48 protein-coding genes, 1 other RNA gene and 1 pseudogene (2 of these 50 only partly in view) are annotated in these 57391 nt (G+C 59.4%); 28 read left to right on the top strand and 22 right to left on the bottom strand.

What is annotated here, in order from left to right; all coding sequences use genetic code 11:
• On the top strand, nucleotides 1-812 hold the 3' portion of the coding sequence (locus AAIS01_RS22795) for an AraC family transcriptional regulator (RefSeq protein ID WP_343470823.1). Its footprint begins 127 nt before the window's first position; only the last 812 of its 939 coding nucleotides appear in the window; its start codon lies off the left edge, out of view; it ends in the stop codon at nucleotides 810-812.
• A gap of 73 nt (nucleotides 813-885) precedes the next feature.
• Here the strand turns inward: AAIS01_RS22795 and AAIS01_RS22800 are convergent, their stop codons facing one another.
• Nucleotides 886-1572 (bottom strand): response regulator, encoded by a 687-nt coding sequence (locus tag AAIS01_RS22800; RefSeq protein WP_343470824.1) that lies wholly within the window; start codon nucleotides 1570-1572, stop codon nucleotides 886-888.
• Nucleotides 1547-4924 (bottom strand): ATP-binding protein, encoded by a 3378-nt coding sequence (locus AAIS01_RS22805; RefSeq protein ID WP_343470825.1) that lies wholly within the window; start codon nucleotides 4922-4924, stop codon nucleotides 1547-1549. Before AAIS01_RS22805 ends, AAIS01_RS22800 begins: the two co-directional genes overlap by 26 nt.
• Nucleotides 4925-5244: 320 nt before the next feature.
• On the opposite strand from AAIS01_RS22805, the gene urtA reads away from it, so the two are divergent.
• The 8 genes from urtA to AAIS01_RS22845 all read left to right on the top strand — a co-directional run bounded on the left by urtA (nucleotide 5245) and on the right by AAIS01_RS22845 (nucleotide 12912).
• Nucleotides 5245-6489 (top strand): urea ABC transporter substrate-binding protein, encoded by a 1245-nt coding sequence (gene urtA, locus AAIS01_RS22810; RefSeq protein WP_343470826.1) that lies wholly within the window; start codon nucleotides 5245-5247, stop codon nucleotides 6487-6489.
• Nucleotides 6490-6591: 102 nt separating this feature from the next.
• Complete coding sequence (gene urtB, locus AAIS01_RS22815; protein WP_177193292.1) at nucleotides 6592-7509, top strand: urea ABC transporter permease subunit UrtB; 918 nt, start codon at nucleotides 6592-6594, stop codon at nucleotides 7507-7509.
• A gap of 10 nt (nucleotides 7510-7519) precedes the next feature.
• Nucleotides 7520-8707 carry an urea ABC transporter permease subunit UrtC gene (gene urtC, locus AAIS01_RS22820; RefSeq protein WP_343470827.1) on the top strand — a complete coding sequence of 396 codons (1188 nt, stop codon included), beginning with the start codon at nucleotides 7520-7522 and terminating at the stop codon, nucleotides 8705-8707.
• A complete protein-coding gene (urtD, locus tag AAIS01_RS22825) occupies nucleotides 8704-9462 on the top strand; it encodes an urea ABC transporter ATP-binding protein UrtD (RefSeq protein ID WP_092394480.1) in 759 nt (252 codons plus the stop codon). The genes urtC and urtD overlap by 4 nt, the downstream gene beginning before the upstream one ends.
• A 10-nt stretch (nucleotides 9463-9472) precedes the next feature.
• Nucleotides 9473-10162, top strand: a complete 690-nt coding sequence (gene urtE / locus AAIS01_RS22830; protein ID WP_343470828.1) for an urea ABC transporter ATP-binding subunit UrtE — start codon at nucleotides 9473-9475, stop codon at nucleotides 10160-10162.
• A 107-nt stretch (nucleotides 10163-10269) separates the two neighbouring features.
• Nucleotides 10270-11499 (top strand): formamidase, encoded by a 1230-nt coding sequence (fmdA, locus tag AAIS01_RS22835; RefSeq protein WP_343470829.1) that lies wholly within the window; start codon nucleotides 10270-10272, stop codon nucleotides 11497-11499.
• A 10-nt stretch (nucleotides 11500-11509) separates the two neighbouring features.
• Entirely contained in the window at nucleotides 11510-11854 is a 345-nt protein-coding gene (locus AAIS01_RS22840; RefSeq protein ID WP_343470830.1) for an FmdB family zinc ribbon protein, read from the top strand.
• Nucleotides 11855-11868: 14 nt separating this feature from the next.
• Nucleotides 11869-12912: an aliphatic amidase gene (locus AAIS01_RS22845; RefSeq protein WP_343470831.1), complete on the top strand. Its 1044-nt coding sequence runs from the start codon at nucleotides 11869-11871 to the stop codon at nucleotides 12910-12912.
• 85 nt (nucleotides 12913-12997) lie between these two features.
• On the opposite strand, the gene AAIS01_RS22850 is transcribed toward AAIS01_RS22845, so the two are convergent.
• Nucleotides 12998-13507: an Lrp/AsnC family transcriptional regulator gene (locus tag AAIS01_RS22850; RefSeq protein ID WP_343470832.1), complete on the bottom strand. Its 510-nt coding sequence runs from the start codon at nucleotides 13505-13507 to the stop codon at nucleotides 12998-13000.
• A gap of 201 nt (nucleotides 13508-13708) precedes the next feature.
• Here AAIS01_RS22850 and AAIS01_RS22855 point away from each other — a divergent pair, with 201 nt between their 5' ends.
• From AAIS01_RS22855 to mdeB, 4 genes are all read left to right on the top strand, one after another.
• Nucleotides 13709-14725: a 1-aminocyclopropane-1-carboxylate deaminase gene (locus tag AAIS01_RS22855; protein WP_214963944.1), complete on the top strand. Its 1017-nt coding sequence runs from the start codon at nucleotides 13709-13711 to the stop codon at nucleotides 14723-14725.
• Nucleotides 14726-14863: 138 nt separating this feature from the next.
• On the top strand, nucleotides 14864-15322 hold the full coding sequence (locus AAIS01_RS22860) for a transketolase (protein WP_343470833.1): 459 nt from the start codon (nucleotides 14864-14866) through the stop codon (nucleotides 15320-15322).
• A 47-nt stretch (nucleotides 15323-15369) separates the two neighbouring features.
• A complete protein-coding gene (locus tag AAIS01_RS22865; RefSeq protein WP_343470834.1) occupies nucleotides 15370-15792 on the top strand; it encodes a hypothetical protein in 423 nt (140 codons plus the stop codon).
• A complete protein-coding gene (gene mdeB / locus AAIS01_RS22870; protein WP_343470835.1) occupies nucleotides 15789-18485 on the top strand; it encodes an alpha-ketoglutarate dehydrogenase in 2697 nt (898 codons plus the stop codon). The genes AAIS01_RS22865 and mdeB overlap by 4 nt, the downstream gene beginning before the upstream one ends.
• 646 nt (nucleotides 18486-19131) lie before the next feature.
• Here mdeB and AAIS01_RS22875 read toward each other — a convergent pair.
• From AAIS01_RS22875 to AAIS01_RS22905, 7 genes are all read right to left on the bottom strand, one after another.
• Nucleotides 19132-20286 (bottom strand): M20 family metallopeptidase, encoded by a 1155-nt coding sequence (locus AAIS01_RS22875; RefSeq protein WP_343470836.1) that lies wholly within the window; start codon nucleotides 20284-20286, stop codon nucleotides 19132-19134.
• Nucleotides 20283-21707, bottom strand: coding sequence for a M20 family metallopeptidase (locus AAIS01_RS22880; protein ID WP_343470837.1), 1425 nt, complete (start codon nucleotides 21705-21707; stop codon nucleotides 20283-20285). The genes AAIS01_RS22875 and AAIS01_RS22880 overlap by 4 nt, the downstream gene beginning before the upstream one ends.
• Nucleotides 21704-22693 carry an ABC transporter ATP-binding protein gene (locus tag AAIS01_RS22885; RefSeq protein WP_343470838.1) on the bottom strand — a complete coding sequence of 330 codons (990 nt, stop codon included), beginning with the start codon at nucleotides 22691-22693 and terminating at the stop codon, nucleotides 21704-21706. The genes AAIS01_RS22880 and AAIS01_RS22885 overlap by 4 nt, the downstream gene beginning before the upstream one ends.
• The gene (locus AAIS01_RS22890) at nucleotides 22690-23706 is read right to left on the bottom strand and encodes an ABC transporter ATP-binding protein (protein ID WP_343470839.1); all 1017 of its coding nucleotides are present in this window, start codon (nucleotides 23704-23706) and stop codon (nucleotides 22690-22692) included. The genes AAIS01_RS22885 and AAIS01_RS22890 overlap by 4 nt, the downstream gene beginning before the upstream one ends.
• Before the next feature lie 16 nt (nucleotides 23707-23722).
• A complete protein-coding gene (locus tag AAIS01_RS22895; RefSeq protein ID WP_343470840.1) occupies nucleotides 23723-24625 on the bottom strand; it encodes an ABC transporter permease in 903 nt (300 codons plus the stop codon).
• A 9-nt stretch (nucleotides 24626-24634) separates the two neighbouring features.
• On the bottom strand, nucleotides 24635-25552 hold the full coding sequence (locus AAIS01_RS22900) for an ABC transporter permease (protein WP_343470841.1): 918 nt from the start codon (nucleotides 25550-25552) through the stop codon (nucleotides 24635-24637).
• 104 nt (nucleotides 25553-25656) lie between these two features.
• Nucleotides 25657-27177, bottom strand: a complete 1521-nt coding sequence (locus AAIS01_RS22905) for an ABC transporter substrate-binding protein (protein WP_343470842.1) — start codon at nucleotides 27175-27177, stop codon at nucleotides 25657-25659.
• Between the two features lie 184 nt (nucleotides 27178-27361).
• On the opposite strand from AAIS01_RS22905, the gene AAIS01_RS22910 reads away from it, so the two are divergent.
• The 5 genes from AAIS01_RS22910 to AAIS01_RS22930 all read left to right on the top strand — a co-directional run bounded on the left by AAIS01_RS22910 (nucleotide 27362) and on the right by AAIS01_RS22930 (nucleotide 35053).
• Nucleotides 27362-28279: a LysR substrate-binding domain-containing protein gene (locus AAIS01_RS22910; protein ID WP_343470843.1), complete on the top strand. Its 918-nt coding sequence runs from the start codon at nucleotides 27362-27364 to the stop codon at nucleotides 28277-28279.
• Nucleotides 28280-28601: 322 nt separating this feature from the next.
• Nucleotides 28602-29111, top strand: a complete 510-nt coding sequence (locus tag AAIS01_RS22915; RefSeq protein WP_343470844.1) for a sigma-70 family RNA polymerase sigma factor — start codon at nucleotides 28602-28604, stop codon at nucleotides 29109-29111.
• Complete coding sequence (locus AAIS01_RS22920) at nucleotides 29108-30064, top strand: FecR domain-containing protein (protein ID WP_343470845.1); 957 nt, start codon at nucleotides 29108-29110, stop codon at nucleotides 30062-30064. Before AAIS01_RS22915 ends, AAIS01_RS22920 begins: the two co-directional genes overlap by 4 nt.
• Nucleotides 30065-30165: 101 nt before the next feature.
• Entirely contained in the window at nucleotides 30166-32631 is a 2466-nt protein-coding gene (locus AAIS01_RS22925) for a TonB-dependent siderophore receptor (protein ID WP_343470846.1), read from the top strand.
• Between the two features lie 439 nt (nucleotides 32632-33070).
• Nucleotides 33071-35053 (top strand): ATP-dependent nuclease, encoded by a 1983-nt coding sequence (locus AAIS01_RS22930; RefSeq protein WP_343470847.1) that lies wholly within the window; start codon nucleotides 33071-33073, stop codon nucleotides 35051-35053.
• Here AAIS01_RS22930 and AAIS01_RS22935 read toward each other — a convergent pair.
• The 9 genes and pseudogenes from AAIS01_RS22935 to AAIS01_RS22975 all read right to left on the bottom strand — a co-directional run.
• A pseudogene (locus AAIS01_RS22935) lies at nucleotides 35048-35263 on the bottom strand (site-specific integrase); the annotation flags it as partial. The gene AAIS01_RS22930 and the pseudogene AAIS01_RS22935 overlap by 6 nt on opposite strands.
• A gap of 286 nt (nucleotides 35264-35549) precedes the next feature.
• Nucleotides 35550-36389 carry a hypothetical protein gene (locus AAIS01_RS22940; protein WP_343470848.1) on the bottom strand — a complete coding sequence of 280 codons (840 nt, stop codon included), beginning with the start codon at nucleotides 36387-36389 and terminating at the stop codon, nucleotides 35550-35552.
• Between the two features lie 125 nt (nucleotides 36390-36514).
• Nucleotides 36515-36908: a transfer-messenger RNA gene (gene ssrA, locus AAIS01_RS22945) on the bottom strand.
• A 96-nt stretch (nucleotides 36909-37004) separates the two neighbouring features.
• On the bottom strand, nucleotides 37005-37292 hold the full coding sequence (locus AAIS01_RS22950; protein ID WP_343470849.1) for a hypothetical protein: 288 nt from the start codon (nucleotides 37290-37292) through the stop codon (nucleotides 37005-37007).
• A 97-nt stretch (nucleotides 37293-37389) separates the two neighbouring features.
• Nucleotides 37390-40257, bottom strand: a complete 2868-nt coding sequence (locus AAIS01_RS22955) for an FAD-binding and (Fe-S)-binding domain-containing protein (RefSeq protein WP_343470850.1) — start codon at nucleotides 40255-40257, stop codon at nucleotides 37390-37392.
• Nucleotides 40254-40925 (bottom strand): LutC/YkgG family protein, encoded by a 672-nt coding sequence (locus AAIS01_RS22960; RefSeq protein WP_343470851.1) that lies wholly within the window; start codon nucleotides 40923-40925, stop codon nucleotides 40254-40256. Before AAIS01_RS22960 ends, AAIS01_RS22955 begins: the two co-directional genes overlap by 4 nt.
• Complete coding sequence (locus AAIS01_RS22965) at nucleotides 40922-42391, bottom strand: LutB/LldF family L-lactate oxidation iron-sulfur protein (RefSeq protein ID WP_343470852.1); 1470 nt, start codon at nucleotides 42389-42391, stop codon at nucleotides 40922-40924. Before AAIS01_RS22965 ends, AAIS01_RS22960 begins: the two co-directional genes overlap by 4 nt.
• Nucleotides 42388-43212, bottom strand: a complete 825-nt coding sequence (locus tag AAIS01_RS22970) for a (Fe-S)-binding protein (protein ID WP_343470853.1) — start codon at nucleotides 43210-43212, stop codon at nucleotides 42388-42390. The genes AAIS01_RS22965 and AAIS01_RS22970 overlap by 4 nt, the downstream gene beginning before the upstream one ends.
• 151 nt (nucleotides 43213-43363) lie before the next feature.
• The gene (locus AAIS01_RS22975) at nucleotides 43364-45058 is read right to left on the bottom strand and encodes a lactate permease LctP family transporter (protein WP_343470854.1); all 1695 of its coding nucleotides are present in this window, start codon (nucleotides 45056-45058) and stop codon (nucleotides 43364-43366) included.
• A 263-nt stretch (nucleotides 45059-45321) separates the two neighbouring features.
• Between AAIS01_RS22975 and AAIS01_RS22980 the strand changes: the two genes are divergently transcribed.
• Nucleotides 45322-46089 carry an FCD domain-containing protein gene (locus AAIS01_RS22980; protein WP_092394318.1) on the top strand — a complete coding sequence of 256 codons (768 nt, stop codon included), beginning with the start codon at nucleotides 45322-45324 and terminating at the stop codon, nucleotides 46087-46089.
• Nucleotides 46090-46209: 120 nt separating this feature from the next.
• On the opposite strand, the gene smpB is transcribed toward AAIS01_RS22980, so the two are convergent.
• Complete coding sequence (smpB, locus tag AAIS01_RS22985) at nucleotides 46210-46692, bottom strand: SsrA-binding protein SmpB (protein ID WP_047229073.1); 483 nt, start codon at nucleotides 46690-46692, stop codon at nucleotides 46210-46212.
• A gap of 118 nt (nucleotides 46693-46810) precedes the next feature.
• On the opposite strand from smpB, the gene AAIS01_RS22990 reads away from it, so the two are divergent.
• Genes AAIS01_RS22990 through AAIS01_RS23000 form a run of 3 tightly spaced genes read left to right on the top strand, consistent with a single transcriptional unit; the run spans nucleotide 46811 to nucleotide 48964 of the window.
• Entirely contained in the window at nucleotides 46811-48214 is a 1404-nt protein-coding gene (locus AAIS01_RS22990; RefSeq protein WP_343470860.1) for a sodium-dependent transporter, read from the top strand.
• A 7-nt stretch (nucleotides 48215-48221) separates the two neighbouring features.
• Nucleotides 48222-48665, top strand: a complete 444-nt coding sequence (locus AAIS01_RS22995; protein WP_092394314.1) for a type II toxin-antitoxin system RatA family toxin — start codon at nucleotides 48222-48224, stop codon at nucleotides 48663-48665.
• The gene (locus tag AAIS01_RS23000; RefSeq protein ID WP_343470855.1) at nucleotides 48662-48964 is read left to right on the top strand and encodes an RnfH family protein; all 303 of its coding nucleotides are present in this window, start codon (nucleotides 48662-48664) and stop codon (nucleotides 48962-48964) included. The genes AAIS01_RS22995 and AAIS01_RS23000 overlap by 4 nt, the downstream gene beginning before the upstream one ends.
• Before the next feature lie 54 nt (nucleotides 48965-49018).
• Here the strand turns inward: AAIS01_RS23000 and AAIS01_RS23005 are convergent, their stop codons facing one another.
• Entirely contained in the window at nucleotides 49019-49546 is a 528-nt protein-coding gene (locus AAIS01_RS23005) for an outer membrane protein assembly factor BamE (protein WP_047229070.1), read from the bottom strand.
• Between the two features lie 97 nt (nucleotides 49547-49643).
• Between AAIS01_RS23005 and fur the strand changes: the two genes are divergently transcribed.
• Complete coding sequence (gene fur, locus AAIS01_RS23010) at nucleotides 49644-50048, top strand: ferric iron uptake transcriptional regulator (RefSeq protein WP_092394305.1); 405 nt, start codon at nucleotides 49644-49646, stop codon at nucleotides 50046-50048.
• A gap of 78 nt (nucleotides 50049-50126) precedes the next feature.
• On the opposite strand, the gene recN is transcribed toward fur, so the two are convergent.
• Nucleotides 50127-51800, bottom strand: coding sequence for a DNA repair protein RecN (gene recN / locus AAIS01_RS23015; RefSeq protein ID WP_343470856.1), 1674 nt, complete (start codon nucleotides 51798-51800; stop codon nucleotides 50127-50129).
• A 241-nt stretch (nucleotides 51801-52041) separates the two neighbouring features.
• Here recN and grpE point away from each other — a divergent pair, with 241 nt between their 5' ends.
• The 5 genes from grpE to carA form a co-directional block, all read left to right on the top strand.
• A complete protein-coding gene (gene grpE, locus AAIS01_RS23020; protein ID WP_092394299.1) occupies nucleotides 52042-52608 on the top strand; it encodes a nucleotide exchange factor GrpE in 567 nt (188 codons plus the stop codon).
• A gap of 101 nt (nucleotides 52609-52709) precedes the next feature.
• Complete coding sequence (gene dnaK / locus AAIS01_RS23025) at nucleotides 52710-54626, top strand: molecular chaperone DnaK (protein ID WP_092394296.1); 1917 nt, start codon at nucleotides 52710-52712, stop codon at nucleotides 54624-54626.
• Nucleotides 54627-54986: 360 nt separating this feature from the next.
• The gene (gene dnaJ, locus AAIS01_RS23030; protein WP_047229065.1) at nucleotides 54987-56111 is read left to right on the top strand and encodes a molecular chaperone DnaJ; all 1125 of its coding nucleotides are present in this window, start codon (nucleotides 54987-54989) and stop codon (nucleotides 56109-56111) included.
• Between the two features lie 9 nt (nucleotides 56112-56120).
• Nucleotides 56121-56927: a 4-hydroxy-tetrahydrodipicolinate reductase gene (gene dapB, locus AAIS01_RS23035; protein WP_343470857.1), complete on the top strand. Its 807-nt coding sequence runs from the start codon at nucleotides 56121-56123 to the stop codon at nucleotides 56925-56927.
• Nucleotides 56928-57182: 255 nt separating this feature from the next.
• On the top strand, nucleotides 57183-57391 hold the 5' end (the start) of the coding sequence (gene carA, locus AAIS01_RS23040) for a glutamine-hydrolyzing carbamoyl-phosphate synthase small subunit (RefSeq protein WP_047229063.1). 928 nt of this gene lie beyond the right edge of the window; only the first 209 of its 1137 coding nucleotides appear in the window; the start codon lies at nucleotides 57183-57185; its stop codon lies off the right edge, out of view.

Consider the following 57391-nt stretch of genomic DNA (forward strand, 5'->3'; position numbering starts at 1 on the left):
GCACGCCGGTCTTGTATGACCCGGGCATCGTCATCCTGTGTCAGGGGCGCAAGCGCGGCTATCTGGGGGAAGACGTCTACGTGTATGACGCCCAACATTACCTGGTGGTGTCCGTCCCCGTGCCCTTCACCATGGAAACCGACGCCAGCGAAGCGGAGCCCATGCTGGCGATCTACATGCGGCTCGACTTTCAGCTGGCCAGCGAGTTGATATTGCAAGTCGATGAGGTGCTGGGCCCAAGTGATGCCCAGCCCAAGGGCATGTATGCCTCGCCCATGGATGACCGGCTGCGTGCCTCGACGCTGCGTTTTCTTGAAGCCATGAGTCGTCCGGACGACGCGCAAATACTCGGGCCGTCACTGGTACGAGAAATCTACTACCGCATCCTCACTGGCGAGCAGGGCGGCTCAATGCATGCCGCGCTGAATCGCCAGGGGCACTTTGGTAAGATCGCTCGCGTGATTCGCAAAATCCACAGCAGCTACCAGGAGCGTCTGGACGTCGAGTCACTTGCCCATGAAGCCGGCATGAGCGTGCCCAACTTTCACCTGCACTTTCGCAGCGTGACCGACTCCTCGCCCATGCAGTACTTGAAGTCGACGCGCCTGCACCAGGCACGCCTGCTGATGCTGCGCAATGCCATGAGCGCTTCGGCAGCGGCGTTCAGCGTGGGCTACGAAAGCGCTTCGCAATTCAGCCGTGAATTCAAACGCTTCTTTGGCCGCACGCCCCAGGCCGAGATCGAGTGGATGAAGGCGACTTATGCGTTGCCCGCGCCTGCCACGCCGTCTATCTATGTGTCATCGCATTAGAGAGGCGTCAACTGGACGCGCCAGACCCGCCTTCGGTAGCCGTAGGTTTCGCCACCAGTCTCACGGAAATGCGCTACGTCCGCCGATGCTCGGTCATCGCCGAAAGCACCACCGACGTTGCCGCTGTACGCGTCTCCACCCCCAGCTTGATGTACACATGCTCCAGATGCTTGTTCACCGTACGCGGGCTCAAATCCAGGATGGTGCCGATGTCGCGATTGGTTTTCCCACAGGCCACCCAGCGCAACACTTCAACTTCACGCCCCGTCAGTTGAAAGCGTGCCGACAACACCTGGCTGGCCGGTTCGTCATTCAGGCTCAAGGCCGCCACTGGCTGCGACGCCGCACGGGCAGAATGCAGAATGCGTGAAGTGCGCAAGTGCGCGGCAACCCGCGCCAGTACTTCGTCGATCTGAATCGGCTTGGTCACGTAGTCGCTACCACCCACTTCAAAACCCTGCACCACATGGCAGCTTTCCGTCAGCGCGGTCATGAACAGCACCGGGATATCAGCGCTCTGGGGTTGCGCCTTGATCCGCCGACAGGTCTCGAAGCCATCCAGGCCCGGCATCATGGCGTCCAGCAGGATCAGGTCCGGGCGTCGACGCTCGATACGGTTCAACGCCGTTAACCCGTCGAGGGCCACCAACACCATATAGCCGGCATCGTTCAGCGCGTCGGAGAGCATGGCGAGGTTGTCCGGGGTGTCATCCACAATCAGCACAACACCGGGTTCAGCGACTGTGGTCAGTGCATTCATCTTCTGCCTCCTTGAGGGCGCGGTTGATTTCGTCCAGGCGAAAGTTCTTCAGCAACTTGCGGAGTGTCCCGATAAACGCTGCCGTCTGCGGTGTCTCGGCCTGGATGCTGTCGAGCTTTTCCTGTAACCCACGGACATAGCCCATGGCGCTGAGCTCGCCGAGGGTGACAAGGTCCGGGTGTGAGGGTAAGACCCAGGGTGGGGGGAGTGCCGCGGACGCAGGCCTTTCACGCCGCACCCACTGCAGGTCGAGTTGCGCCTGGATGCGCTCCAGCAACTCCGGCGTGCGCACGGGTTTGGCCAGATAGTCGTTGCAGGCACTGGCCAGATTGCGTTCGTCGTTGAAGGCATTGGCCGAGATCACGATGATCGGAACGTTCGACAACCCGTTGCGGCGGATCAGGCGGCTGGTTTCCCAGCCATCCATGGTCGGCATCGACAGGTCCATCAGGATCAGGTCCGGTCCCAGCAGCGCCACCTGGCGAATGGCTTCCTGGCCGTTGCTCGCTTGCACGACCTCAAAACCCAGCGGTGTGAGCATGCCGCTGAGCACTTTGCGATGGTCGACATGATCGTCCACCACCAGCACGCGCCGCCGTGGCCCCTGGTAGCCGATGATGTCGTGTTCGACATGGACCACCGCCTGGGGCGCGCGCACCTGGGAGAGAAACAGCCGCACCTGGAAGCAGGTGCCCTGGTCCTGCTGGCTCTTGACCTGCAATTCACCGCCCATCAGCGAGGTGAGCATGCGGGTGATGGTCAGCCCGAGGCCGACGCCCTTGTCCTGGCGCATCAGGTCGCCACGTTCGAACGGCTGGAAGATCCGTTCGATATGCTCGGGGTCTATGCCAATCCCTGTGTCGATGACCTCGAAGGTCGCCGTTTCGCGCATGTAGCTGACCCGCAGGCAGACCTCACCGCTGTCAGTGAAATTGACCGCGTTGCCCAGCAGGTTGATGAGGATCTGCCGCACCCGTTTCTCGTCACCCCGCACCACCGCCGGCATCTTGCCGATCAGTTCCAGGCGAAAGCGCAGGCCTTTTTCCTCGGCCTGCGGGGTGAACATCAGCTCCAGGTCGTGGATCAGCTCCGGGAAGGGGATTTCCGTCAGTTCCAGGCGCAGTTTGCCGGCCTCGATCTTGGCCACGTCGAGCAGGCCGTCAATCAACGACAGCAGGTGCGAGCCGCTGCGCAGAATGGTCGCCAGGGCATCCTGGTGCTGCTCCGGCATCGCCGCGTCGCGTTGCAGGTTCTGGGTAAAGCCCAGGATGCTGTTGAGCGGCGTGCGCAACTCATGGGACAGCCCGGTGATGTAGCGACTCTTGGCCGCATTGGCTGCCTCGGAGGCCTCCTTGGCATCCTGCAGGGCCTGGTCAGTGACGCGGTGGGCGGCGATTTCCTGCATCAGCAACTGGGTCTGGCGGGTCGATTCCTCCTGGGCCACATGGCGGCTTTCGCGGGTCAGGACGATCCACCAGGCGAGAATCGCCGCCAACATTGAGAGGGTCAGGAAAGCCTTGAAAAACGCCTGGTACAGGGGCGCCGAATGGGGCAGGCCTCCAGAGGCCTGGCTGTAGATCAGCGCGAGGGCCCCGCTGAGCATCAGGATCAGCACCAGCAACAGGCCCAGGTAATGCATCAGCCGCGTGTGCAGGCGAGGCACCATGCTGTTGGGCAGTAACCAGCGCAACAGCGACTCGAACTGCACGGACAAGCGCCCCTGGGGTTTGCAACGATCGCCGCAACGCGCGTCCAGCGAACAGCACAGCGAGCAGATGGGCGTGCTGTAGGCCGGACAGAACGCCATGTCGGCGCTTTCAAACGGGTTGCTGCACAGGCCGCAGGTGATCTGCGTACCCGGCTCTACCGGGTGCAACAACAATGGGTCGCTGGCACGGGCGATGTAATAACGACTGCCCGTCGCCCAGGCCAGCAGCGGCACCATGATCAACGCGGCACCCAGGGCGACAAAGGGTGGGGCGGCCTGAGCCAGGGCACCGAACAGACCGAAGTGGGCGAGAATCGACAGCAGTGAGGCAACCAGCATCGCGCCGACACCCACCGGGTTGATGTCGTAAAGGTGCGCGCGCTTGAACTCGATGTGTTTGGGCGACAATCCCAAAGGTTTGTTGATCACCAGGTCCGCGACCACACAGCCGATCCAGGCGGTGGCGATATTGGCGTAGAGGCCGAGCACCTGGTCGATGACGTCGAACACGCCCAGTTCCATCAGCATTAACGCAATCGCCACATTGAACACCAGCCATACCACGCGACCCGGGTGACTGTGGGTCACCCGGGCAAAGAAATTCGACCAGGCGAGTGAGCCGGCGTAGGCGTTGGTCAGGTTGATCTTCATCTGTGAGACGAACACAAACAGCACCATGGCGCCCAAGGCCCATTCCGGCGAGGAGAAGACATAACTGAAGGCCACCAGGTACATCTGGGTCGGTTCGGCGGCACGCTCCATGGGAATTTCGTGTTGCAGGGCGAGAAAGGCCAGGAAGGCTCCAGCGGCCATTTTCAAGGCGCCGGGAATGATCCATCCGGGGCCGGCGCAGAGCAGGGCGGCCCACCAGCGCTTGCGGTTGGCGGCGGTTTTCTCTGGCAGAAAACGCAGGTAGTCGACCTGTTCACCGATCTGCGTCACCAGCGAAAGGGCCACGGTACAGGCCGCGAAAAATTCCAGCAGATTAAAGTCACCGCCGCTGGCACTGCGCCCCAAAAAGCTGGTCCAGTCGCTGAAGGCCTGAGGGTTTTTCACCAGCACGAACAGATAGGGCAGCACCAGCAGAACCAGCCACAGCGGCTGAGTCCAGAGTTGCAGGCGGCTGATCAGGGTCACCCCGTAGGCCACCAGCGGAATCACCAGCAGCGAGCAGATCACATAGGCGATGGCCAGTGGAATATGAAAATACAGCTCGAGGGCCAGGGCCATGATCGCCGCTTCCAGGGCGAAGAACAGGAAGGTGAAGCTGGCGTAGATCAGCGAGGTGATGGTCGAGCCGATATAGCCGAAACCGGCGCCACGGGTCAGCAAGTCCATGTCGACGCCGTAACGGGCGGCGTAGTAACTGATCGGCAGGCCGGTGAAGAAGATCACCAGGCTCACCGCGAGAATCGCCCAGAATGTGTTGGTGAAGCCGTAACTCAAGGCCAGCACCCCGCCGATGGCTTCCAGCGCCAGGAACGACACGGCACCCAGGGCGGTGTTGGCGATACGCAGTTCCGACCACTTGCGAAAGGACTTCGGCGTGTAGCGCAGGGCGTAGTCCTCCATGGTCTCGTCGGCGACCCATCGGTTGTAGTCACGACGGATCTTGGCGATGCGCTGGGTGCCGGGTGGTAGCACGGTAAAAGCCTCCTGCGGTCAAGGCGCTCCATGCCTGGCGGGTGCTGCACGGGTGAAAAATTGAGCAATTTCCATGCCTCGGGCCGCCGGGTGACGTCGGCGGTTTCCCGTGCGCGTGCCCGCGCGTGAGGGAGCAAAGTGGCATGGGCCCGGGGCGCTAGCCTGCACCAGCTTTGTGCGATTTTCCCTACGTCAAATGACGTATGCCGTTACGTCAGGCTGCGTATACCGGCCGCCGCTCACCGCCGCCATGCTGATGCCATCACCGTTGCTGGCCGCCCCAGGGCGAACCCGCAGCGCCACCGCAGAGGAGTAGCAGCATGGAACCACGATTGATCCGCACCCAAGGTCTGTTGCCGCGCCGTCTGGCGCTGGGAGCAGCGGCCCTGTCGTTACTGGCCGCCAGTGTGTTCAGCCAGGGTGTCTTGGCGGATGAGGCCAACAGCACCGGTCTGGCCGTGACCCCGACCGAAGTCACGGTCGGCCAATTGCACTCGGCCACCGGGACCATGGCGATTTCCGAAACCGGCTCGATCCAGGCCGAGCGCCTGGCCATTGAGCAGATCAACGCCTCGGGCGGCATCCTCGGCCGGCAGATCAAGGTGATCCAGGAAGACGGCGCCTCCGACTGGCCGACTTTCGCCGAGAAGGCCAAGAAGTTGCTGGTCAACGACAAGGTGGCGACGGTGTTCGGCTGCTGGACTTCGGCCTCGCGCAAGGCCGTGCTGCCGATCTTCGAGAAGGAAAACGGCCTGCTCTACTACCCCACATTCTATGAAGGGCTGGAGCAGTCCAAGAACGTGATCTACACCGGCCAGGAAGCCACCCAGCAGATCCTCGCCAGCCTCGACTGGATCGCCAAGACCAAGGGCGCGAAGACTTTTTACCTGGTGGGCTCGGACTACATCTGGCCGCGTACATCAATGAAGATCGCGCGCAAGCACATTGAAAACGTGCTGCACGGTGAGGTGGTCGGGGAAGACTACTACCCGCTGGGCAATACCCAGTTCGGCTCGCTGATCAACAAGGTCAAGCTGAAGAAACCCGACGTGGTGTTCGCTGCCGTGGTCGGCGGTTCCAACGTGGCGTTCTACAAGCAACTGAATGCTGCGGGCGTCAACGCGGCCAAGCAGACCTTGCTCACCCTGTCGGTGACCGAAGATGAACTGCTCGGGATCGGCGGCGGGAACATGGCCGGGTTCTATGCCTCGATGAAGTACTTCCAGAGCCTGGACAACCCCAACAACAAGGCGTTCGTCGAAGCCTTCAAGGCCCGGTACGGCAAGGATGCGGTGATCGGCGACGTGACCCAGGCGGCCTATCTGGGGCCATGGTTGTGGAAAGCCGCGGTGGAGAAAGCCGGCAGCTTTGACGTCGACAAAGTGGTCGCGGCCTCACCGGGTATCGAACTGACAACCGCACCTGAAGGCTACGTGAAAGTGCACGAAAACCATCACCTGTGGAGCAAGACCCGTATCGGTGAGGTACAGCCCGATGGCCAGTTCAAGGTGGTCTACGAGTCGGAGCTGATCGAGCCGAATCCGTTCCCTAAAGGTTACCAATAACGCTCGGGCTTCATCGGCGGCGAACCGGGCTCCTGCAAGAGCCGGGCTTGGCGCCGGTGCGGCTTTTTCTTACTGCCATCCTCCCAGCAGGAGACCCTCATCATGGAATGGCTATCGGAGTTTGGTGCCATCGCGGCAATGCAGGGGTTCAACGGCTTGTCCGTGTTCTGCGTGCTGCTGTTGATGGCATTGGGACTGGCGATCATCTTCGGGCAAATGGGGGTCATCAACATGGCCCACGGCGAGTTCCTGACCATAGGTGCCTATACCACCTACGTCTGTTCGAGCCTGACCAGCCATTTCGCCCCGGCGTTTGGGCCTTACTATTTTTTCTTCGCCATCGCCCTGTCGTTCCTGGTCGCCGGTGCCATCGGCTGGCTGGTGGAGTGGGCGATGATCAGCCGGCTCTACAAACGCCCACTGGACACGCTGCTGGCAACCTGGGGCTTGTCCCTGGTCATGCAGCAGACCTTCCGTTCTGTGTTCGGTGCCCGTGAAGTCAGTGCCACACCTCCGGAGTGGCTGATGGGCTCGTTCAACCTGACGGACGCTATCGAGATTCCGCGCAACGGCCTGTTCATGATGGCCCTGACCTTGCTGCTGACGGCGGGCATTTTTGTGTTGCTTTACCGTTCACGCTGGGGGCTGCATGTGCGGGCCACTGTGCAGAACCGGGTGATGAGCCGGGCAGTGGGCATCAACACCCGCAAGGTCGACCGCATGACGTTTGCCCTGGGTTGCGGTGTGGCCGGCGTGGCGGGCGCGGCGTTCACCACCATCGGTTCCACCGGGCCCACCGCCGGCTCGCAGTACATCGTCGACACCTTCCTGGTGGTGGTCTTCGGCGGTGCGCAAAGCCTGTTCGGCACCATCGCGTCCGCGTTCGTGATTGCCCAGACGCAATCGATCTCGGAGTTCTTCCTGAGCGGCTCGATGGCCAAGGTGCTGACCCTGTCCGGGGTCATCCTGATTCTGATGCTGCGCCCCCAGGGGCTGTTCTCCATCAAAGTGCGCAAGTAGAGGCGAGCCGATGAACGTTCTAGACAAGATGCTGGCGGGCAAGCCGAACCTGATTGGCGTGGCGCTGCTGGCGCTGCTGATTTTCGTGGTGTTCCCGCTGACCCTGGATGCCTTTCGCCTGAACATGGTCGGCAAATATCTGACCTACGCCTTCGTCGCTGTCGGCCTGGTGTTGTGCTGGGGGTATGGCGGCATTCTGAGCTTGGGGCAGGGTGTGTTTTTCGGTGTCGGCGGCTATTGCATGGCGATGTTCCTCAAGCTGGAAGCCTCCGACCCGGTCAGCACCAAGATCCAGACCACACCGGGAATTCCAGACTTCATGGACTGGAACCAGATCACCGAGTTGCCGTGGCTCTGGGTGCCGTTCCACAGCTTCAGCTTCACGCTGCTGGCGGTCATCCTGGTGCCGGTGCTGCTGGCTTTTATCATTGGTGTGGCGTTGTTCAAGCGACGGGTGGGAGACGTGTATTTCTCCATCGTCACCCAGGCCATTGCGCTGATCCTGACGGTGCTGATTGTCGGTCAGCAGGGCTTGAGCGGTGGGGTCAACGGCATCACCGACCTCAAGACCTTGCTCGGTTGGGACCTGCGCACCGACAGCGCCAAGCTGGTGCTGTATTTCATTAACGCAGGTCTGTTGTTCGGCTGCATTTTCATCGGCCGTTTTGTTCTCGCTTCCAAGCTGGGGCGGTTGCTGATGGCCATGCGCGACAAGGAGGAGCGGGTGCGCTTTTCCGGTTACGACGTGGCCGCCTTCAAGATCTTCGTGTTCTGTATCGCCGCCGGATTCTCGGCCATCGGCGGTGCGATGTTCGCCTTGCAGGTGGGCTTCATGTCGCCGTCGTTCGTCGGCATCGTGCCGTCCATCGAGATGGTGATTTTCACCGCAGTCGGCGGGCGCATGTCGCTGCTCGGCGCGGTGTATGGAGCCTTGCTGGTCAACTACGGCAAGACCTATTTCTCCGAGTCCTTTCCCGAGCTGTGGCTGTACCTGATGGGTGGGTTGTTCATTGCCGTGGTCATGTACTTCCCCAATGGCCTGGCCGGGCTCTGGGACAGCCATGGTCGCCAGGCCCTGGCTCGCTGGTTGCGGCGCACCCCGCGCCGGCTACCGGTGGACACGCCCTTGCCGCCAGCCCCCCGTATCGAACCGACCACCCCAGCCCCCGAGCGTCCTTCCCTGGAGACACAGCCATGACCGCCGTCGGTTTTCAGATGAACAAGCCGGTGCTGGCTATCGAGGGGCTGACGGTGTCTTTCGATGGTTTCAAGGCGGTGGACGATCTCAATCTCTATATCGATCGCAATGAAGTGCGGGTGGTGATTGGCCCCAACGGTGCGGGCAAGACCACCTTGCTCGATCTGATCTGCGGCAAGACGCGCGCCACCAGCGGCAGCATCCAGTTCGATGCAAAGGAACTGACCAAGATGCACGAGTACAACATCGTCCGCGCCGGGGTCGGGCGCAAATTCCAGAACCCGTCGATCTACGAAAACCTCACGGTGTTCGAGAACCTGGAGATGTCCTACCCCGCCGGGCGCAAGGTGTTCAGCGCCTTGTTCTTCAAGCGCAGCGCAGCGGTGATTGCCAGGGTGCAAGAGGTGGCCGGGGAGATATTTCTCGGCGAATTGCTGGAGCAACAAGCTGACTTGCTTTCCCACGGGCAGAAGCAGTGGTTGGAGATCGGCATGCTGCTGATGCAGAACCCCGACCTGCTGATGCTCGACGAACCCGTCGCCGGGATGAGCGTCAACGAGCGTGTGCAGACTGCCGAGTTGCTCAAGCGCATCAGCCAGGGACGTTCGGTGCTGGTGATCGAGCACGACATGGAATTCGTCAAGAGCATCGCCCACAAGGTCACGGTGTTGCACCAGGGCAAAGTGCTCGCCGAGGGCAGCATGGAGTCGGTGCAGAGCAACCCGAAAGTCATTGAAGTCTATCTGGGCCATTGAGGAAACAGGCATGTTCAACGTCAACAAGTTGTCCTGTGGCTACGGCCAGAGCCAGATTCTCCACGACCTCGACCTGTCCGTGGCCCGGCGGGAAATCGTCGCCGTGATGGGGCGCAACGGCATGGGCAAGACCACGCTGTTCAAGAGCCTGATGGGTATTCTCCCGCAATGGGAGGGGCAGGTCAGCGTCGATGGGCGTGAGGTCTCCAGCCTTGAGACCCATGAGCGGGTCGAGCACGGCATCGCCTATGTGCCCCAGGGGCGGATGATTTTTCCTGGCATGACGGTGCTGGAAAATATCCAGACCGGCTTGCCGGCCTCGGCCCGAGGCCAGGTGCCGGACGACCTCTATGCCTTGTTTCCGGTGCTTCACGACATGCGCTCGCGCAAGGGCGGCAACCTCTCGGGCGGGCAACAACAGCAACTGGCGATTGCCCGGGCGCTGGCCACCCAGCCCAAGGTGCTGTTGCTGGATGAGCCCACCGAGGGCATCCAGCCGTCGATCATCAAGGACATTGCCCGCACCCTGAAGGAAATCCGCCAACTGCGCGACTTGACCATCGTCGTCTCCGAACAGGTGCTGTCGTTCACCCTGGAAATCGCCGACCGCTTCCTGGTGATCGAGAAGGGGCGTTTCGTCATCGAGGAAACCCGCGACAAGGTCGACGAGGCGACCATCAGCCGTTACCTCTCCGTGTAGGCCCGCCCCGGCACGGGGCGCTACGTCATCCGACGTATTGGCCGATTCGCGCCACCATTGAAGACTGCTGCCAACGCTGTACATCCCTACTGTTCAGGAGCTTTGCCATGACCGATACCTTGATCAAAGTCGACCTCAACCAGCCTGCCACCGAGAATGAGCAGATCCACAATCGCTGGCATCCGGACATCCCGATGGCGTGCTGGGTCAAGCCGGGAGATGACTTCATTCTCGAGACCTATGACTGGACCGCCGGGGCGATCAAAAACAACGACGATGCGGCGGATGTGCGCGATATCGACCTCTCTACCGTGCACTACCTGTCCGGCCCGGTGGGCGTACACGGTGCCGAACCGGGTGATCTGCTGGTGGTCGACCTGCTGGACATCGGCGCCAAGGCCGACTCGCAGTGGGGGTTCAACGGCTTCTTTTCCCGGCAGAACGGTGGCGGTTTTCTCACCGACCATTTTCCCAGCGCACAGAAAGCCATCTGGGATTTCAATGGCATGTTCACCCGTTCGCGGCATATCCCAGGGGTCAACTTCGCCGGGCTGATCCACCCCGGGCTGATTGGTTGCCTGCCTGACCCGGTGATGCTCGCCGACTGGAACCGCCGCGAGCAGGAACTGATCGACACCAACCCGACCCGCGTGCCGCCACTGGCCAACGCCCCCCTGGCCGCCACCGCGCACATGGGCAAGCTCAAGGGCCAGGCCCGTGATGACGCGGCGGCCACCGGCGCCCGCACGGTGCCACCGCGCGAGCATGGGGGTAACTGCGATATCAAGGACCTGTCCCGGGGCTCGAAAATCTTCTTCCCGGTCTACGTCAATGGCGCCGGGTTGTCGGTGGGCGATCTGCATTTCAGCCAGGGTGACGGTGAGATCACCTTTTGCGGCGCCATCGAGATGGCCGGTTGGGTGCACATGAAGGTCGAGCTGATCAAGGACGGCATGGCCAAGTACGGGATCAAGAACCCGGTGTTCAAGCCGAGCCCGATCACCCCGAACTACAACAACTACCTCATCTTCGAAGGCATCTCGGTGGACGAGAGCGGCCAGCAGCACTACCTGGACGTTAACGTCGCCTACCGCCAGGCCTGCCTGAATGCGATCAACTACCTGACCAAGTTTGGCTACTCCCCGGCCCAGGGTTACGCATTGCTAGGCTCGGCGCCGGTGCAGGGGCATATCAGCGGGGTGGTGGACATTCCCAATGCCTGCGCGACGTTGTGGTTGCCGACCGAGATCTTCGACTTCGACATCAACCCCAATGCCAGCGGTCCGATCAAACATCTGGACGGCAGCATCGACCTGCCCATCGCTCCCGACCTGTAGGACGCCCACCATGCCGACCTACGAATACCAGTGCCCGGCTTGCGGCACCTTCACGCTGTTGCGGCCCATGAACCAGCGCCATGAGCCTTGCCAGTGCCCCGATTGTGGTGGCGCTGGTGGTGGCTTGCAGCTGTCGGTGCCGGCGTTGAACTGCCTCTCGAGCAGTCAGCGTCAGGCCATTGCCACCAATGAGCGCAGCACCCACGCGCCGCAGACCGTCGCCGAGTATCAGCAGCGGCGCCATCCCAAGGGTTGCGGTTGCTGTACCCCGAACAAACCGGTGGTGCCGAGCAAGGCCAATCCCCTGGGGCTCAAGAGCAAGACCGGGCCCAGGCCCTGGATGATCAGTCACTGACGGAGGATTTCTTCATGCGCCATGGCGACATTTCCAGCAGCCCCGATACCGTCGGTGTTGCTGTCGTGAACTACAAGATGCCGCGCCTGCACAGCAAGGCTGAGGTCATCGACAACGCCCGCAAGATCGCCGAGGTGATCAAGGGCATGAAACAGGGGCTGCCGGGCATGGACCTGGTGGTGTTTCCTGAGTACAGCACCATGGGCATTCTCTATGACCGTGACGAGATGATGTCCACCGCCGCGACTATTCCCGGCGAAGAGACCGCCATCTTCGGCGCGGCCTGTCGCGAGGCCAATACCTGGGGCGTGTTTTCCCTGACCGGCGAACGCCACGAGGAACATCCGCACAAGGCGCCTTACAACACCCTGGTGCTGATCGACAATCACGGGCAGATCGTCCAGCGCTATCGCAAGTGCATCCCCTGGTGCCCCATCGAAGGCTGGTACCCCGGTGATCGCACCTATGTCTGCGACGGCCCCAAGGGCATGAAGATCAGCCTGATCATCTGCGACGACGGCAACTACCCGGAGATCTGGCGCGACTGTGCGATGAAGGGCGCGGAGCTGATCGTGCGCTGCCAGGGCTATATGTACCCGGCCAAGGAACAGCAGGTGCAAATGTCCAAGAGCATGGCCTGGGCCAACAACTGCTACGTCGCGGTGGCCAACGCCGCCGGCTTCGACGGGGTGTATTCATACTTCGGACACTCGGCGATCATCGGTTTCGACGGGCGGACCCTGGGCGAGTGTGGGGAGGAGGAAATGGGCATCCAGTACGCCCAATTGTCGATCTCGCAGATACGCGATGCCCGGGCCAACGATCAGTCGCAGAACCATTTGTTCAAGCTGCTTCACCGTGGCTACACCGGTGTCTACGATTCAGGCGAGGGTGACAAGGGCGTCGCCGACTGTCCGTTCGAGTTCTATCGCACTTGGGTGCTGGATGCGCAGAAGGCCCGGGAGAATGTGGAAAACATCACTCGGCGCACTGTGGGGGTGGCGGATTGTCCGGTGGGGCAGTTGCCCCACGGTGAAAAAGAAAAGACCGCGAGCTGAGGCATGTTATCGATCCGGCAGGTCCTGGCGGCGGGACCTGCCAATACCCCGTACCTTCCTGTCCACTGGCGGGCTGAATTGAGCCTCAAAGGGGGATATGGGTGGTCGACAAGACCTGGCGCAAGCCCATGAACGAGCGAATCTGGCGAACCCCGGGCAGGTAAAGCAATTGCTCCGCGTGGAGCCGGTTGAAACTGTTGCTGTCCTTGGTTCGGATCAACATGAAGTAGTCGAATTCCCCCGTCACCACATGGCATTCCATGCAGCCGGACACTTTTTGTGCGGCCGCCTCGAATGCGGCGAAGGACTCCGGTGTGGAGCGGTCCAGCACCACGCCGATCAACACCACCATCCCCGCATCCAGCGCTTGATTGTCCAGCAACGCGACAATGCCCTTGATCAGGCCCGCCTGCTTGAGGCGTTCGACTCGTCGCAGGCAGGCCGGCGCGCTCAGTTTTACCTTCTCGGCGAGCGCCACATTGGAGATGGAAGCGTCTCGCTGAAGGGTCTTGAGAATGGCGCGGTCGGTCCGGTCCAGCGGGTGCGGCTCCGCACCTGGGGTGCCTGGCTTCTTGTGATTATTTGTTGCGTTCATATAGGTTTATGCACAATAAAAGTGTGTTCTATGTGTTTGTTTGTATCTTATGTTTCTTTAATAGGTTGAAACTTGCAACACATATTTTTTGCTTTGTTCTTACTATTGAATTCATCGAAGCCCTTCTGGAAGCACCTGGAACGCAGCTTTTTTTGCCTTTCGGTCTGGCGCTTGGATATTCAATAATCGAGGAGCAGAGTCATGAACCTGAATCGTTTTAAACGTTATCCGCTGACCTTCGGTCCTTCTCCCATCACGCCCCTGAAACGCCTCAGCGAACACCTGGGCGGCAAGGTCGAGTTGTATGCCAAACGTGAAGACTGCAACAGCGGCCTGGCCTTCGGCGGCAACAAGACGCGCAAGCTCGAATACCTGATTCCTGAGGCCCTCGAACAGGGCTGCGACACCCTGGTGTCCATCGGCGGGATCCAGTCGAACCAGACCCGCCAGGTCGCTGCCGTTGCCGCTCACCTGGGCATGAAGTGCGTGCTGGTGCAGGAAAACTGGGTGAACTACTCCGATGCCGTGTATGACCGCGTTGGCAACATCGAGATGTCCCGCATCATGGGCGCGGACGTACGGCTGGACGCCGCCGGGTTCGACATCGGTATTCGGCCCAGTTGGGAGAAGGCCATGAGCGACGTGGAGGAGCGGGGCGGCAAGCCGTTCCCGATCCCGGCGGGTTGTTCCGAGCATCCTTACGGCGGGCTGGGGTTCGTCGGCTTTGCCGAGGAAGTGCGGGAGCAGGAAAAACAACTGGGGTTCACGTTCGACTACATCGTGGTCTGCTCCGTGACCGGCAGTACCCAGGCCGGCATGGTCGTCGGTTTCGCCGCGGACGGCCGTTCGAAGAACGTTATCGGCATTGATGCCTCGGCCAAGCCCGAGAAAACCAAGGCACAAATTCTGCGTATCGCTCGGCACACCGCTGAGCTGGTGGAACTGGGGCGTGAGATCACCGAAGACGACGTGGTGCTCGATACACGTTTCGCTTACCCGGAATACGGTTTGCCCAACGAAGGTACGCTGGAAGCCATTCGCCTGTGCGGCAGCCTGGAGGGTGTACTGACCGACCCGGTGTATGAAGGCAAATCCATGCACGGCATGATCGAAATGGTCCGCCGCGGCGAGTTCCCCGAAGGCTCGAAAGTGCTTTATGCGCACCTGGGCGGGGCACCTGCGCTGAACGCCTACAGCTTCCTGTTCCGCAACGGCTGATTAAACGCCAATAACCTGTGGGAGCGAGCTTGCTCACGAAGCGCTGGGTGAGTCGGCATCAATGTTGAATGTCACGGCCTTATCGTCGGATCGCCGCCGAGAGCAAGCTGCTGCAATCAAGCCGCCGGGAGTACCGCCATGCATGCGATATCGCAATCCGCAGTCTGGATCAAGGAACCTTCGGCGGATGCCGGGGTGGTCATCGTGACCAGCGCTGCGTTGCCCAAATACATGATCGACAAGCTGCACGTGGCGATAGATGACTGGGACCAGGTGGCCTATCTGGCCGTCAAGCAAGCCGAAGCGTTGATGGTCGACTGGCTGCGGGTCGGCTCCAACCCGCAGCCGTCTGCCGGGGGCGAGGTGTGTTATGCCAGCCAACTGTTGCGCGCCGTCCCCCATGGCAGCTTTTTACTGGAAGTGGGCACGTTCTCTGGTTTGACCTGGCTGGGATCCGTCTGCGGCCACCCGCTGCGCGTCGTCGAACTTGGCGAAATAGCCTCATCCACGGTGGCGATGGATCGCCAGGTGGAAGAGGTGTTATTGGCGACCCGAAGTCTGGCGAAAAGCGTGCTGCAGGCGCGCGGCGTCATCTAACCCATGTCCTCGTCAATTCGCTTGTTGAAACAGGAAAGGCAAAGCTTATGAGCCGAACCGCCGAGGGCCGTGCCCACGCCATGACGTGGATGCGCGAGCCTTCCAGTTGTACGCGCATCGTGGTCATCGTGAGCGGACTTGATAGCGATCATATTGACTTGATCCATCAGGGGTTCAGCTGTTTTGACAATGTGGCGCTGATCCATGTCGATACGCTGAACACCGCGCCGGGCAAGCTCGTTGGCGTGCCAGTGGCCAAGCGTGACTGCCATTTTGTGGTGCTCGGTGAACTTGATGAGCGCTTCTTGCACGACCTTTCCATTGGTCAGCCATGCCTCTACCCGGTCGCACCAGACGGGGCGGCCGAACGCTCCGTCATTGCAGCGGTAGAGCAGGTCAAACGCCTCGCCCGAGTGAGCCATTCGCGCCACCTTGAAGTGATACCCGACACCTGTAGGAGTTGCCTATGAACCTGTCCGCTCCCCATGCCCAATGGCCGGGCCAGGCTGCCGAGGATGAAGAAATGACCGAGTGGCGTGAGGCGTTGCTCTCCGTCGCAGCCCACGGCGGCACGGGCCGGGCCAAACAGATCCTCGACATGCTGCTGGCCGTGGCAAACGCTTCGGACATCGGCTGGCGGCCCAGCCATGGCACCCCGTACATCAACACCATCAGCGTTGAGCAGCAACCGGTGTTCCCCGGCGATCTGGCCATCGAAGAGCGTCTGGCCTCGATCATGCGCTGGAATGCCCTGGCGATGGTTGCCCGGGCCAATCACGCCTACGGCGAATTGGGTGGACACATCGCCAGTTATGCCAGCGCGGCGGATCTGTTTGAAGTGGGCTTCAACCACTTCTTCAAGGCGCGCACCCCAACCGGCGGCGGTGACCTGGTGTTCTACCAACCGCACTCGGCGCCAGGCGTCTATGCCCGGGCATTCCTTGAGGGGCGCCTGGAAGAAAAGGACCTGCAGCACTATCGGCAAGAGATCGGCGCGCGCGCCAATGACGCCCGGGGTTTGTCGAGTTATCCACACCCGTGGTTGATGCCGGACTTCTGGCAGTTCCCGACGGGCTCTATGGGGATCGGTCCGATCAGCTCGATCTACCAGGCGCGTTTCATGCGTTACCTGGAGCACCGCGGCCTGCAAGAGACTTCGGGGCGAACCGTCTGGGGGGTGTTTGGCGACGGTGAAATGGATGAGCCGGAAAGCATGTCGGCGTTGACCCTGGCGGCGCGCGAAGGGCTGGATAACCTGATCTGGGTGGTCAATTGCAACCTGCAGCGGCTGGACGGCCCGGTGCGTGGCAACGGTCGCATCATCGACGAGCTCGAGGCATTGTTCGGCGGTGCGGGCTGGAACGTGATCAAGTTGGTGTGGGGTTCCGATTGGGACAGATTGTTTGCCCGGGATAAAGACGGCGCGCTGGTCCGCGCATTGTCGGCCACGGTCGATGGTCAGTTCCAGACGTTCGCGGCCAAGGATGGGCGCTTCAACCGCGAGCATTTCTTCGGCCAGGACGCAGCCCTGGCGCATTTGGCCGAAGGCCTGACCGACGAGCAGATCGACCGCCTCAAACGCGGCGGTCATGACCTGGTGAAGATCTTTGCCGCGTATCAAAGCGCAATGCTCGAGGGCAAGAAACCTACGGTGATCCTGGCCCAGACCAAGAAGGGCTTCGGCATGGGCGACGCCGGGCAGGGCAAGATGACCGTGCACCAGCAGAAGAAACTCGATAAGGAGGCGTTGATCGCGTTCCGCAACCGTTTCAACCTGCCATTGACCGATGAGCAGGCCATCTCGCTGAGCTTCTTCAAACCGAGCGACGACAGCGCGGAAATGCGCTACCTGCATGCACGCCGCCAGGCGTTGGGCGGTTTCATGCCTGCGCGACCTTCGGCCTGCGAGTCATTGGCCGTGCCCGACGTAGACAGCTACGCGGGGTTTGCCATCGCCGCCCAAGGCAAGGAAATGTCCACCACCATGGCCTTCGTGCGGATGCTCAGTGGCTTGCTCCGGGACAAGCAGCTTGGGCCGCGCATCGTACCGATCGTGGCGGATGAAGCACGCACGTTCGGCATGGCCAGCCTGTTCAAGCAGATCGGTATCTACTCCAGCGTGGGCCAGCGTTATGAGCCGGAGGACATTGGTTCGATCCTCAGTTATCGAGAAGCCCTGGACGGCCAGATTCTCGAAGAGGGCATCAGCGAAGCCGGCGCCATCAGTTCCTGGGTCGCGGCCGCGACCAGCTACTCGGTGCATGGCCTGCCGATGCTGCCGTTCTACATCTATTACTCGATGTTCGGTTTCCAGCGCATCGGCGACCTGATCTGGGCTGCCGCGGATCAGCGCGCTCGCGGGTTCCTGCTCGGTGCCACCGCTGGGCGCACAACCTTGGGGGGCGAGGGTTTGCAGCACCAGGACGGTAACAGTCACGTGATGGCGTCGATGGTGCCCAACTGTCGCGCCTACGATCCCGCGTTCGCGGGTGAATTTGCGGTGATTCTGGATCACGGTATGCGCCAGATGCTGGAGCGTCAGGTGGACGAGTTTTATTACGTCACCTTGATGAACGAGAACTACCCGCAGCCTAACCTTCCTGAAGGTGTCGAACAGGCGATCATCAAGGGCATGTATGCATTTGCCCGGCATGAAGTGAAGGATGCGCGCGGCGCCGTGCAGTTGCTGGGCTCCGGCACGATCTTGCGCGAAGTCATTGCCGCTGCCGAGTTGTTGGCCAGCGATTGGAGCATCGACAGTCAGGTCTGGAGCGTTACCAGCTTCACCGAGTTGGCGCGTGATGCTCGTGAAGTGGAGCGCTGGAATCGTCTGCATCCCGGGCAACCTGCCCAATGCAGTCATGTTCAAGAATGCCTTCGCGACTCGGCGCCCATCATTGCCTGTACCGACTACGTGCGCGCCTTGCCCCAGTTGATCGCCAGTTATCTCGATGGCCATTACACCGTGCTCGGCACCGACGGGTTTGGCCGCAGCGATACCCGTAGCCAACTGCGCAGGTTCTTCGAAGTGGACCGACACCAGATCGTCCTGAGTGCGCTGACCTCACTGGTGCATGAGGGGCGTCTGGACGCCAGTGTCTGTGCCCAGGCCATTGAACGCTACGCGATTGACGTTGACGCCGTGGCCCCATGGGACGCTTGAAACCAGCTTCAGCCCGTGTACGACCTTGCTCGCGAAAGCGGTGGATCAGTTTGAAGTGATGTTGGCTATGCCGACGTCTTCGCGAGCAAGCCCGCTCCCACATGTTTTTTGTGTCATGTTCAGATGTTGTGAACACCCGCGGCCCCTGTGGGAGGGAGCTTGCTCGCGAAGGCGGTGGTTCAGTCACAGGGATGTCGGGCTTGCAGACCTCATCGCGAGCAAGCTCGCTCCCACAGGTTTTTGTGTCGTGTTCAGATGCTGTGAACACCCGCGAGTCCATGTGGGAGCTTGCTCGCGAAAGCGGTGTATCAGTTTGCAGTGATGTTGGCTATGCCGACGCCTTCGCGAGCAAGCCCGCTCCCACATGTTTTTGTGTCGTGTGCAGAGGCTGTGAACACCCGCGAGTCCATGTGGGAGCTTGCTCGCGAAAGCGGTGGATCAGTTTGCAGTGATGTTGGCTATGCCGACGCCTTCGCGAGCAAGCCCGCTCCCACATGTTTTTTGTGTCGTGTGCAGAGGCTGTGAACACCCGCGGCCCCTGTGGGAGCGGGCTTGCTCGCGAAGGCGGTGGTTCAGCTACATAGAGGCTGGACGTGTGTCCTGCTCTGGTTCTTGCTTTGGACTTTGATCTCGACGCCCCGTTATCTCAACTGCTCTCGCCAACAGCCAGAATGGTCGCCACCAAGGCCTGGGCGCGAGGCACCAGTGTGTCCAGTTCCAGGTATTCACGATCGGTATGGACCTTGCCACCCACCGGCCCGAGGCCACACAGGGTTGGAATGCCCAGGCTGGCGGTGAATCCGGAGTCGGCGCAACCGCCGGTGAACTCGCCTTCGACGCTGAAACCCAGCGCCAGCGCCTTTTGTTGGTAGATGTGCAGCAGCCGTTCGCTGTGCTGGGCTTCCATGGGTAGAAAGGTCGTCGCTTCCTTGAGGATGGCGTGAGTGCCGATCAGTTCTTCTTCGGCGACGATGGCCTGGATGGCGCTGAAGATCCGGTCCCAGTGCTTGAGTTCGATGAAGCGCACGTCTAGCCGGGCCGAGGCGCTCGGTGCGACGGTGTTGCTGGACGTGCCACCGGATATCAGGCCAACGTTAGTGGTGATGCCTGCCGGGTAATCGGTCAAGGCATGCAGCTTGACGATCTTGCGAGCCAGGGCCTCGATGGCGCTGGCTCCGTCGGCATGGTTGACCCCGGCATGGGCCGCGCGACCGCTGACTTCGATGATCAGCGTGGCGCCACCTTTGCGGGCGCTGACCACGTTACCGCTGGCCCGGCCGGGTTCGGTATTGAGCACGGCGCGGGCGGCACGGGCGGCGTGTTCGATATGGATTCTGGCGCTGCCGGAGCCGATTTCTTCGTCACCGGTGTACAGAACCTGCACCGGATAGGGCAACGCCCCGGCGCGCTTGAGGGCCTTGAGCGCGAAGCAATTGAGCACCAGGCCGCCTTTCATGTCGGCGACGCCGGGGCCAAAGGCGAGGTTGCCATCGCGGCTGTAGCCGCGCGTCGCGGTGGTGCCTTTGGGGAACACCGTGTCGCGATGGCCCAGCAGCAACACTGGCTTTCCAGAATCGCCCGGTACTTCGGCCAATAGCACGTCGCCAAAACCCTCCACCGGCATGCGCTTGAGCCGGATGCCGTCGGCTTCCAGTTCCGCCGCGAGCAGCGCGCCCACCGCGTCGACGCCCGCTTTGTCATAGCTGTTGGAGTCGGTGTCGACGAGGCGTTGCAGCAGCGCTTCCATGGCCTGGCGCTGGTCGGCAAGCCAGTCCAGCGCCTGTTGTGGCGTGGCGCTCATTGTGCCTGCTCCCGCACCTGATGTGCCTGGGTCAGGCGTGCCGCATCGTTGCCCAGGTCCCAGAATAGCCCGGCCATGATTTGCAGGCTTTCCTTGACCACCGGTGCCAGCAAGTGCTCGTTCGGCGCATGTTGCGAGCAGGCCGGGTACGAGTGCGGCACCCACAATGTGGGCAGGCCGAGCACCTCCGCGAACACATCGTTGGGCAGCGAGCCACCGAGGTTTGGCAGCAGCGCAGGTTTTTTGCCAGTGGTCTGGGCCAAGGAGCTGAGCGCCCAATCGACCCATGGGCTTTGCGGATCCAGCCGAGTCGCATGCATCACGTCGATGTGGCTTTGCTTGACCTCGACATTGCTGAAACCATGAGCATCCAGGTGGGCGCGCACCGCCGGGATAAAGGTCGTGTAGTCGCTGTTCACTACGAAGCGGATATGGCAGTGGGCATTGGCTTTCCCAGGGATCGCGTGCACGGGGGCATCCGGGTTGCCGGTCTTGAAGGCGATGACGTCGAGGGTGTTCCAGCCGAATACTTTTTCGCTCAGCGAAAGCGCCGGGTTACCCCAGTCGGCGTCGATCTGCGGATCGCCCGGTCCACCACCGACATCGATATCGGCCAGTGCCTGGCGAACCGGCTCAGGCAGTGTCTCGGGCATCAGGCCCGCCACTTTCACCCGCCCGTGTTCGTCGACCATGCTCGCGATGGCATTGGCCAGAATGATGCCAGGGTTGGCCAGCAACCCGCCCCAGTTGCCGGAGTGATGAGCGCCTTCGCGCAAATTGACCACCAGCTCGAAGTTGAACACCCCGCGTGAACCGAGAAAAATCGTCGGTCGTGAGGCCGCTAGGCGCGGGCCGTCCGAGGCGATGAAAATATCCGCGGCAAGCTCTTTACTGTGCGCGGCACAGAATGCATTCAAGCCCGGCGAGCCTTCTTCTTCGCCCATTTCCAGCAGCAGTTTGACGTTGAACCCCAGCTTGCCCTCGCGCGCCTTGAGGGTTTGCTCCAGCGCGGTCAGGTTGATCAGGTGCTGGCCTTTGTTATCCGCCGTGCCGCGGCCGTACCAGCGATCACCTTCAGCAACGACCTGCCACGGCGACAGGCCTTCACGCCATTGCGCTTCATAGCCGCGCACCACATCACCGTGGCCGTAGCTGAGCACGGTCGGCAGTTCCGGATGTTCAATGCGTGTGGCGATCATGAAGGGACCGCGCTCTGCCACCGGGTTGTCGTAGACCTTGACGCTGAAGCCCATCGCCTCGACATGCGGGCTGATGAAGTCATTGAGGTAGCGATACAACTCGGGCCGGCTGTCCGTTGCCTGGCTTTCGGTGTGCAAGGCGACGCTGCGCTCGAGCAGATTGAAAAATGCGCCGTTATCAAATTGCTCTGTGGTGTTGCTGATGGCCAGTGAACGACTCATGAGTGGACGAGCTCCAGTGTTTGGGCAGGATTGTCGTGAAGGTGACAACGCACGTTGCCGCCGATAATCGGCTCTTTGGCCGGGTAGGCCGTTTTGCAGGGGGCGAAGCAGCTCGGGCAGCGTGGATGGAAGGCGCAACCGGGCGGCGGTGACATCGGATTGGGGAAGGAACCGTGCAGGCCGATATCGGGAATGCCCAGGCGCGGGTCGGGCGTGAGCACCGAATCCAGCAAGGCGCGGGTATACGGGTGGCCGGGTTTGGCGAACAACGATTCGCGAGTGCGCTCTTCGACGATGCGCCCCAGGTACATCACCGCGACCCGGTCGGCGAGGTGTTCGATGACCGCCAGGTTGTGGCTGATCAGTAGATAGGTCAGGCCGAATTCGCGCTTGAGGTCTTGCAGCAGGTTGAGAATCTGCGCCTGCACCGAAACGTCCAGCGCCGAGGTGGGTTCGTCGCAGATCAACACGTCAGGGCGCATGATCAACGCCCGGGCAATGGCCACCCGTTGTCGCTGGCCGCCAGACAGTTGGCTCGGATAGCTGTCGATGACCCGTTTGGGCAGGCCGACCACGTCGAGCATCTCTTCGGTCTTCTTGCGCCGCTCGGCGGGGCTGCCAATGTCATGCACGATCAGCGGCAGGGTCACGATTTCGCGCAACGTCTTGCGGGGGTTCAGCGAGGAATACGGGTCCTGGAATATCGGCTGAATGCGCCGGGACATCGCCTTGCGATCCGTTGCCGCCAGATGTTTGCCATTGACCAGCACATCGCCGCTGGTCGGCGGCAACAGACCGAGCAACATCTTTGCCAGGGTGCTTTTTCCGCAACCGGACTCGCCTACCAGGCCGAGGGTCTCGCCCCGCATCAGGCGCAGGGAAACGCCATCGACGGCTTTCAGCGTGGCGGCGGGTTTGAAAAAGCCCTGGTTGATCCGAAACTCTCGCCGGATGTCGCACAGCTCCAACGCGATGTCTTTTTTCATGACCGTGCTCGCTCTTGAAGGCGAATCGGCGCCGGGGCCGGTGCGGCGAACAGGCAGCGTGCCATGTGGCCGTCCTGTTCGACTTCGGGGATGTCTTGCGCGCAGGCCGCTATCGCCTGAGCGCAACGATTGCGGAACGCACAACCTTGCTGTTCGCCTACCAGACTCGGCACCAGGCCTGGAATCGAGCCTAGCGCCGTACCCGGTTTAGTCCGGCCAGGGATTGGAATACTGGCCAGCAGACCACGGGTGTACGGATGCTGTGGGTTTTCGAACAGTTGCAGGGCCGGGGCGGTTTCGACGATTTCCCCGGCATACATCACGGCGACCCGATCGGCGATCCGTGCCACCAGCCCGAGGTCGTGGGTGATGAAGATTACCGCCAGGCCGAGTTCTTTCTGAATGTCGCGGATCAAGCGCAGAATCTGCGCCTGGATGGTCACGTCCAGTGCCGTGGTGGGTTCATCCGCGATGATCAGGTCCGGTTCGCACATCAGCGCCATGGCGATGATCACCCGCTGGCGCAAACCGCCAGACAGTTGATGCGGGTACTGGCGCAAGCGTTCGGTGGCGTTGCTGATACCGACTTTCTCCAGCATCTGCGCGGCGCGCGCCAGGGCCTCCTGGCGTGACACCTTGCGATGCTGAGTCAGCACTTCGCTGAGCTGATCGCCAATGCTGTAGGCCGGGTTCAGCGAGGTCATCGGTTCCTGGAAGATCATCGCCAGACGGTTACCGCGCAAGTCGCACATGCGCCGCTCGCTCTGGCCGAGCATGTCGATGCCGTCCAGCGTCAGCCGGGACGCGGTGCGTTTGGCCTTGCGGGGCAACAGGTCCATCAGCGCCAGCGAGGTCAGGGATTTACCGCAGCCGGATTCGCCGACGATGCACAACATTTCACCGCGCTCGACTTCAAAATCCAGACCGCGCACGGCATGCAGCATGTCATCTGGCGTCGGGCTGTTGCCCATGGGGATGTCCACGCGCAGGTTTTCAACATGGAGTAGTGCCATTGTTCGGTGCCCTCTATCAATTGCGGCCGTCGGGCAGGATCAGATCGCGCAGGCCGTCGCCGACCAGGTTGATGCCCAGCACCAGAACCATCAGGGCGACGCCGGGAATGGCGATGACCCATGGGGAAAAGAACATGTAGGGTTTGCCTTCAGCGATCATCAAACCCCAGGACGGCGTCGGCGGTTGCACGCCAACCCCGAGGAACGACAAGGCCGACTCCAGCAGGATCGCGTGGGCCATTTCCAGCGTCGCGACGACGATCAGCGCGCCGACCAGGTTGGGCAGAATTTCACTGACCAGAATGCGCAGGGTCGAGCAGCCCAGCGCCTGGGCCGAGGCCACATATTCAGCATCGCGAATCTGTTGCACCGAAGCCCTGACCACCACCGCGAAGCGATCCCATAACAGGCAGCCGAGCAGCACGATGACCACTTTCAGGGAGCCGCCCATCAGCGAGGCCGAGGCCAGCGCGACCATCACGACCGGCATCGCCAGCCGGGTGGTGATCAGGTAGCTGATAAACGCATCGACCTTGCCGCCGTAATAACCGGCCAACAGCCCCATGACGGTGCCGATAAAGCCGGAAATCAGCGCCGCCGCAATGCCGATGAACAGCGAAATACGTGCGCCGTAGAGCAGTCGCGACAGGTAGTCACGGCCCAGCTTGTCGGTACCCAGGACGTATTCCCAGGTGCCGTTGGCCATCCATACCGGCGGTTTCATGCGCAGCATCACGTCTTGCGCATAAGGGTCGTAAGGTGCCAGCCACGGCGCGAACAGTGCGCCGGCGAAGATGATCAGCAACAACACCGCGCCGATGGCGAAACCACGATGACGAAAGCTCCTGCCGAGTACTCGACTCAGGCTGCTCGGGGGTGGCAGGTAGTCATTGATCGCGAGGGTCGTGGGGGTGCTCATGTAAGCCTCCTAGCGCACGCGAATGCGCGGGTCGAGCAGTGCGTTGAGCACATCGGCCAGCAAGGTGAGGATGATGTAGATCACCGCAATCAGCAGGACCACGGCCTGTACCACCGGAAAGTCGTCACGGGCGATAGCGTCCCAGGCGAGTTGTCCGATGCCTTGCAGGGAGAACACGGTTTCGATCACCACCGAACCGCCGAGCATGAAGCCGAACTCCACCGCCGCCAGCGCGACCACCGGAATCAAGGCGTTGCGCAGGGCGTGCTTGAACAGCACGCGAGCAGGGCGCAGGCCCTTGGCGCGGGCGGTGCGGATGTAATCGGAACTGAGTACATCCAGCATGCCGGCGCGGGTCAGACGCATGATTGCCGGCGTCGCGTAGTAGCCCAAGGCGATGGCTGGCATGACGAAGTGCAGCAGGGTCGAGTTGCCGGATACCGGCAGCCATTTGAGCGTCACCGCGAACACCACGATCAACATCAGCGCAAACCAGAAACTTGGCATGGCCTGACCCAGCACCGCGATGCTCAAGGCCAGTCGATCAACCCAGGTGTCGCGTTTGACCGCCGCCAGCACGCCCAGTGGAATCGCCACCAGCAAGGCGATACCCAGCGCCATGGCACCTAACCCGAGGGTAATCGGCAAGCGGCTGGCGACAAGGTTGTAGACCGACTCCTGAAAGAAAAAAGAGTTGCCCAAGTCCATCCGCAGCAAATCGCCCAGCCAGTTGAAGTACTGGGTCGGCAGCGGTTTGTTCAAACCGTACTGCACGCGGATCTGTTCGATCTGTTCGCTGGTGGCTTCCGGTCCGCCAATGGCTGTGGCCAGGTCGCCGGACAGGTGCAAAAGAGAAAAGCTGATCACCGACACGGTAATGGCAACGCAAATAGCGATGCCCAGGCGGCGCAGAAGGAATCCAAGCATGGCAAGTTTCCTCGTATCCAATGGATGACAGGCGTGAGGAGGTGTCCGTGGTGCGGGTTTGTTCGCAGCCACGGCACCTCTCGATCAATCCGCTCGGTGGCGGATTACTTCCAACTGGACTGAACGAAACGCGGCAGCTCATCCGGGTAGGGCGTGAACGCGAGTTCGGCGGTGTAGGCGTAGTTCATCGAATAGTTGAACATCGGCGCCCAGTACGCCTGTTCGCTGATGCGCTGCAACGCCTTGCGGTAGTTGTCCTTGCGCACTTGCGGGTCGAGGGCGTTATCGGCGGTCTGCAACCAACCCTGCACTTGCGGGTCCTTGATGTTGTCGTCCGGATTGCCCTTGAACCAGGTGCCGGCCGACGCCGAGGTGTCGAGGATCGAAAACGAGCCCCAGGCCTGAAACGACATCGGCACCTTGCCGCCCCGTTGCTGATCGCGCAGGGCGGCGTACTTCAAGTAACGCAGCTTGGCGTTGATGCCCACGGCACGCAGGTTGCCGATGATGGCTTCGACGTAATCACGGTCGCGATAAGCGAAGATTTCTGTCTCGAAGCCTTTTGAGTAACCGGCTTCGGCGAGCAGCGCCTTGGCCTTGGCCGGGTCATAGTCGTAGACCGTGGCCGCGGTGGTATCGCAGCCGAACTGGCCTGGATAACAGGCAACCTGCAAAGGTTTGGCTTCGCCGCCCACCAATTGCGTGGCCAGCGCATTGCGGTTGATCGCATGGTTGATGGCCTGACGCACCTTGAGGTGCTTCATCGGCGAGTTTTCCGAGGAAGTGCCCCGAGCATCAAGAATCAGGAAGCCGATGCGCATGGTTTCGCCGCTGGTCACGCTCAGGTTCGGTATGCCTTTGAGGTCGACTGCCTGATCCGGGGTTACACGCCAGATCCAATCGACCCCTTCGGTCATCAACTCAGCCAGGCGGGTTTCTGCATCCGGGATCACGCGAAATTTCAGGTGGCCGATATGGGGCTTGCCTTGAGGGCTGTCCGGAAAGTAGTCCTTGTTGATCTCCATGGTGACGCCTTCGCCAGCCACCACCGACACGGCTTTATACGGCCCGGTACCGATTGGCTTGCGACTCAATTCGGCCAGGCCGACCTTCTCGAAGTACTGCTTGGGGAACATCGGGACGGCGTTGGACAGGTATTCCAGCGCCGGAGGGAAAGGCTTCTTCAAATACAGGCGGACGCTGTAGTCACCGGTTTTTTCGGCGCTCTTGATCCAGTCTACGTTTTGCACGGTAACGACTTTCGATTCCGGCGACACCACGTAGTTGAGGGTGAACACCACGTCGTCGGCGGTGAAGGCGTCACCGTTGTGAAATTTGACGTCTTTGCGCAAATCAAAGTCGATGGTGGTGTCGTCGACCTGTTTCCAGCGGGTGGCCAACATGGGTTTGTATTCGCCGCTGTCGGGGTCGCGGTAGATCAGGTTGTCCCAGATCAGCCGGCCAAGAATCACACCTTCGCGCAAATCGTTGTGATAGGGGCTGATGTTTTCAGGCTCGCTGTCGGACGCGTAAACCAGGGTGTCGTTGGCTTTACCGGCGTGAGCCGGAAGACTGCTGATGAGGCCCATCAGCGCAATACTGCAGGCGAAACCTTTGATGCCCATGCCGTCGTCTCCGTTGGCGAGAGTGGTTGAATCAAAGGGCAGCGAATCGCAAATGCGTAAAGGAGGATGAAAGGTCAGGTCGTGTTTTTTTGGTCTGGACACGAATGTAGGGAAAGGCTATCAATGCCACAAGAATAATATTTCGATACTTACGTTGCCGAAAAGGCAACCCTTGGAGGCGCCGATGCAGCTGTATGGTGTGCAGTCCACGGCACTGCGCTATTTTCTGGAGGTGGCGCGATGCGGATCGATCAGCGAGGCCTCGGTACGGCTGAATGTCGCCGCGTCCGCGGTGAGCCGGCAAATTTCCAAGCTTGAGTTGGGCCTCGATACCAGCCTGTTCGAGCGTCGTGCCCGAGGCATGGTGCTCAGCGAAGCGGGGGCGCGACTGGCGGCTTATGCGCGCAAGTCGCAGCTTGAAGCCGAGCAGGTGGTGCTGGAAATTACCGAGCTGCATGGCTTGCAACGGGGTCATGTGCATGTGGCCTGCTCGGAAGGATTTGCACTGGAATACATGCCCAGAAGCATCAGCGCGTTCAGGCGTGAGTATCAGGGCATTCATTTCACATTGGAGGTCTGTGCGCCGGCGCAAGCGACGGAGAAGGTGCGTTCCGGTGAAGCCGATCTGGCGATGACATTCAGCCTGATGCCACAAAAGGAGATCAAGGTCGAACATGTCCTGAGCGGGGCAATTTTTGCCGTGGTCTCCAATTCCCATCCCTTGGCCGGGCGTGAGGCGGTCAGCCTCGCGGAGTTGCAACCCTGGCCCATTGCGTTACCGAAGGCCGACACCACGATACGGCAACTGTTCGACATCTGTTGCGGCGTACAGGGGTTGTTGTTCGACCCGGTGTTGACCACTAACTACGTGGCCGCACTCTATAGCTTCGTCCGCGAAGAAGGCGTGATTAGCCTGGCCAGCGAAATGACCCTGCACAAACAGGTTGCCGACAAACAACTCAAATGCTTGCCGATCCTGGATGAAGGCATGCAGGCCCGGCGAATCGAACTGCAGAGCATGGCGGGACGCAATTTACCGGCGGCGGTTTCTGCGTTTAGGGATTTTCTGATTGCTGGGCTGGGGAAGGAGAGGCTTCGTTGAGGGGGCGGGGGGCTTGATGTTCTGCATCTTGGGGTTCTTGGGTTTGGAGTGCCGGAACGGCTGGGACTCAGAAAACTATTGAGGCGCTTGGTGGTGGTGAATTCCTTGATGTGCTGGATTTCAGGCACAAAAAAAGACGTCCGTGGACGTCTTTAGATGATGAAGTGGTGGGCCGGGGTAATTTAAATTGTGTTTTTAACTTACTCGCGGCATTTTTTTAATGCTTTAAAGGGCCCGGGTCGAGCCGTTGACCAATGCCGTTTTGCCAGCTGCCGCGTAAAGTGTAATGATAATTGCTATCACTCACGCGCATGGACCCCCCATGGAAGCAGCAACTGACGGCAACGACTCTCTCCATCGTCTTTACCGCGATAACCATGGATGGTTGCAAGGTTGGCTGCGCAAGCGCCTAGGTGATCGTGAGCATGCGGCGGATGTCGCCCAGGATACGTTTCTGCGCCTGCTGGTGTCCGGGCGGTTGCCCGGCCCGCTGGAGAGTCGCAGCTATCTGACGCAGATTGCCCGCAACCTGGTGATCGACCAGTGGCGGCGATTGCGGATCGAGCGCGCTTATCTGGAAAGCATCGCGCATCTGCCGGAGCCGGAATCGCCCTCACTTGAAACCCGCGCCTTGATTCTCGAAACCCTAACCCAGATCGACGCGATGCTTGACCGCATGCCGGACAATGTACGCCAGGCATTCCTGCTCTCGCAGTTCGAGGGAATGAGTTATGCACAGATCGCCGAGCGGCTCGGGGTGACCGTCAGCTCGGTTCAGAAGTACATGACCCGGGCGATCCTCGCCTGCTACCAGCTGGTTTACGAATCATGAGCCGGACGCTTGATGCTCCGATCGATACCGCGATCGTCGAGCAGGCCAGTGAATGGCTGATGCTGCATTGGGGCGGCGAAATGAATGCGGACCAACGCAAGGCATTCTCTAACTGGCAGAACGCCCATCCTGAGCATCGGCGTGCCTGGCAGCGATTGCAGCAACTGCAGGAAACTTTCGGCGCCGTACCTGCGGGGTGCGCGCGGGCGGTGCTGCGGGACAGTCCCGACCCGCAGCGCCGTGCAGCGCTGAAAATGCTCGGCCTGTTGCTGGTCGCCGGCAGCAGCGGTTATCTCCTGCAAAACCAGGTGTCCTGGCGCTTGACGTTCGCTGAGCACCGTACCGCGACCGGCGAAATTCGGCACATGACCCTGAGCGACGGCACCCGGCTCGACCTCAATAGCAATAGCGCAGTCGACCTGCGTTTCACTGCGCAGGAGCGCCGTATTCGCCTGCTCTGCGGCGAAATTCTGCTCAACAGTGGGCACGATCCGGTCCGTCCGTTGATTGTGGAAACTGCCAGCGGCGATGTCCAGGCGCTGGGGACCCGATTCTCGGTGCGTGAAATGGACGACGGCGCGCGAGTCGAACTGTACGAAGGCCAACTACGCATCAGCCCGCGCCATGGCGCGACCGCACACATGAATGCCGGCGACAGCCTGTGGTTCAGCGCCAACGGTGCTGGCCACAAGCAACTTGCGAACACGGATGACAGCAGCTGGAGCCAGGGCCGGCTGGTGGCTAAGCGGCAACCGTTGGGTCGGTTCCTGGCCGAGCTGGCGCGTTATCGACCGGGTTGGATTCGTTGCGACGAGGCGGCTTCCCAGTTGCTGTTGACCGGGGTGTTCCCGCTCGACAACACCGACGCCGTGCTGGCCGCCCTCGAACGCACGCTGCCGGTGCATGTCGAGTCCGTAACCCGTTACTGGGTGACGGTGAAACGCCGTGCCTGATGCCTAAAAAATAAACGAGCGAAATGCTTGTCGGTTTTCATCCCCCGTTCGGGATACCTCTTGAAAGCAAATCAAGAAGCATTCTCATGGGGAGTTCCGGAATGCCACATCGCCCGACACAGAAGATTTTTCCTTTGAATGGTGCAATGCGCCGCGGCGTGTTCGCCACCCTGCTGGCTACCACACCGATGCTGCCGAACCTGTCCTGGGCTGAAGAGACGAGCGTCAGCCACGTGCGCCAGTACAGCATCGGCTCCGGCGATCTCGATCAGGTCCTGAATCGCTTTGCCAGCGAAGCGGGGATTCTGCTTTCGGTGGACGCTCAGCTCACTTCGGACAAACGCAGCTCCGGGTTGCAGGGGCGGTTCGATGTGGCTCGAGGTCTTGAGCAGGTGCTGGCGGGCAGTGGCTTGCAGGCTGTTTACGCCCAGGGCGGCTGGTCATTGCAAGCCGTCGCGCAAGATGGTCCGCTACAACTGGGCGTTACCAAGGTGAATGCCGCCGAGGCGCTGGAAAACGCCTGGGGGCCGGTCGCTGGCATCGTTGCCAAGCGCAGTGCAACCGGGAGCAAGACCGATGCGGCGCTGGTGGAAATTCCGCAAACCATCAACGTTGTCACCGCTGCCGAGATCAACTCACGCAGCGCGCAAAGTGTCACCGAAGCCTTGCGCTATACGCCGGGCATCACGGGTGGTGGTTTCTCCGACCGGGTGAAGATTTTCGATGAGCCGACCTCGCGCGGGTTCTCGCCTACACCGTTGTACCTCGATGGCCTGCATCTACCCTATGGCGGCGGCAGTACCGGTGGTGCGTTGCAGATCGAGCCGTACTCGCTGGAGCGAATCGAGGTGCTCAAAGGCCCGGCGTCGGTGCTGTATGGGCAAAATCAGCCTGGGGGTATCGTTAATCTGGTCAGCAAGCGCCCAACCGAAACGCCCCTGCATCAAATCAAATTCGAGGCCGGCAGCTACGACCATAAAAGCGCTGCCATCGACCTCGCAGGCCCGCTCGACGACGAGGGCAAGTTCCTCTATCGCCTCACCGCCCTGGCCAACGACAGCAATGACGAAATCGATTACGTCGAAGAGCGGCGTCAGTTCATCGCGCCCAGTTTTACCTGGCGACCGAGTGAAGACACCAGCCTGACAGTGTTCGCCCAATACCAGAAAGACAAAGGCGTGCCCGAGGCGCAGGGGCTGCCCGCAGTGGGCACACTGTTCGACAATCCCAACGGCAAGATTGACCGCGACCTGTTCCTCGGTGAGCCCGGCGTCAACGACTACCACCGTGAGCAGTACGCCTTCGGCTACGAGTTTTCCCACCGCCTGAACAACGTTTGGACCTTGAAGCAGAATGCGCGTTACGCACGCGTCAATGACCACTACACCGCGCCGCTGCATGGTTACCGGTTCGTCACCAACCCGATCACCGGGCAGAACGACCAGCGTTACCAAACCCGCTACGGCGTGGACTGGCAACAGGACAACAAAGTCTTCGGCGTGGATAACATCGCCCAGGCCGAATTCGACACCGGCCCATTCAGCCATACCGCAATCGTCGGCCTCGATTACTACCACTTCAATTCGAAGTTCGCCGGTCTGTACGACTACAACCCGCCGATCATCGACCTGTTCACGCCTACCTACGGCCAACCGCTGAATTTCGGCAACAACTATCGCTGGGACAACACCATCACCCAGACCGGTTTATACGCCCAGGATCAGATCAAGCTCGACCAGTGGATCTTTGTCCTCGGCGGTCGTTACGACTGGGCTGAGACCGACAACAAACAACCGCTCAGCGGCGCTCATACCAACAACAAGGATGAGAAATTCACCGGCCGCGGCGGCATTGTCTACCTGTTCGATAACGGCTTGGCACCCTTTGTCAGCTACTCGGAATCGTTCTTGCCACTCAATGGCACCAACGTCCAGGGCAAAGCGTTCGACCCTTCCACCGGCAAGCAGTACGAGGCGGGCGTGAAATACCAGCCACCGGGGCAGAACAGCTTCGTGCAAATTTCCGCTTATGAACTGGAACAGGAAAACATCCTGACCACCGACCTTAGCAACCCTGGGTTCAGCAACCAAAGCGGCGCCATTCGCTCCAAAGGCATCGAGCTCGAAGCCAAGGCAGAGCTGACCGAGGCACTGGACGTGATTGCTTCGGCATCGCGCAACGACATCAAGTACACCAAGGACAACGACGGCCGCAAAGGTCGCCACCCGGCGGGAAACCCGCCGCTGACCGTCGCGCTCTGGGTCAACTACACCTTGCTCGGGGATACACCCTTGTCGGGATTGGGCGCCGGTCTGGGTGCACGTTATGCCAGGGGCAGTTACGGCGATGACTACGAAGGCGCATTCCAAATTCCGTCCTACACCGTATATGACGCAAGCCTGACCTACGACCTGGGAACCTCCGCCTTTCGCCTCAAAGGCGTGAAACTGGCGCTGAACGTGAAAAACCTCACGGACAAGGAATACGTCGCCAGTTGCCGCAGCCAGTGGGATTGCTACTACGGCGATGGCCGGACTGTGGTGTCGAGCCTGACTTACGACTGGTAGGATGCTGAACCCTTGACCCTCAACCTTGAGCCTGAAGTCTCAAGCCCCCCAATCCTGTGGCGAGGGAGCTTGCTCCCACTGGGCAGCGAAGCCGCGTGCCTGTGGTGCACTTCATTGGCAGCAATTTCCGACGATTAAACTTTTCTCTCAAAAAATGCAGCCGCGTCCTGATCGCGGCTGCATCCCCCAACCCCCTCTCCCCAAATTCCGCAATCCGGAAGTTTCAAGCGACTCACTGCTGTTTGTCGGAGATGGTAGAGATCGGCCAAGAGTCCTAGAACGAAAAGAGGGCAGATTTATTTTTATATCACTGTCCGCTTTTGGCCGATCCTGTTGAAAAAATCGACCCTGGTTTCCACGGTAGAAAAGTACGCGCGTGAGATTGAAATCTTTACATTGAGCAGAGGATTCCGGCAGGCTCAGATTTCGCGTAGCCAAAATGGATCAGCGTGAAGTGCTATGGAGCCCGATGGCGCTGAAATCCCCGTATTTACTGGGTTTCAGGCACAAAAAAAGACGTCCGTGGACGTCTTTAGATGATGAAGTGGTGGAGCCGGGGGGATTTGAACCCGCATCCGGTCCTTGTAATGCGCAGCTTTCAGCGCCAATGCTGCCATTTTGCTGTCATTCCCAATGTGACATAGCAGGTCATTCGCGCGGCTCGACTTCCGCTCGACCGCTTCCATTGGTCGGTTGCCTTATGCCACTATCGATAGAATTAATAATCTGGCAGGGAAGTCGAGTGAAAATCCAAAGTTTAAAGGTTAAAAATTTTCGTACTATAAGAGGTGAGCAAACCTTGAACCTTACGGGTGGGCTCACCCTGGTAGGTCCAAATAACGCAGGAAAGACAAATGCGTTGATGGCGATCTATATGTTCTTCACTGGCTATGAGAACTTGCATAAATATGAGCATTCCACTGATTTTTCTTCTGGCGATAAATCTGTTAAGACAAGTTTAACTTGTCATTTTAGAGGAGACTCTTCTGGGAAAGATAAGGATATTTTTGAAAAGCTGGACAAGTTGCGAGTTCTGCTAGGTCACTATGATCCTAGCGATGAATTTTCCATTAATGTCTATTTTAATGGAAATAATCCAGTTTACCAAGTTTACCCAGGTCTAAAACGACCTGCGGGGAAATCCCCTCAATGCTCAATGGCTCAGAAAGCTTTCATTCAGGCTGTTTTAGATTCTTTCAAGTGTTATTACATTCCTTCTAAGAAATCTATTGATGAGCTATACGATGAGTTTGTTTCTCCATTTATCAGAATGGAAGTCGCTACGGCCCTCAGGCGCCATATACCAGAAATACAGCTAAGCGTCGCGGAGATCGCGACAAGCATGAATACAGTACTTAAGAACAATGGGCTTGGTCAGATTCAGGTAGCTTTCAAGATACCCAATGGCGCTATAACTGATCTAATTACCGGATTTGACTTGGCCGTAAAAGATCCGGAGAGCAGTTCTATCTATTCTAAGGGTATGGGCGTTCAGGCAGCTGTATTACTATCCTCTTTCAAATGGATTACTCAGCAACAAAGAAACGTAAATGTCGTCTGGCTAATTGAAGAGCCTGAAACGTACATGCATCCGCGTCTTGCGGAGAGAGCATCGAGAATATTGGATGATCTCGGCGAGATATCCACTCTAATTAAAACTACGCATGCGATAAACTTCGTCCCGACCAATATTAAATTGGTTCAGGGTGTTCGAAGAACGCAAGCTAATAAAGCTACTTCGATAATTCAGTACGCTTCGCACAGAGATGCTACTGAATCGATTAGGAAATCTTTGGGTGTGAAGTTTGCAGACTACTTTGCACTTTCCAAATATAATTTGTTTGTCGAGGGCGAGACTGATCGGGCCTATATTGACCACGTGTGGAGAGCTATGCAGCCTGAAATGCAAGAGGAGTATCCATACCTGTCGCGCACAAATTTGCTAATCAAAGACTTCACAGGTGTATCTGATTTGAAAGGTTTCCTGAAGTCAAATTTTGGATTGCTGGAAAAAGAGGTTTGTATCGTTTCGCTTTTTGATGGCGATAAAGCGGGAGTAGATGCCGTAAGGGAAATGGGGCATTACTGCGCAAATAAGGATTATAAGTTCAATTCCAATGTTGACTATGTATTGATCTCGGGAGGCCACCCAATCGAGGGGCTCTTTCCGCCTGACTGGATTATTGGTGCGTTTGAACATGAACCAGCTTGGTTTGAAGGTGGCGCCCCCATCGTTGATTCAGACGGAGGCTTGGTGGAGTTCAAAATTAGGGATGGCTCTAAAAAAACGTTCATGAAATACATCTTAGAGCTTTACGATGACGATCGTACCTACGATTCAAGTGAAGGTTTTTTTAAACTGTTCGAAAAAATCAATCGCGCTCTCGAGTTAAAGGCCGCGAAACTCAACCTCGCCTTATAGAAGCTTTCGGGCGTCAGGACTTTGATCTATATCGGTGAGTACCCATAGCGATTCGGCGCTTGTTCCCGCGCTTGAGTCGGCCGAAGGCATCCATCGTCCGTACACTCTTGCGATCATAGTCCAATCGGAATGCCCCATTTGCTTTGCCACCCACATCGGATGCTCGCCTGCGGCCAGCATCATCGAGGCATAAGTGTGCCGAGTCTGGTAAAGCCCTTCGCCTTCATGTGTTCATATAGAGTTTCGTAATCGCTTTCGTCTGCCCCGTGTAACTCTACTCGAACGGTAAAATTTGCCATGATCATTCCTTAAGTGCCGCCTCCGTTTGAGGCATATCAGAAATGATGCCTAAATGATGGCTTTTCAACCCGCAGCTATTAAAAAGCGTATCAGGATGTAAGCCACGATATGACCAGGAGTGAATCGCCGTAGGCGACACAGGTCATTGTCTATGCACTGTTCACGCCTATGTTGCTGCATCAGCAGCGCCAGGCATTTAAGAACCGACGTTCAGGAATTGTTTGAAAAATTCAGTGTATTTCGCGACTGCCCCCAACACGATTGCAATGACGGTAAACGCGGAAAATAGCGGGTGGCCTTTTACGATTTCCAGCATCGCAATCGGACGGACACCAAACTTGTCTGCCCAGGTAGCGTTTGTTTTTAGGCGTTTTTCATGTGTGCGCTCGAAGAAATTGGCAAACATGTCCAGCTTTCTGAGCGTTGATCTGTGCATCTTAAGATAATCACCACTGACGAATGCGTCAGCTTCCTGTTCGCCTGTCAGCGCGTCGACGTCCGATACATTGTTCAGCTCTGTCAGGCTCATTATTCGGCCTCTGCGGCCCTTGCTGTCCTCGTGTGGAGCATAGGACTTGCCATAGAGGCTAACTAGTACCCTAGCCAGATCTACTTTTTTGTCATGCTGAAGCTCAAAAGGCTGACCGCCCATGACGCGGTGTCGATGCTCAAGGGCGAAAAAGCCAAAATGCTCGTCTCGCATATTCCAGTGAATGAATCGGCAGTCTCTATGCTGCTCTAGAAAAGTAAAATAGCCATCAAGCATTGATTTTTCATGGCTATCCAGCTCATCCGACATCGTCGCAAGTGAACCCTTCAGCTCCGCTGATTTATGAAGCGACCAAGATTTTGTCTGTGCAGACTTTAGGTTTCTCACGGCGATGGACGTCACTCGTTTCGAAGCGCCGGTGGACCCCTCATAAAATGATTCGCATGAGTAATGCACGACGTATACACGGCTTGCGTCTTGGTAGAGCTCATCCACCAAGGCCCGGCTTCTAGCGCGATCCTTTACCCGGTCAATCTCCGAACTCATATTTTGCCCCAGTCGCTTCACGTGACGCTGTCATTAAGCTGGCATAACCGAGCCAAAACCACCCATTCAGGCACAAAAAAAGGCACTTGCGGTAAACGCTAAGTGCCTGATTTGTATAGCTTATTTGGTGGAGCCGGGGGGATTTGAACCCCCGTCCGCCAGTACTCCGCTGTCGGTACTACATGCTTAGCCGTGTCTATTAAGTTAACCCTCAGCGACCCGACGGGCAGGGTGCTTTGGGCGAGTTGTGTAAGTTTTAGCCGATTCGTCCACAACGTACTGCACGGCGATTCCGTTCTATATGACAATCACTTTGGGTTTACGGACATCCCCTGGTGATTGCTGGACCCGAAGGTACCAGAAGGGAAGGGCTAAGGCTGCTTACGCAGCGAGAGCGTATTCCCCGTAGGTTTCGTCATTGGCAACTATAGGAAGTTGCAACAGTGGATTTACGAGTTCTGTTACCAACTCGGCATGCACCTAAAGTTTCGCAACCGGCGTCGAATCCTAAACGGCCCCGAGCCTGTAGCTCCGTGAATCAGCTGGAGCGACAAGCCTGTGCAGTGTACGCCAATACGCAGCTGAGGCCAACCCGAAGGTTGGCCGGGCGCGAGCTTACTGCTGATCGCCTTTGTTGTTGTTCTGCATTTCCTGCAGAACCTGGGTGGTCAGCGAGATGCAGTTTTCGACGCCTTCCTTGGTGCCTTTGGCCTGCTCGGTCTTGGCTTTGGTCACTTTGGAGTCAAGCTCGGTCTTCAAGCTTTCGCTCATTTGTTGAGCAGTGGCCATATCGTTGTCAATTTTTTTCAGCTGGGTATCACAGAGGTTCGTGTCCGCTGCAAACACCGGAGAGGCCAACAGTGCCGCGGAAATGAACAAGCCAGCAAATGCGGTGCGCTTCATGTGTATCTCCTTGAACGTTTGGTCTCGGTGCTGGCGGACGGTCACGGCCAGGCCCGAGTCAATGAAGGGCCCGACGGCGTCGGGCCTATTCAAGTGACTACAGCGAAACGCAGGAATTCGATTTTTCTTCGGGTGCGATGGGGAGCCCTTCACCGTCGGCGGATTTGGGCCGGGTGACGCGGTCTACCAGATACACCAGGCCGTGGTAGTCGATTTCGCCATGGCGCGTCAGACCGATCTCGCAGGTGCGGCTGGTGGAAACGCCTTCGCTGCAATGTTGTACCGCGTCCTTGAGGGTTCGCAATGAGTGGGCGTTGAGTTCCGGTGTGGTGAACCCCTTGTCGCCGGCAAACCCACAGCAATGGATGCCTTCGGGGATCACGACTTGCTTGCTGCATTTGCGCGCCAGGTCGATCAGCGCCTGGCTCTCACCCAGGTGCTGGGTACTGCAAGTGACGTGTACGGCGATCGGTTCATCCTGGGGCGTGAATTCAAGGCGCTCCATCAAATGCGTACGAATGAAACGCACCGGATCGTACAGGTCCAGTCGAACATGCCCCAGGTCCTGGACCAGGCGCAACGTGCAAGGGCTGGTGTCGCAGTAAATCGGGTCAATCCCGCCGCGGCTGGCGTGGAGCAGGGCGCCGATCAGCTCCTGGCGCTTGTGCTCGGCCTGTTCCGCGTAGCCTTTGGAGGCGAAAGGCTGGCCGCAGCAGAGGCTGTCCACGTTGTCTGGGAAGACCACCTGATAGCCGGCTTTTTCCAGCAGTCGTTGGGTTTTTTCGTACAGCGACATCTGTTCTTTATCACCCGCCGCCGGAGCCATTGCCCGCGACACGCAGGCGGCCAGATAGACCACGCGCGGGCGGGCGTCGGACACGGCCGGGCTGAAGCGGATGGCTTTTTCCGGCTGAGGCATGGCGTTGTCCCACTGAGGCACCTGGCCCTTCGATAAGCGGGTCAGGCCGGCTGACAAGCGAGCCAAGCGTGGCGCGCCCAGCAGCATTCGGGCGCCGTTGGCGACGTGCAGGGTAAAGCGTGCCCCTTGCAGTGCAGTGGCGAAATGGCTTGCAAGCCAGTCGGCGGTTTTCGTACGTGTGGCGGTACGCGCGCGAAGCTTTTTCACCAGCTCGCCAGTGTTGATGCCGACCGGACAGCGTTGTGCGCATAAGCCGGTGGCGGCGCAGGTGTCGATGCCCTGATATTGATAGGCCGTTTCCAGTTCTGAAGTGTCGATGCCTGCGCGCTTTTTCGCCTGGATGTCGCGCCAGATCACGATGCGCTGGCGCGGGCTCAAGGTCAGGTCTTTGGACGGACAGACCGGCTCGCAGAAGCCGCATTCGATGCACTTGTCCACTATCTCGTCGGCCGCCGGCAGCGGCTTGAGGTGCTTGAGGTGGATTTGTGGGTCTTCGCTGAGCACCACGTCCGGGTTGAGGATGCCGTTAGGGTCGAGCAGGCGTTTGAGTTGCCACATCAACTGGTAGGCGTCGCTGCCCCACTCCAGCTCGACGAATGGCGCCATGTTGCGTCCGGTGCCGTGTTCGGCCTTCAGCGAACCGCCGAACTCCACCGCCACCAACTGCGCCACGTCATCCATGAACGCTTGATAGCGCGCAACTTCTTCGGCGTTGTTGAAGCCTTGGGTGAAGACAAAGTGCAGGTTGCCTTCCAGCGCGTGCCCGAAAAGAATCGCTTCGTCGTAGTGATGTTTGTCGAACAGCTCGATCAGGCGGTTCACGCCAATGGCCAGTTGTTCCACCGGAAAGGTCACGTCTTCGATGATCACCGTGGTTCCGGTTTTGCGGACCGCGCCCACTGCCGGAAAAGTGTCTTTGCGAATGGCCCAGAGTCGAGCGTTTTCTTGCGGGTCTTCGGTGAAGTCGACCTGTTTTTCCACAGGGAAACCGGCCAGCGATGCCATGATCCGGGCCAGTTGCTCTTGCAGCAAAGATGACGAGGCCGCGCGGGATTCGATCAGCAGGGCGCAGGCGTTTGTCGACAGATGTTGTACGAAATCTGGCATGCCCGGTTTGTCCTGCACCGAACGCAAGCTGCGCCGGTCCAGCAGCTCCACCGCCGATACCGGTTGGCTTTTCAACACCGTGACGGCATTGCAGCAGGTTTCCACGTCCGGGAAGACGATCAGCGCCGAGGCTTTGTTCGGGTGATCGATGACGGTGTTGTAGGTCACTGCGCTGATGAAGCCGAGGGTGCCTTCGGAACCCACCAACAGGTGGCTCAAGATATCCACAGGCTCGTCGTAATCCACCAAGGCATTGAGCGACAGGCCGGTGGTATTTTTCAGACGGTATTTGTGGCGAATTCGAGCCGCCAATTCGGTGTTGGCGCGGGTCTCGTGGCCAAGGGTTGCCAGACGTTCCAGCAGTTCGCCATGGCTTGTACGGAAGGCCGCCACGCTGGCGTCATCTTCTGTGTCCACACGGGTGCCGTCGGCCAGTACCAGGCGGATGCCGGCGAGGGTGTGATAGGTGTTTTGCGCTGTGCCGCAGCACATGCCGCTGGCATTGTTGGCGACGATGCCACCGATTTTGCAGGCGTTGATCGATGCCGGATCAGGCCCGATCTTGCGGCCGAACGGGGCCAGCCAGGCATTGGCCTGGGCGCCGATCACGCCGGGCTGCAAGCGAATCTGCAGGCCCTCTTGGCGAATCTCGCGAGCGTTCCAGTTATCCCCCAGCACAATCAGCACCGAGTCGCTGATGGCTTGGCCGGACAGGCTGGTGCCGGCCGCGCGGAACGTGACCGGAACCTGGTCGCGTTGGGCCAGTTGCAGCAGCGCCACCACTTCGTTTTCGGATTCGACGCGGATCACCAGTTTCGGAATCAGCCGATAGAAACTGGCATCGGTGCCGAAGGCCAGTGTCGACAGCGGGTCGTCGAAACGTCTTTTTGCCGGGATCAGTTGTTGCACATCGCGCAGGAACGGGGCCGGGAGGGTCATTGGTCCTCCAGAATCAATACCACCAGATCCTTCGGGCCATGGGCACCGTAGGCCAGCACTTGTTCGATGTCGGCCGTCTTGGAGGGACCCGACACCAGCAACGCGTTAGTAGGCATGCCTTGGGCCCAGGCAAATTCCTGCTGCACTTCATAAAAGTTATCGCGGATTTCGCTGGCCTTGAGCAACGCAAAATGCACTGGCGGAACCAGGCTCATCAGCCGCGGTTCTTCCCGCGTGGGCCAGAGAATCAGGCTGCCGGTCGCGGCAATGGCGCCCAGAGTCGCGGTCAGGCTGGCGGGGGTGTCGTTGAACAGCTCGGCTTTCCATTCCTCCACCGGGCGGTCGTAAGCCTTGAGGGTTGGCAGGTCGGGATTGTTCGCCCAGAACTGTGTGATTTTTTTCCCGTGAGGCGTCGCCGGAGCGATGAGCAGGCTTGGCAATTGACGGTCGCGCAGCAACTGAGCCAGCAGCGCCGGCCAGCCATCGCCGGACGTCAGGTGGATTTCAGTGTGCACCGCTTCCATCAGTTTGCGCAGTTGAGCGATGCGCTCCTCGGGGGCGTAGCGATAGGTTTGCGTCACCAGCTCGACATCGAAGTTGTCGGCCACTGGCGTGGTGCCGGTCAGGCTTTTACGCAGCTTGGCGAGGATGTTTTCCTTGGCGCTCATCGACGGTCTCCCTGCGGGTTCAGGTGTTCGCGGGCCAGGTCATGCAATGAGCGGGCGGCGGGTTTGGGGGCGCTGTGGTTTTGCGTCCAGGGGCCGACGTTAGCGGGCATCAGGGCGCGCAGGCGCGTGGCGAAGAAAGTAAACAGCCGATACAGGCGCGGCGAACTGTTGAGCCACGCCCAGGCGTTCCAGATGAAGCGCTCTTTGGGCGAATATTTACTGCCCTGGCCGCGCATCACCGGGTTCGGACTGTCCGGTGCCTTGACGTTTTCTTCGCGCAGGCGCCGCAACAGCGCCGGAATTGGAATCTTCACCGGGCATACTTCGCCGCAGGCACCGCACAGCGAAGAGGCGCTTGGGTGGTCCGGTACTTTGGCCAGGCCGACCATGTGCGGCGTGATGATTTTTCCGATAGGTCCCGGGTAAACCTCGCCGTAGGCATGGCCACCGATTCGGGTGTAGACCGGGCAATGATTCATGCAGGCGCCGCAACGAATGCAGTTCAGGGTCTGGCGCAGTTCGCTGTCGGCAAAGGCCTGGCTGCGGCCATTGTCCAGCAGCACCAAGTGCACTTCCTGAGGGCCGTCCAGTTCGTTGGCCTTGCGTGGGCCGGAGATCATGTTGACGTACGTGGTGATCGGCTGGCCGAGGGCTGAGCGGGTCAGCAGCGAGAGCAGCGGCACGACATCGCGCAGGTTCTCCACGACTTTTTCGATGCCAGTGACGGCGATGTGAACCGGCGGCACGGTGGTGGACATCCGCCCGTTGCCTTCGTTTTCCACCAGCAGCAGTGTGCCGGTTTCGGCCACGGCGAAGTTGACACCGGAGACGCCGATGTCAGCCTCGAAGAATTTCTGCCGCAAGACCTTGCGACCGATCTGAATGAGTTGGTCAACGTCCTTGGTGTACTCCACGCCAAGTTTGTCGTGGAACAAGGACGCGACCTGACCGGCGTTCTTGTGGATCGCCGGCATAATGATGTGTGAAGGCTTCTCGTGATCGAGCTGGACGATGTATTCCCCCATGTCGGACTCGAGACATTCGATGTCCCGACCCTCGAGGAAATGGTTCATCTCCATCTCTTCGCTGACCATCGATTTGCCCTTGATCACTTGCCGCGCCTCGTGAGCGCGGATGATCGAGAGGACGATGCCATTGGCTTCGTCCACCGTTTCCGCCCAGTGTACTTTCACACCGTTGCGGGTCAGGTTGGTTTCAAGCTGCTCGAGCAGGTCGGGCAACTTCGATAACGCACGAGCGCGGACGGCATTGCCCAGCACTCGCAGATGTTCTCTTTCGTGGGCATCGCTGAAGGACGCTGCCCGCTTGGTCATCAGTGAATCCATCGCTGTGCGAAAGTTATTTCGCAGTTGCGTGTCGTCCAGAGCCTTATGGGCTCTGGCGCGAAAATCTTCCTGCGCCGCAATCGGCACTTCAACGGTCGGAATCAGCGTTGGCGTGCTCATGCTGCACCTCCGGTACGCTGCCAGAGGAAGCTCGCCAGGTGCTGGCCGCGTAACGCCTCTTGCTGTTTCTCCAGTGCGCCGTTGATGTTCATCAGGCAGCCACAATCGGCGCTGACGACCTGGTGTGCGCCGGATTCCTTCAGCGCGCGAGTCTTGTCGGCCACCATCGCGCCGGAAATATCCGGCATGCGAACGCTGAACGTCCCACCAAACCCACAGCATTCACTTTCATGGCTGTGTTCGACTCGCTCCACGTTGTCCAGCTGCGCCAGCAAGGCACGGCCATGCAGGTGGGTGTTCATTTCCCGGCGTGCCGAGCAGGACGTGTGCAGCGCGATCTTCACCGGCTCGCCCCTGTCGTTCAACTGCACTTTGCAGACAAATAACAAGAACTCGGCCAACTCATAGGTCCGGGCCGCCAGGGCCTGGACCTGTTTGAGCGTATCGGGCTCGTCCTTGAACAGGTCGGCGTAATGCTCGCGCAGCATGCCAGCACAGGAGCCCGACGGCACCACCACCGGATAATCCCCGGCAAACAACGCCAATTGCGCCCGGGCTACCGTCCTGGCCTGCTCGGTGTAACCGGAGGTGTATGCCGGTTGCCCGCAACAGGTCTGCCCTTGCGGGTAGTCCACCTGGATCCCTTCGCGCTGCAAAAGATGAATCGCGTCCATCCCGGCCTCGGGATAGAACAGGTCCACCACGCAGGTTCCGAACAGGTAAACCCGTTCGGGCTTTTTGCTGGGGTATTGCCGAGGCTCGGGCAATGGCGGGGCGACACGGGTCGCATTCGGCACGGCGTTGTAAAAAAGCTCGCTCATCAGGCGTGTCTCCGGGTGGTCCCGGTTATCCGTCCGCTGAGGCTGCTGAATATAGATAAGGAATCTTTCAGCAGCCTTGCAGACCCGGTTATCAATAGCAGACGCGGAATCGTGGTTCGGCGTCGGTTTTTTTCGGTGTTAGCTGTAGTACTTAATGCACCAGCATGCCCGTGAGCCAATAGGCCTGGGCCAAAGTGATCAAGCCTACGATCGTTGCAAAGAATAGGCTGTGTTTCAGGGTGAAGCGGAACAGATCCGACTCCTTGCCCACCAGGCCGGTCGCAGCGCAGGCCACGGCAATGGACTGGGGTGAAATCATCTTGCCGGTCACGCCGCCGCTGGTGTTGGCGGCTACCAGCAATGTGTCGTTGACGCCGATCTGGTGCGCGGTGGTGGCTTGCAGCGAGCCGAACAGGGCGTTGGACGAGGTATCGGAGCCGGTCAGGAATACTCCCAGCCAGCCCAGGAATGGCGAGAAGAACGGGAACGCCGCCCCGGTGCCGGCCAACACCAGGGCCATGGTGGACGACATGCCCGAGAAGTTGGTGACGAAGGCGAACGCCAGCACCATACCAATGGACAGGATAGGCCACCGCAGCTCGTAGAAGGTTTCTTTTAAAGTGGTAAGACCAGTTCTAAGGTTGATCTTCAGCACCAGCATCGAGATCAATGCCGAAAAGAAAATCGCTGTGCCGGTGGCGGAAATCGGATCAAGTTTGAAGATCGCCGGGATGGCCGTCGGATTGGTCACGATCGGCGCGACCTTGATCACCATCTGATCCAGGTGCGGGATGGCGAAATTGAACACCCAGCCGTACATCGATCCGCCTGGGGCGAACATGGCCTTGAACGGTTTGAGCGTCCAGATCGTCACCAGCACGGTGAGGATCAGGAACGGTGACCAGGCCTTGAGGATTTCTCCCAGGCTATAAGGGGACGCCACGGTGCTTCGCGGCTGGCCGAAACCGCCGACGCTGGCGGTAATGGCTGCGCTGGAGGTGGCGCCGGCAATCTGCGCGCCGGCAGTGCGTTTTGGCTGCCAGACTTTCAGGAACAGAGTCAGGGAAACCAGACTGGCCAGGGCCGAGGTGATGTCCGGCAGTTCCGGGCCGATGAAGTTGGAGGTGAAGTATTGGGTGATGGCGAAGCTCAAGCCTGCCACCAGCGCTGCCGGCCAGGTTTCCCGTACGCCGCGCACACCGTCCATCATGAACACCAGCCAGAACGGCACGAACAGCGACAACAATGGCAACTGACGGCCCGTCATGGCGCCGATCTTGAACGCGTCGATCCCGGTGACCTGACCGGCCACGATAATCGGAATGCCCAGGGCGCCGAAGGCCACGGGGGCGGTGTTGGCGATCAGGCACAGGCCGGCGGCGTACAGGGGATTGAAGCCCAGGCCGACCAACAGTGCTGCAGTAATCGCCACCGGCGCGCCGAAGCCGGCGGCACCTTCTAGAAATGCACCGAAGCAAAAGCCGATCAACAGCACCTGAAGACGCTGGTCATCGGTGATCGACAGCACCGAGCTGCGGATCACTTCGAACTGGCCGCTCTTGACGGTCAGTTTGTAGAGAAATACCGCCGCAACGATGATCCAGGCGATAGGCCACAGGCCATAGGCAAAACCATAACCGGCAGCAGCGAACGCCATGTCCGCCGGCATTTGAAACGCGAAGATCGCCACGGCGATCGCCAGGGCCAGAGTGATGCTGCCGGCCACATGTCCCTTGAGGCGAAACACCGCCAGGGCCAGGAAGAAAAATACGATGGGAATGACGGCCGCAAGTGCGGACAAGCCGAGGCTGCCGAGCGGGCTGTAGAGCTGTTGCCAGGTTTGCATAGTGGGTGGGCCCCTAATTGTTGTTGGTCAGGCACTGGTCAGCGATTTTGGATAATTGGTAAGACCAATTTACAAGCGCTGTCGGCTAGGGTAAAAGCCTTGGTTGTCGCATGTCAATTTGCCGCTCTGAAACTTTCGTCGAATGAGGGCGATCATTGAGATCTGATCCGTGGGTATAGGTGGCTTCTGGAGGGTGTCGGCGGGGCGCGGATAGGCCAGAATAGAGAGCCCGGCGAGCCGTCGGGATCGTGGAGAGTCGAGTTATGGGGTTTGATCAGATTCGTCAGCGCCGTTTGTCTGACGATATTGTCGAGCGGCTTGAAGGAATGATCCTTGAAGGCACGCTGAAATCCGGCGAACGCCTGCCTGCCGAGCGTGCCTTGGCTGAGCAGTTCGGCGTGTCACGCCCTTCGTTGCGCGAAGCGATTCAGAAACTGGCGGCCAAGGGTTTGCTGGTCAGTCGCCAGGGTGGTGGCAACTATGTGGTGGAGTCGCTGGGCTCAACCTTCAGTGACCCACTGTTGCAGTTGTTGGAAAGCAATCCTGAAGCGCAACGTGATTTGCTGGAGTTTCGCCATACCCTGGAAGCTTCCTGCGCTTACTACGCGGCACAGCGGGCCACGGACGTGGATCGCGAGCGGCTGACGGCGGCGTTCGAGGAGCTTCAGGATTGCTATTCACGCCATGAAAATGTGAGCCGGGCAGAGGAGGGCGCGGCCGATGCGCGGTTTCACCTGGCCATTGCCGAGGCGAGTCACAATGCAGTGTTGCTGCATACGATTCGGGGTCTGTTCGACCTGCTCAAACGCAACGTCGTCACCAACATTGGCGGCATGTACAAGCAGCGCAGCGAAACCCGAGACATGCTCATCAGCCAGCATCGGGAGCTGTACCAGGCCATTATGGGCGGGCACGCCGAGCAGGCCCGGGAAGTCTCCAGCCGGCATATTCTGTATGTGCAGGAGGTGTTGGAAGAGGTACGTCAGGAAGTGCAGCGGGTGGCGCGGGCGGAGCGGCGCAAGGGGATGTAGCGCTCGGACCCTGTGGGAGCGAGCTTGCTCGCGAAAGCGGCCTGTCTGACACATCAATGCTGGATGTGTCGCCGTCATCGCGAGCAAGCTCGCTCCCACAATGGTCTTAAGGCGAAAGAATCAGTCTTCCTTGCCCTTGTTACGCACCGCGCGTTGCAGCTCGCGACCGGCGTCGCGTTCGCGCTCGGTATCACGCTTGTCGTATTCCTTCTTGCCTTTGCCCAGCGCAATTTCGCATTTGATCAAATGCTTGCTCCAGTACAACGACGTGCAGACGCAGGCGTAGCCTTTTTGCTGCACGGACGCGAAGAGCTTTTCCAGCTCGCGCTTGTTGAGCAGCAGCTTGCGCGAGCGTGTCGGATCGGCGATGACGTGGGTGCTGGCGGTGGTCAGGGGCGTGATATGGCTGCCCAGCAGCCAGGCCTCGCCGTCCTTGAGCAGCACATAACTGTCGACCAGTTGCGCCTTGCCTGCACGCAAGCTCTTTACTTCCCAGCCGGCCAGGACCATGCCAGCCTCGAAACGCTGTTCGATGAAGTAGTCGTGTCGCGCTTTTTTATTTTGCGCGATGGTCCCTGTGGGGTGTTTCTTCTGTTTAGCCATAGGGGCGGCATTATAGGCAGTTGCGGGCGTGTCGGCTACGGTGAAGCTGCGTGCTTGAGCAGGTTGAATGAATCCCGGACAATGCGGCCTCTTTTTCGAACGCTTGGGCGTGATCACGATGTCGACAGACAAGGTTTCTGTCCACGGCAGTTGGGCTAGCCGCTGGGTCTTCATATTCGCCGCAACCGGTTCGGCCGTGGGGCTGGGCAGTATCTGGAAATTTCCCTACATGGTCGGCGTCTATGGTGGCGGTGCCTTTGTATTGATGTTTCTGGCGTGCATCGCGCTCATCGGTGCGCCGGTGATGCTGGCCGAAACCCTCATCGGTCGTCGCGCCCGGCAAAGCCCGGCCAATGCCTTGAAGGTGCTGGCACTGGAGGCGGGGCACTCGGCCAAGTGGTCGTGGGGGGCGTTTGCCGGGATGATCACGGCGCTGCTGATCCTGTCTTTCTACAGTGTGGTTGGCGGCTGGTCGCTGGACTACATCATCGACATGGGGCGTGGGGACTTTCAGGGGGTGACACCCGATCAGGTCGGCGCCTACTTCGGCGATGTGATCTCCGATCCCTGGCGGCTGACACTTTGGCATACGATTTTCATGCTGCTTTCTGCGGTGGTGATTGCCCGTGGGGTGGTTGCGGGGCTTGAGCGCAGCCTGCGAATCATGATGCCGCTGCTGTTCGTGATGATCCTGGTATTGCTGGGCTACAGCATGACCACCGGGCACTTCATGGAAGGCGTTCACTTCATGTTCGATTTCCAGCCGGAGAAAGTTCTGGATGGCCTGCTGCCGGCCATGGGGCATGCGTTTTTCTCCCTGAGCGTGGGGGTGGGCTCGATCATGATCTATGGCGCCTACATGCCCAAGAGCGCCTCGCTGACGAGGACCGTCGTAGGTGTCGCGCTGCTGGATACCTTTGTATCGTTGCTGGCCGGGCTGGCCTTGTTTCCGATTGTCTTCGCCGCCGGCCTGAACCCCAGCGAAGGGCCGGGGCTGATGTTTGTCAGCCTGCCATTCGCCTTCGGCAACATGGCGTTTGGTCAATTCATGGGCGTGGTGTTTTTTCTCCTGGTGGCCATTGCGGCCTGGAGTTCGGCCATTTCCCTGCTGGAGCCCATGGTCGCTTATCTGGTGGAGCGGACCCGGCTCAGTCGCGCCTGGGTGACGTTCTGGCTGGCCTTTACCTGTTGGTTCGTTGGCCTGGGGACGGTGTTTTCCTTCAATATATGGAAACAAGCGAAGTTTTTCGTGAACGAAGGCGGGCTGTTCCATCTCTACCAGTGGGGAGCAACCGGAGGGCTGGATTTCTTCGGCGTGATTGATTTCTTCACATCACGGATCATGCTGCCGCTGGGTGGTTTGTGTTTCGTGGTGTTTGCAGGATGGGTCATGGGGCGTGAGGCGGTGCGTGATGAATTGTCGTTGCGCAGCCCTGTATTGTTTACCTTGAGCCTGTTCTTGATGCGCTATGTGGCGCCCATCGGCATTCTCGTAGTGTTTGCCGCCCAGCTGTGGAAGTGACGCTTACATGACGACACATATTCAACGCTCGGCCTTGCTGCCCTATCCGGCGCAGGCGTTGTACGACCTGGTCAACGATGTCGCAAGTTACCCGCAATTTTTGCCTTGGTGCTCGTCCGCCGAAGTGCTCGAAAGCTCTGAAACCCATATGCGCGCCAGCCTCAATGTCGCCAAGGGTGGATTGAGCCAGCACTTTGTCACGCGCAACACCCTGGTGCCGGGACAGTCCATTGAAATGAACCTGGAAGAGGGGCCATTCAATCAGCTCCACGGCGTCTGGGTGTTCAAGGCGCTGGGAGAGAAGGCCTGCAAGATCAGCCTGGATCTGTCGTTCGACTACGCTGGCCCGCTGGTGCGAGCCACGCTGGGGCCGCTGTTCAATCAGGCGGCCAATACCCTGGTCGACGCGTTCTGCCAGCGCGCCAAGCAAAACGCCGAGCTTGCGCGTTGATTGAGTTGGAAGTGGTGTATGCCGGCGTCGAACGTCAGGTCTTGCGCGTATTTTCCGTGCCGGAAGGCACCAGTGTTCGGGCGGCGTTAGCGGCGTCTGGCATTGCCGTTGAGTTTCCGGAGCTGGATCTGGTCACTTGCCCGGTGGGGATTTTTGGCAAGGTGGTGGCCGATCCGGATCGCCAGGTGGTGCGGGCGGCTGATCGACTTGAAATTTATCGACCGTTATTGGCAGATCCAAAAGAGATTCGGCGGCTGCGCGCTGCCAAGGCCGCTCAGGCGCGCCAAGCTGATCAATAGCGCTGAACTACAGGCAATAAAAAACCCGGCAAGCCGGGTTTTTTATTGAGCAATTTATTGCGGCGAGGTATCCAGTGGTTCTGGCGTCGGGACCGGTACGGTCTCGACGTTGTCCACGTCCTTCTGGATCTGGTCGAGCAACGAGCCTGGCTTGACCGGTTTTTCCGGTTTCGGCTGTTCGGCGTTCTGGGTGGGGTCGGTCACCGTAGTGCCGCTGTCCTGGCCCATAATGGCTTCGTCGCGGCTCACACCGGGCATGAAGTCGCCCGACAGGCTGACAAGCTGGTCATTGGCGTTGAAGATAACGCTGATGCGTTCCTGTTGGCGTTCACCACCACCTGGTTGCAGGCTGTACAAATAATCCCAGCGATCGGCATGGAACGTGTCGGTCAGCAGAGGGTTACCCATGATAAACCGTACTTGCCGACGGGTCATTCCCGGGCGTAACTGGTCTATCATGTCCTGCGTGACGACATTGCCCTGCTGGATGTCGATTTTGTAAACCCCGGGGAATGAACAACCGGCGAGTGCGAGCAGTCCCACAAAGGTGAAACTGGTTAGCAAGAGCTTGGTGTTTTGCATCGGTGGGCGACTTCCACTATCTTGGCTGGGACAACGTAAACGCCGATCATACCCGCATTAAGAGAAGCTGCGAAGCAGCATCGCGAGAAAGCTGACCATGGTTGAAAATAGCGAACTACGCAAAGCCGGCCTCAAAGTGACCCTGCCACGGGTCAAAATTCTACAAATGCTCGATTCCGCCGAGCAGCGCCACATGAGTGCCGAGGATGTCTACAAGGCACTTATGGAAGCTGGCGAGGACGTCGGTCTGGCCACGGTTTACCGTGTCCTGACCCAGTTCGAAGCGGCGGGGCTTGTGGCTCGTCACAATTTCGATGGCGGTCATGCGGTCTTTGAATTGGCTGACGGGGAACATCACGATCACATGGTGAACGTGGAAACCCGTGAGGTCATCGAATTCATTAGCCCGGAAATCGAAGCGCTGCAAAAGGAAATCGCTGAAAGGCATGGTTTCGAGCTGATCGATCACCATCTCGTCTTGCATGTGCGCGAGAAGAAGTAAGCACGTCGCGTGAGCCCAAAGCTCTCAAAACGAAAGAAGGCGACCCTCCGGGGTCGCCTTCTTGCTTTACGGCTTTTGTCAGGCTTTTGCCGCGACGACCATTTTCTTCGCGTGGGCCAGGGATTCTTTGGTGAGATCAATCCCCCCCAGCATCCGTGCCACTTCTTCAACTCGCTCGTTCTTGTTCAGCTTGGACACAGCGGTGCGAGTGGCGTCTTCGTCACGCACCTTGTGCACAAATAAATGCTGGTGTCCTTGGGCTGCGACCTGGGGCAGGTGAGTCACTGTCAGCACCTGGCCGCGCTCCCCGAGTCGACGTAGCAACTGGCCGACAATTTCCGCCGTAGGGCCACCAATGCCCACGTCCACTTCGTCGAATACCAGCGTCGGCACGCGAGAGGTCTGTGCGGTGATGACCTGGATGGCCAGGCTGATTCGTGACAACTCGCCGCCGGAGGCGACTTTGGCCAGGGCCTTGAGCGGTTGCCCGGGGTTGGCGCTGACCAGCAACTCCACCTGCTCCAGCCCGTTGGGTTGAAGCTCGTCCCCCGTGTTGGGGTGCAGCTCGATGGTGAAGCGCCCGCCGGGCATGCCCAGGCGCTGGATCTCCTGCTCAACGGCACCGGCCAGCCCGGTCGCGGCCTGCTGGCGCAGTTCACTGAGCTCCCTGGCTTTCTCCTGATAATGACGGGCATAGGACGCCAGTTCGTCTCCCAGGCGCTCAATGGATTCGTCGTTAGCGTTCAGGGTTTCCAGCTCTTCAAGCAGGCGTTGCTGCAGTTCGGCGACATCGGTTGGCTGGACGCGGTGCTTGCGCGCCAGCGTATAGATAGTGTCCAGGCGTTCTTCCAGATATTGCAGGCGCGCCGGGTCGGCGTCGAAATGATCCAGAAACCGGTTGAGTTCGCCGACGGCCTCCTCGACCTGAATCTGTGCACTCGTCAGCAGATTGGTCGCTTCGCTCAGGGCGCCTACCGAATTGTTGACGCTGGACAGCCGGTTCAGGCTGGTGGTCAGTGCATTGAGCACGTTACCCGAGTCGCTTTCGCTGCATTGCTCGACCACTTGCCGACAAATGCCCAGCAGGGTTTCGGCATTGGTGAGGTTCTTGTGTTCCTGCTCCAGTTCCGCCAGCTCGTTTTCACCCAAGGCCAGGTTCTCCAGCTCTTCGAGCTGATAACTCAGCAACTGGTGGCGGGCACGTTGTTCGTCACCGGAGTTGGAGAGTCGATCCAGTTCCTGGCGGGTCTGGCGCCATCGCTGGGCGGCCAGTTGAACCTGGCGGGCCAGGTCGGTGGCGCCGGCGTATTCATCGAGCAGGCGGCGATGGGTCTCGGTCTTGAGCAGGGACTGGTGTTCATGTTGGCTGTGGATGTCGATCAGCAGCTCGCCCAGGGCCTTGAGGTCGCCGAGGGGGCAGGGCGTACCGTTGATGTAACCCCGGGAGCGACCTTCGGCGGTGATGACGCGGCGCAATATGCACAGGCCGTCGGTGTCCAGGTCGCGCTCAGCCAGCCAGGTGCTTGCCTCAGGGATGTCGACCAGGTCGAAGGTGGCCAGGATGTCGGCCTTGTCCGCCCCGGGGCGTACCACGCCGCTGTCGGCGCGATCGCCCAGCGTCAGGCCCAAGGCGTCGAGCATGATCGATTTGCCGGCACCGGTTTCACCGGTGATCACGCTCATGCCCCGATCGAGTTCGAGGTCGAGGTGTTCGACGATGGCGTAGTTGTGTACGGACAGGTGCACCAGCATAAAGGCCGCTCCCAGGCTTAGGTCTGGTTATTTATACAGTGTTTTGTTTCGGGCTGACAATGCCTTCGCTTAGCTCGATTTGCTTGGGCGAATGACTTTTTTAGCACTGAGAGGAATGGATATGCAGGGGGTTTTTGTAAGGTTAATTCGTCGGACCGCCCTTGAAGCTGGAAAACACGGCCCCATATACCGGGGCAGAAGCGCGAGTTGAGCTCGCGGACGAAGTTGAAAGGAGAAATCTATGGCTGACGAACAGACGCAGGACACGCAAAATCTAGACGCCAATCAGGCTCCCCAGGATTCGGGTGACGACCTGGCGGCACGTGTACAAGTGCTCGAAGAGCAACTGGCCGGTGCGCAGGATCAGGCGTTGCGTGTAGCCGCCGACCTGCAGAATGTCCGCCGTCGCGCTGAGCAAGATGTTGAAAAAGCTCATAAATTCGCCCTGGAGCGGTTCGCAGGCGACCTGTTGCCCATCATCGACAGTCTGGAGCGCGGCCTGGAGCTGTCCAATCCGGACGACGAAAACATTCGTCCGATGCGTGAAGGCATTGAGCTGACCTTGAAAATGTTCCAGGACACGCTCAAGCGCTATCAGCTTGAAGCCATTGATCCGCATGGCGAGCCCTTCAATGCCGAGCACCATCAGGCCATGGCGATGCAGGAAAGTGCAGACGTCGAGCCCAACAGCGTATTGAAGGTTTTCCAGAAGGGCTACCTGCTCAACGGTCGCTTGCTGCGCCCGGCCATGGTTGTGGTCAGCAAGGCACCAGCACCGGTTTCGCCTTCTATTGATGAGCAGGCTTGAAATTCCGCGCAGCGGCCCCATTTAGAAGTCAAGCGTTTAAGTGCTACCGCAGTTAGCCACCACTGCTGCGGCAACAAAATCCAAGTTCCGGGAGAGTTAACATGGGCAAGATTATCGGTATCGACCTGGGGACCACCAACTCGTGCGTCTCCGTGCTGGAAAACGGCAAGGCCAAAGTAATTGAAAACGCTGAAGGCGCGCGTACTACGCCGTCGATCATCGCGTACGCCAACGATGGCGAAATTCTGGTTGGCCAGTCCGCCAAGCGTCAGGCAGTGACCAATCCGCATAACACCCTCTACGCGGTGAAGCGTCTGATCGGTCGCAAGTTCGACGAAGAAGTCGTTCAGAAAGACATCAAGATGGTGCCTTACAAAATCGCCAAGGCTGACAACGGCGACGCCTGGGTTGAAGTGAACGGCCAGAAAATGGCGCCGCCACAGATTTCGGCGGAAATCCTGAAGAAAATGAAGAAAACCGCCGAAGACTATCTCGGCGAAGCGGTGACCGAAGCGGTCATCACTGTTCCGGCCTACTTCAATGACAGCCAGCGTCAGGCCACCAAAGACGCCGGCCGCATCGCGGGCCTGGACGTCAAGCGCATCATCAACGAACCCACCGCGGCCGCTCTGGCTTACGGCATGGACAAGGCCAAGGGCGATCACACCGTGATCGTTTATGACCTGGGTGGCGGTACCTTCGACGTCTCCGTGATCGAGATTGCTGAAGTCGATGGTGAGCATCAGTTCGAAGTACTGGCCACCAACGGTGACACCTTCCTCGGTGGTGAGGACTTCGACATTCGTCTGATCGACTACCTCGTCGACGAATTCAAGAAAGAAAGCGGCATGAACCTCAAGGGTGACCCGCTGGCCATGCAGCGTCTGAAAGAAGCTGCCGAAAAAGCCAAGATCGAGCTGTCCTCGAGCCAGTCGACCGACGTGAACCTGCCGTACATCACTGCAGATGCCACGGGTCCGAAGCACCTGAACGTGAAAATCTCCCGCGCCAAGCTCGAAGCGCTGGTGGAAGACCTGGTTCAGCGCACCATCGAACCTTGCCGCATTGCAATGAAGGACGCCGGTATCGACGTGGGTTCGATCAACGACGTGATCCTGGTCGGCGGCCAGACCCGTATGCCGCTGGTTCAGAAGCTGGTGACCGATTTCTTCGGTAAAGAAGCGCGTAAAGACGTGAACCCGGACGAAGCCGTTGCCATGGGCGCCGCGATCCAGGGTGCTGTTCTGGCCGGTGACGTGAAAGACGTTCTGCTGCTCGACGTCAGCCCGCTGACCCTGGGTATCGAAACCATGGGTGGCGTGATGACTGCGCTGATCGAGAAAAACACGACGATTCCTACCAAGAAATCCCAAGTGTTCTCGACCGCCGATGACAACCAGAACGCCGTGACCATTCACGTGCTGCAGGGTGAGCGCAAGCAAGCTGCGCAGAACAAGTCCCTGGGCAAGTTCGACCTGGCCGAGATTCCACCGGCTCCACGTGGCGTGCCACAAATCGAAGTGACCTTCGACATCGACGCCAACGGCATCCTGCACGTGGGTGCGAAAGACAAGGCCACCGGCAAGACCCAGTCGATCGTGATCAAGGCCAACTCCGGTCTGTCCGAGGAAGAAATTCAGCAGATGGTTCGCGATGCTGAAGTCAACGCCGAAGAAGACCGCAAGTTCGAAGAGCTGGCCAGTGCTCGCAACCAGGGTGACGCCCTGGTGCACTCGACTCGCAAGATGATCGCTGATGCTGGCGACAAAGTGACTGCTGAAGAGAAAACCGCCATCGAGGCTGCCGTGGTTGCCCTTGAAGCAGCTGTCAAAGGCGACGACAAGGCAGCCATCGAGGCGAAGATCGAAGAGCTGTCCAAGGTCTCCGCTCCAGTGGCTCAGAAGATGTACGCCGAGCAGGCTCAGCCGGCTGAAGGCGCAGCGCAGCAAGGCGAGTCGGCCGAAAAAGCCGATGATGTCGTTGATGCCGAGTTTGAAGAAGTGAAAGACCACAAGTAATCGCTTGTTGGTCGGCCGGTTGACTGCATTTGTGCGGTGACTGGTAGGATGTCGCCGCGCGGGAGCTTGCTCCCGCGTTGGCGTGTCTGGAGTCAGTGAATTTTTACAGCATGCGACAGCGGTCGGATGCTGGCGGTGTGATCGGGAATGCTCCTGCTTTCCGAGCGAGAGACGCCGCGTTTTGGCCGGTTCCCTGGCTGAAAGAGGTGGGTTTGTACGGAAAGTCGCACTTTTCGTTCAAGGCCCAAGACCAGGATCGTTGAATCGACGTGAGTTGGGTCCGGGCCTGTATTGCGGCTCAACGAGTTTGGCAAGGTTCAGGAGAGGTTTGCCGGACGTCCTATAAGAGTGCAAAGACTAATGGCAAAGCGTGACTATTACGAAGTATTGGGTGTCGAGCGTGGTTCAAGCGACGCGGACCTGAAAAAGGCCTACCGTCGTCTGGCAATGAAGCACCACCCGGACCGTAATCCCGACGACAAAGCGTCGGAAGAGTTGTTCAAGGAAGCCAACGAGGCTTACGAAGTACTGTCCGATTCCAGCAAGCGTGCAGCTTACGACCAGTATGGTCATGCCGGCGTCGACCCGAGCATGGGTGGCGGCGGTGCCGGTTTTGGCGGGCAGAACTTCTCCGATATTTTCGGTGATGTGTTCAGTGACTTCTTCGGCGGCGGTCGCGGTGGTGCCCGTGGCGGCGCCCAGCGTGGCAGCGACTTGCGCTACACCCTGGAGTTGAATCTGGAAGAGGCGGTGCGCGGTACGACCGTCAACATCCGCGTCCCTACGCTGGTCAATTGCAAACCGTGTGACGGTTCGGGCGCCAAGAAGGGCTCCTCGCCCGTCACTTGCCCGACCTGCGGCGGCATCGGTCAGGTGCGCATGCAACAGGGTTTCTTCTCTGTACAGCAGACCTGCCCGCGTTGCCATGGCCAGGGCAAGATCATCTCCGATCCGTGCGATTCCTGCCACGGCGAAGGGCGCGTCGAAGAGTACAAGACGCTGTCGGTGAAAGTGCCGGCCGGTGTCGATACCGGTGATCGCATCCGTTTGTCCGGGGAGGGCGAGGCGGGTGCCCAGGGCGGTCCGACCGGCGACCTGTACGTGGTTATCAATGTGCGTGAGCACGCGATATTCCAGCGCGACGGTAAGCATCTGTTCTGCGAAGTGCCGATCAGTTTCGTCGATGCGGCCTTGGGCGGCGAGCTTGAGATCCCGACCCTCGATGGTCGTGTGAAGCTGAAAATCCCCGAGGGCACGCAAACCGGCAAGCAGTTCCGGATTCGCGGCAAGGGGGTTGCGCCGGTGCGTGGCGGCGGTGCGGGTGACCTGATGTGCCGTGTTGCGGTGGAAACTCCGGTCAACCTGAGCCGGCGTCAGCGCGAACTGCTGGAGGAGTTCCGCAGTTCCCTGGCGGATGACAATAGCCACTCCCCGAAAACCACGGGCTGGTTCGAAGGCGTGAAGCGCTTCTTCGGCGATCTGTAAGGAGCTCGCATGCGACGTATAGCTGTGATGGGCGCTGCCGGGCGCATGGGCAAGGCGTTGGTCGAGGCGGTGCAGCAGCGCTCGCCGCTCTCGGGCCTGACAGCCGCTATCGTCCGGCCCGACAGTACGCTGGTCGGTGCTGATGCGGGTGAGCTGGCATCCCTGGGGCGTATCGGCGTCCCGATGTCCGGTGGCCTGGAAAAGGTCTTGGATGAGTTCGATGTCCTGATCGATTTCACCCTGCCGCAAGTGATGCTGAAAAACCTTGCCATTTGCCGCAAGCATGGCAAGGCGATGGTCATTGGCACGACCGGGCTGGATGCTGCGCAAAAGCAGTTGCTGGCCGAGGCTGGCAACGATATTCCGATCGTGTTTGCGGCGAACTTCAGTGTGGGTGTGAATCTGTCGTTGAAGCTGCTGGAGATGACGGCTCGGGTCCTGGGTGACGATGCGGACATCGAAATCATCGAGGCTCACCATCGGCACAAGATCGACGCGCCTTCGGGCACGGCCCTGCGCATGGGCGAAGTGATTGCCGATGCCTTGGGGCGCGATCTGCAGAAGGTCGCCGTCTACGGGCGCGAAGGGCATACCGGCGCCCGTGAGCGAGACACCATCGGTTTCGCCACGGTGCGTGGTGGTGATGTGGTGGGGGATCACACCGTGCTGTTTGCCACAGAGGGCGAGCGTCTGGAGATCACTCACAAGGCATCAAGCCGGATGACCTTCGCCAAGGGTGCGGTGCGTGCCGCTTTGTGGCTGGATGGTCGCGAGCCTGGTCTGTACGACATGCAGGATGTTCTCGACCTGCGTTGATGCCATTGAAAACAGGGTTCAGGTTATACTGAGCCCCGTTTTACACCGCCTCGCGACGACCTGTCGCATTCCCCTGCCTTTAAGGCTCATTAGCGGTGGACCAAAAAAGCCTTTTTCTGTAAGCTACAGCTTTAGTGTGTCCACTAAAAGCGCGCAGAATAATTCAGTGAACAAGCGGGGTGACGTGTCCATACGTCACTCCGCTTTTTTACAACCTGCGATCGCCCTTTCAGGCTTTATTTACGGGAGGTCTTCTTGACTAAGCCAGCCATACTCGCCCTTGCTGATGGCAGCATTTTTCGCGGCGAAGCCATTGGAGCCGACGGTCAGACCGTTGGTGAGGTGGTGTTTAACACCGCAATGACCGGCTATCAGGAAATTCTTACCGATCCTTCCTACGCCCAGCAAATCGTTACTTTGACTTACCCGCACATCGGCAACACCGGCACCACGCCGCAAGATGC

It is taken from the genome of Pseudomonas halotolerans, from assembly GCF_039581215.1.
GTDB classification, from domain to species: Bacteria; Pseudomonadota; Gammaproteobacteria; order Pseudomonadales; family Pseudomonadaceae; genus Aquipseudomonas; species Aquipseudomonas tehranensis.

What these genes read in the sequence shown, in the direction of transcription:
- AAIS01_RS22800 (WP_343470824.1), bottom strand. Translation starts at nt 1,572, where the DNA reads ATGAATGCACTGACCACAGTCGCTGAACCCGGTGTTGTGCTGATTGTG.
- urtA (WP_343470826.1), top strand. Translation starts at nt 5,245, where the DNA reads ATGGAACCACGATTGATCCGCACCCAAGGTCTGTTGCCGCGCCGTCTG.
- urtB (WP_177193292.1), top strand. Translation starts at nt 6,592, where the DNA reads ATGGAATGGCTATCGGAGTTTGGTGCCATCGCGGCAATGCAGGGGTTC.
- urtC (WP_343470827.1), top strand. Translation starts at nt 7,520, where the DNA reads ATGAACGTTCTAGACAAGATGCTGGCGGGCAAGCCGAACCTGATTGGC.
- urtD (WP_092394480.1), top strand. Translation starts at nt 8,704, where the DNA reads ATGACCGCCGTCGGTTTTCAGATGAACAAGCCGGTGCTGGCTATCGAG.
- urtE (WP_343470828.1), top strand. Translation starts at nt 9,473, where the DNA reads ATGTTCAACGTCAACAAGTTGTCCTGTGGCTACGGCCAGAGCCAGATT.
- fmdA (WP_343470829.1), top strand. Translation starts at nt 10,270, where the DNA reads ATGACCGATACCTTGATCAAAGTCGACCTCAACCAGCCTGCCACCGAG.
- AAIS01_RS22840 (WP_343470830.1), top strand. Translation starts at nt 11,510, where the DNA reads ATGCCGACCTACGAATACCAGTGCCCGGCTTGCGGCACCTTCACGCTG.
- AAIS01_RS22845 (WP_343470831.1), top strand. Translation starts at nt 11,869, where the DNA reads ATGCGCCATGGCGACATTTCCAGCAGCCCCGATACCGTCGGTGTTGCT.
- AAIS01_RS22850 (WP_343470832.1), bottom strand. Translation starts at nt 13,507, where the DNA reads ATGAACGCAACAAATAATCACAAGAAGCCAGGCACCCCAGGTGCGGAG.
- AAIS01_RS22855 (WP_214963944.1), top strand. Translation starts at nt 13,709, where the DNA reads ATGAACCTGAATCGTTTTAAACGTTATCCGCTGACCTTCGGTCCTTCT.
- AAIS01_RS22860 (WP_343470833.1), top strand. Translation starts at nt 14,864, where the DNA reads ATGCATGCGATATCGCAATCCGCAGTCTGGATCAAGGAACCTTCGGCG.
- AAIS01_RS22865 (WP_343470834.1), top strand. Translation starts at nt 15,370, where the DNA reads ATGAGCCGAACCGCCGAGGGCCGTGCCCACGCCATGACGTGGATGCGC.
- mdeB (WP_343470835.1), top strand. Translation starts at nt 15,789, where the DNA reads ATGAACCTGTCCGCTCCCCATGCCCAATGGCCGGGCCAGGCTGCCGAG.
- AAIS01_RS22875 (WP_343470836.1), bottom strand. Translation starts at nt 20,286, where the DNA reads ATGAGCGCCACGCCACAACAGGCGCTGGACTGGCTTGCCGACCAGCGC.
- AAIS01_RS22880 (WP_343470837.1), bottom strand. Translation starts at nt 21,707, where the DNA reads ATGAGTCGTTCACTGGCCATCAGCAACACCACAGAGCAATTTGATAAC.
- AAIS01_RS22885 (WP_343470838.1), bottom strand. Translation starts at nt 22,693, where the DNA reads ATGAAAAAAGACATCGCGTTGGAGCTGTGCGACATCCGGCGAGAGTTT.
- AAIS01_RS22890 (WP_343470839.1), bottom strand. Translation starts at nt 23,706, where the DNA reads ATGGCACTACTCCATGTTGAAAACCTGCGCGTGGACATCCCCATGGGC.
- AAIS01_RS22895 (WP_343470840.1), bottom strand. Translation starts at nt 24,625, where the DNA reads ATGAGCACCCCCACGACCCTCGCGATCAATGACTACCTGCCACCCCCG.
- AAIS01_RS22900 (WP_343470841.1), bottom strand. Translation starts at nt 25,552, where the DNA reads ATGCTTGGATTCCTTCTGCGCCGCCTGGGCATCGCTATTTGCGTTGCC.
- AAIS01_RS22905 (WP_343470842.1), bottom strand. Translation starts at nt 27,177, where the DNA reads ATGGGCATCAAAGGTTTCGCCTGCAGTATTGCGCTGATGGGCCTCATC.
- AAIS01_RS22910 (WP_343470843.1), top strand. Translation starts at nt 27,362, where the DNA reads ATGCAGCTGTATGGTGTGCAGTCCACGGCACTGCGCTATTTTCTGGAG.
- AAIS01_RS22915 (WP_343470844.1), top strand. Translation starts at nt 28,602, where the DNA reads ATGGAAGCAGCAACTGACGGCAACGACTCTCTCCATCGTCTTTACCGC.
- AAIS01_RS22920 (WP_343470845.1), top strand. Translation starts at nt 29,108, where the DNA reads ATGAGCCGGACGCTTGATGCTCCGATCGATACCGCGATCGTCGAGCAG.
- AAIS01_RS22925 (WP_343470846.1), top strand. Translation starts at nt 30,166, where the DNA reads ATGCCACATCGCCCGACACAGAAGATTTTTCCTTTGAATGGTGCAATG.
- AAIS01_RS22930 (WP_343470847.1), top strand. Translation starts at nt 33,071, where the DNA reads ATGGATCAGCGTGAAGTGCTATGGAGCCCGATGGCGCTGAAATCCCCG.
- AAIS01_RS22940 (WP_343470848.1), bottom strand. Translation starts at nt 36,389, where the DNA reads ATGAGTTCGGAGATTGACCGGGTAAAGGATCGCGCTAGAAGCCGGGCC.
- AAIS01_RS22950 (WP_343470849.1), bottom strand. Translation starts at nt 37,292, where the DNA reads ATGAAGCGCACCGCATTTGCTGGCTTGTTCATTTCCGCGGCACTGTTG.
- AAIS01_RS22955 (WP_343470850.1), bottom strand. Translation starts at nt 40,257, where the DNA reads ATGACCCTCCCGGCCCCGTTCCTGCGCGATGTGCAACAACTGATCCCG.
- AAIS01_RS22960 (WP_343470851.1), bottom strand. Translation starts at nt 40,925, where the DNA reads ATGAGCGCCAAGGAAAACATCCTCGCCAAGCTGCGTAAAAGCCTGACC.
- AAIS01_RS22965 (WP_343470852.1), bottom strand. Translation starts at nt 42,391, where the DNA reads ATGAGCACGCCAACGCTGATTCCGACCGTTGAAGTGCCGATTGCGGCG.
- AAIS01_RS22970 (WP_343470853.1), bottom strand. Translation starts at nt 43,212, where the DNA reads ATGAGCGAGCTTTTTTACAACGCCGTGCCGAATGCGACCCGTGTCGCC.
- AAIS01_RS22975 (WP_343470854.1), bottom strand. Translation starts at nt 45,058, where the DNA reads ATGCAAACCTGGCAACAGCTCTACAGCCCGCTCGGCAGCCTCGGCTTG.
- AAIS01_RS22980 (WP_092394318.1), top strand. Translation starts at nt 45,322, where the DNA reads ATGGGGTTTGATCAGATTCGTCAGCGCCGTTTGTCTGACGATATTGTC.
- smpB (WP_047229073.1), bottom strand. Translation starts at nt 46,692, where the DNA reads ATGGCTAAACAGAAGAAACACCCCACAGGGACCATCGCGCAAAATAAA.
- AAIS01_RS22990 (WP_343470860.1), top strand. Translation starts at nt 46,811, where the DNA reads ATGTCGACAGACAAGGTTTCTGTCCACGGCAGTTGGGCTAGCCGCTGG.
- AAIS01_RS22995 (WP_092394314.1), top strand. Translation starts at nt 48,222, where the DNA reads ATGACGACACATATTCAACGCTCGGCCTTGCTGCCCTATCCGGCGCAG.
- AAIS01_RS23005 (WP_047229070.1), bottom strand. Translation starts at nt 49,546, where the DNA reads ATGCAAAACACCAAGCTCTTGCTAACCAGTTTCACCTTTGTGGGACTG.
- fur (WP_092394305.1), top strand. Translation starts at nt 49,644, where the DNA reads ATGGTTGAAAATAGCGAACTACGCAAAGCCGGCCTCAAAGTGACCCTG.
- recN (WP_343470856.1), bottom strand. Translation starts at nt 51,800, where the DNA reads ATGCTGGTGCACCTGTCCGTACACAACTACGCCATCGTCGAACACCTC.
- grpE (WP_092394299.1), top strand. Translation starts at nt 52,042, where the DNA reads ATGGCTGACGAACAGACGCAGGACACGCAAAATCTAGACGCCAATCAG.
- dnaK (WP_092394296.1), top strand. Translation starts at nt 52,710, where the DNA reads ATGGGCAAGATTATCGGTATCGACCTGGGGACCACCAACTCGTGCGTC.
- dnaJ (WP_047229065.1), top strand. Translation starts at nt 54,987, where the DNA reads ATGGCAAAGCGTGACTATTACGAAGTATTGGGTGTCGAGCGTGGTTCA.
- dapB (WP_343470857.1), top strand. Translation starts at nt 56,121, where the DNA reads ATGCGACGTATAGCTGTGATGGGCGCTGCCGGGCGCATGGGCAAGGCG.